The 57158-nt window shown below is 73.8% G+C and carries 50 protein-coding genes (1 of these 50 running past the window's edge); 30 read left to right on the top strand and 20 right to left on the bottom strand.

The genetic code is table 11. The features are described 5' to 3' along the window. On the bottom strand, positions 1–52 hold the 5' end (the start) of the coding sequence (locus V2S66_RS26245; RefSeq protein WP_330799104.1) for a citrate synthase 2. It extends 1049 nt beyond the left edge of the window; the window shows 52 of its 1101 coding nt (coding positions 1–52); its start codon is at positions 50–52; its stop codon lies beyond the left edge, outside the window. A gap of 216 nt (positions 53–268) precedes the next feature. Here V2S66_RS26245 and pdxH point away from each other — a divergent pair, with 216 nt between their 5' ends. Beyond that, positions 269–913, top strand: coding sequence for a pyridoxamine 5'-phosphate oxidase (gene pdxH / locus V2S66_RS26240; RefSeq protein ID WP_330799150.1), 645 nt, complete (start codon positions 269–271; stop codon positions 911–913). A gap of 377 nt (positions 914–1290) precedes the next feature. After that, positions 1291–2652, top strand: a complete 1362-nt coding sequence (locus V2S66_RS26235; protein WP_330799102.1) for a PAS domain-containing protein — start codon at positions 1291–1293, stop codon at positions 2650–2652. 84 nt (positions 2653–2736) lie between these two features. Here the strand turns inward: V2S66_RS26235 and V2S66_RS26230 are convergent, their stop codons facing one another. After that, entirely contained in the window at positions 2737–3510 is a 774-nt protein-coding gene (locus V2S66_RS26230) for an SIS domain-containing protein (protein ID WP_330799099.1), read from the bottom strand. Between the two features lie 139 nt (positions 3511–3649). Here V2S66_RS26230 and V2S66_RS26225 point away from each other — a divergent pair, with 139 nt between their 5' ends. Together V2S66_RS26225 and V2S66_RS26220 are read left to right on the top strand one after the other, a co-directional pair. Beyond that, positions 3650–4342, top strand: a complete 693-nt coding sequence (locus V2S66_RS26225) for a metal-dependent transcriptional regulator (protein ID WP_330799096.1) — start codon at positions 3650–3652, stop codon at positions 4340–4342. A 295-nt stretch (positions 4343–4637) separates the two neighbouring features. Further along, on the top strand, positions 4638–5567 hold the full coding sequence (locus V2S66_RS26220; protein ID WP_330799094.1) for an alpha/beta fold hydrolase: 930 nt from the start codon (positions 4638–4640) through the stop codon (positions 5565–5567). Between the two features lie 45 nt (positions 5568–5612). Here the strand turns inward: V2S66_RS26220 and V2S66_RS26215 are convergent, their stop codons facing one another. Genes V2S66_RS26215 through V2S66_RS26195 form a run of 5 tightly spaced genes read right to left on the bottom strand, consistent with a single transcriptional unit; the run spans position 5613 to position 9747 of the window. Beyond that, complete coding sequence (locus V2S66_RS26215) at positions 5613–6401, bottom strand: hypothetical protein (protein WP_330799092.1); 789 nt, start codon at positions 6399–6401, stop codon at positions 5613–5615. After that, complete coding sequence (locus tag V2S66_RS26210; protein WP_330799090.1) at positions 6398–7186, bottom strand: hypothetical protein; 789 nt, start codon at positions 7184–7186, stop codon at positions 6398–6400. The genes V2S66_RS26215 and V2S66_RS26210 overlap by 4 nt, the downstream gene beginning before the upstream one ends. A 10-nt stretch (positions 7187–7196) precedes the next feature. Next, positions 7197–8081: a hypothetical protein gene (locus V2S66_RS26205; protein ID WP_330799087.1), complete on the bottom strand. Its 885-nt coding sequence runs from the start codon at positions 8079–8081 to the stop codon at positions 7197–7199. 24 nt (positions 8082–8105) lie between these two features. Continuing rightward, positions 8106–9449, bottom strand: a complete 1344-nt coding sequence (locus V2S66_RS26200; RefSeq protein ID WP_330799084.1) for a putative T7SS-secreted protein — start codon at positions 9447–9449, stop codon at positions 8106–8108. A gap of 4 nt (positions 9450–9453) precedes the next feature. Continuing rightward, positions 9454–9747 (bottom strand): hypothetical protein, encoded by a 294-nt coding sequence (locus V2S66_RS26195; protein WP_330799082.1) that lies wholly within the window; start codon positions 9745–9747, stop codon positions 9454–9456. A gap of 245 nt (positions 9748–9992) precedes the next feature. Here V2S66_RS26195 and V2S66_RS26190 point away from each other — a divergent pair, with 245 nt between their 5' ends. After that, positions 9993–10490, top strand: a complete 498-nt coding sequence (locus tag V2S66_RS26190; protein WP_330799080.1) for a hypothetical protein — start codon at positions 9993–9995, stop codon at positions 10488–10490. A 202-nt stretch (positions 10491–10692) separates the two neighbouring features. Here the strand turns inward: V2S66_RS26190 and V2S66_RS26185 are convergent, their stop codons facing one another. Next, the gene (locus V2S66_RS26185; protein ID WP_330799079.1) at positions 10693–15228 is read right to left on the bottom strand and encodes an FtsK/SpoIIIE domain-containing protein; all 4536 of its coding nucleotides are present in this window, start codon (positions 15226–15228) and stop codon (positions 10693–10695) included. 560 nt (positions 15229–15788) lie between these two features. Here V2S66_RS26185 and V2S66_RS26180 point away from each other — a divergent pair. The 14 genes from V2S66_RS26180 to V2S66_RS26115 all read left to right on the top strand — a co-directional run bounded on the left by V2S66_RS26180 (position 15789) and on the right by V2S66_RS26115 (position 28206). Beyond that, positions 15789–16391 carry a hypothetical protein gene (locus V2S66_RS26180; protein WP_330799076.1) on the top strand — a complete coding sequence of 201 codons (603 nt, stop codon included), beginning with the start codon at positions 15789–15791 and terminating at the stop codon, positions 16389–16391. Between the two features lie 19 nt (positions 16392–16410). After that, entirely contained in the window at positions 16411–17211 is an 801-nt protein-coding gene (locus V2S66_RS26175; protein ID WP_330799074.1) for a hypothetical protein, read from the top strand. Further along, on the top strand, positions 17208–18515 hold the full coding sequence (locus V2S66_RS26170; protein ID WP_330799072.1) for a CpaF family protein: 1308 nt from the start codon (positions 17208–17210) through the stop codon (positions 18513–18515). Before V2S66_RS26175 ends, V2S66_RS26170 begins: the two co-directional genes overlap by 4 nt. Continuing rightward, positions 18515–19561 (top strand): type II secretion system F family protein, encoded by a 1047-nt coding sequence (locus V2S66_RS26165; RefSeq protein ID WP_330799069.1) that lies wholly within the window; start codon positions 18515–18517, stop codon positions 19559–19561. Before V2S66_RS26170 ends, V2S66_RS26165 begins: the two co-directional genes overlap by 1 nt. Next, complete coding sequence (locus tag V2S66_RS26160; RefSeq protein ID WP_330799068.1) at positions 19558–20466, top strand: type II secretion system F family protein; 909 nt, start codon at positions 19558–19560, stop codon at positions 20464–20466. Before V2S66_RS26165 ends, V2S66_RS26160 begins: the two co-directional genes overlap by 4 nt. Positions 20467–20515: 49 nt before the next feature. Further along, on the top strand, positions 20516–20758 hold the full coding sequence (locus tag V2S66_RS26155) for a hypothetical protein (RefSeq protein WP_330799065.1): 243 nt from the start codon (positions 20516–20518) through the stop codon (positions 20756–20758). Between the two features lie 62 nt (positions 20759–20820). Continuing rightward, the gene (locus tag V2S66_RS26150; protein WP_330799063.1) at positions 20821–21297 is read left to right on the top strand and encodes a TadE/TadG family type IV pilus assembly protein; all 477 of its coding nucleotides are present in this window, start codon (positions 20821–20823) and stop codon (positions 21295–21297) included. Continuing rightward, positions 21294–21800, top strand: a complete 507-nt coding sequence (locus tag V2S66_RS26145) for a TadE/TadG family type IV pilus assembly protein (protein WP_330799060.1) — start codon at positions 21294–21296, stop codon at positions 21798–21800. Before V2S66_RS26150 ends, V2S66_RS26145 begins: the two co-directional genes overlap by 4 nt. Beyond that, positions 21793–22350 carry a TadE/TadG family type IV pilus assembly protein gene (locus V2S66_RS26140; RefSeq protein WP_330799059.1) on the top strand — a complete coding sequence of 186 codons (558 nt, stop codon included), beginning with the start codon at positions 21793–21795 and terminating at the stop codon, positions 22348–22350. Before V2S66_RS26145 ends, V2S66_RS26140 begins: the two co-directional genes overlap by 8 nt. Positions 22351–22374: 24 nt before the next feature. Further along, positions 22375–25404 (top strand): BTAD domain-containing putative transcriptional regulator, encoded by a 3030-nt coding sequence (locus tag V2S66_RS26135; protein ID WP_330799057.1) that lies wholly within the window; start codon positions 22375–22377, stop codon positions 25402–25404. Positions 25405–25583: 179 nt separating this feature from the next. After that, positions 25584–25877, top strand: coding sequence for a hypothetical protein (locus tag V2S66_RS26130; protein WP_330799054.1), 294 nt, complete (start codon positions 25584–25586; stop codon positions 25875–25877). A gap of 5 nt (positions 25878–25882) precedes the next feature. Then, entirely contained in the window at positions 25883–27175 is a 1293-nt protein-coding gene (locus V2S66_RS26125) for a hypothetical protein (protein ID WP_330799052.1), read from the top strand. Positions 27176–27184: 9 nt separating this feature from the next. Beyond that, positions 27185–27583, top strand: a complete 399-nt coding sequence (locus V2S66_RS26120; protein ID WP_330799050.1) for a hypothetical protein — start codon at positions 27185–27187, stop codon at positions 27581–27583. After that, positions 27580–28206, top strand: a complete 627-nt coding sequence (locus V2S66_RS26115) for a hypothetical protein (protein ID WP_330799049.1) — start codon at positions 27580–27582, stop codon at positions 28204–28206. Before V2S66_RS26120 ends, V2S66_RS26115 begins: the two co-directional genes overlap by 4 nt. A 12-nt stretch (positions 28207–28218) precedes the next feature. Here V2S66_RS26115 and V2S66_RS26110 read toward each other — a convergent pair whose 3' ends face one another. From V2S66_RS26110 to V2S66_RS26100, 3 genes are all read right to left on the bottom strand, one after another. Further along, positions 28219–29862 carry a transporter gene (locus V2S66_RS26110; RefSeq protein ID WP_330799048.1) on the bottom strand — a complete coding sequence of 548 codons (1644 nt, stop codon included), beginning with the start codon at positions 29860–29862 and terminating at the stop codon, positions 28219–28221. After that, positions 29859–30710: an ABC transporter ATP-binding protein gene (locus V2S66_RS26105; RefSeq protein WP_330799047.1), complete on the bottom strand. Its 852-nt coding sequence runs from the start codon at positions 30708–30710 to the stop codon at positions 29859–29861. The genes V2S66_RS26110 and V2S66_RS26105 overlap by 4 nt, the downstream gene beginning before the upstream one ends. Positions 30711–30884: 174 nt before the next feature. Beyond that, on the bottom strand, positions 30885–31541 hold the full coding sequence (locus V2S66_RS26100) for a bifunctional DNA primase/polymerase (protein ID WP_330799045.1): 657 nt from the start codon (positions 31539–31541) through the stop codon (positions 30885–30887). 225 nt (positions 31542–31766) lie between these two features. On the opposite strand from V2S66_RS26100, the gene V2S66_RS26095 reads away from it, so the two are divergent. Further along, on the top strand, positions 31767–33146 hold the full coding sequence (locus V2S66_RS26095) for a transcriptional regulator (protein WP_330799044.1): 1380 nt from the start codon (positions 31767–31769) through the stop codon (positions 33144–33146). Positions 33147–33554: 408 nt separating this feature from the next. After that, positions 33555–35150, top strand: coding sequence for a hypothetical protein (locus tag V2S66_RS26090; RefSeq protein WP_330799043.1), 1596 nt, complete (start codon positions 33555–33557; stop codon positions 35148–35150). A 64-nt stretch (positions 35151–35214) separates the two neighbouring features. On the opposite strand, the gene V2S66_RS26085 is transcribed toward V2S66_RS26090, so the two are convergent. Beyond that, positions 35215–36468, bottom strand: a complete 1254-nt coding sequence (locus V2S66_RS26085; protein ID WP_330799042.1) for an ABC transporter substrate-binding protein — start codon at positions 36466–36468, stop codon at positions 35215–35217. 160 nt (positions 36469–36628) lie between these two features. Between V2S66_RS26085 and V2S66_RS26080 the strand changes: the two genes are divergently transcribed. Then, the gene (locus tag V2S66_RS26080) at positions 36629–37075 is read left to right on the top strand and encodes an SCO4402 family protein (protein ID WP_330799041.1); all 447 of its coding nucleotides are present in this window, start codon (positions 36629–36631) and stop codon (positions 37073–37075) included. A 103-nt stretch (positions 37076–37178) separates the two neighbouring features. After that, positions 37179–38063, top strand: a complete 885-nt coding sequence (gene purU / locus V2S66_RS26075; RefSeq protein ID WP_330799040.1) for a formyltetrahydrofolate deformylase — start codon at positions 37179–37181, stop codon at positions 38061–38063. A gap of 17 nt (positions 38064–38080) precedes the next feature. Here purU and V2S66_RS26070 read toward each other — a convergent pair whose 3' ends face one another. Both V2S66_RS26070 and V2S66_RS26065 read right to left on the bottom strand, forming a co-directional pair. Then, positions 38081–39619: a maleylpyruvate isomerase N-terminal domain-containing protein gene (locus V2S66_RS26070; RefSeq protein WP_330799038.1), complete on the bottom strand. Its 1539-nt coding sequence runs from the start codon at positions 39617–39619 to the stop codon at positions 38081–38083. After that, positions 39616–40191 (bottom strand): sigma factor, encoded by a 576-nt coding sequence (locus V2S66_RS26065; RefSeq protein ID WP_330799035.1) that lies wholly within the window; start codon positions 40189–40191, stop codon positions 39616–39618. Before V2S66_RS26065 ends, V2S66_RS26070 begins: the two co-directional genes overlap by 4 nt. A 282-nt stretch (positions 40192–40473) precedes the next feature. Here V2S66_RS26065 and V2S66_RS26060 point away from each other — a divergent pair, with 282 nt between their 5' ends. Both V2S66_RS26060 and V2S66_RS26055 read left to right on the top strand, forming a co-directional pair. Continuing rightward, a complete protein-coding gene (locus V2S66_RS26060; RefSeq protein ID WP_330799149.1) occupies positions 40474–40845 on the top strand; it encodes an STAS domain-containing protein in 372 nt (123 codons plus the stop codon). Positions 40846–41213: 368 nt separating this feature from the next. After that, the gene (locus V2S66_RS26055; protein WP_330799034.1) at positions 41214–41621 is read left to right on the top strand and encodes an ATP-binding protein; all 408 of its coding nucleotides are present in this window, start codon (positions 41214–41216) and stop codon (positions 41619–41621) included. 102 nt (positions 41622–41723) lie between these two features. Here the strand turns inward: V2S66_RS26055 and V2S66_RS26050 are convergent, their stop codons facing one another. Beyond that, the gene (locus V2S66_RS26050; protein ID WP_330799032.1) at positions 41724–42803 is read right to left on the bottom strand and encodes a GlxA family transcriptional regulator; all 1080 of its coding nucleotides are present in this window, start codon (positions 42801–42803) and stop codon (positions 41724–41726) included. Positions 42804–42822: 19 nt separating this feature from the next. On the opposite strand from V2S66_RS26050, the gene V2S66_RS26045 reads away from it, so the two are divergent. Beyond that, positions 42823–44202: an MFS transporter gene (locus tag V2S66_RS26045; RefSeq protein ID WP_330799147.1), complete on the top strand. Its 1380-nt coding sequence runs from the start codon at positions 42823–42825 to the stop codon at positions 44200–44202. A 204-nt stretch (positions 44203–44406) separates the two neighbouring features. Here the strand turns inward: V2S66_RS26045 and V2S66_RS26040 are convergent, their stop codons facing one another. The 3 genes from V2S66_RS26040 to V2S66_RS26030 all read right to left on the bottom strand — a co-directional run bounded on the left by V2S66_RS26040 (position 44407) and on the right by V2S66_RS26030 (position 46896). Next, a complete protein-coding gene (locus V2S66_RS26040) occupies positions 44407–45579 on the bottom strand; it encodes a flavin-containing monooxygenase (RefSeq protein ID WP_330799030.1) in 1173 nt (390 codons plus the stop codon). A gap of 164 nt (positions 45580–45743) precedes the next feature. Further along, a complete protein-coding gene (locus V2S66_RS26035) occupies positions 45744–45998 on the bottom strand; it encodes a hypothetical protein (protein WP_330799027.1) in 255 nt (84 codons plus the stop codon). A 250-nt stretch (positions 45999–46248) separates the two neighbouring features. After that, entirely contained in the window at positions 46249–46896 is a 648-nt protein-coding gene (locus V2S66_RS26030) for a TetR/AcrR family transcriptional regulator (protein WP_330799025.1), read from the bottom strand. 351 nt (positions 46897–47247) lie between these two features. Between V2S66_RS26030 and V2S66_RS26025 the strand changes: the two genes are divergently transcribed. Next, positions 47248–48054 (top strand): VOC family protein, encoded by an 807-nt coding sequence (locus tag V2S66_RS26025; RefSeq protein WP_330799023.1) that lies wholly within the window; start codon positions 47248–47250, stop codon positions 48052–48054. Between the two features lie 353 nt (positions 48055–48407). After that, positions 48408–50906, top strand: coding sequence for an outer membrane protein assembly factor BamB family protein (locus tag V2S66_RS26020; RefSeq protein WP_330799020.1), 2499 nt, complete (start codon positions 48408–48410; stop codon positions 50904–50906). A 405-nt stretch (positions 50907–51311) separates the two neighbouring features. Here V2S66_RS26020 and V2S66_RS26015 read toward each other — a convergent pair whose 3' ends face one another. After that, entirely contained in the window at positions 51312–51524 is a 213-nt protein-coding gene (locus V2S66_RS26015; RefSeq protein ID WP_330799017.1) for a hypothetical protein, read from the bottom strand. Positions 51525–51683: 159 nt separating this feature from the next. Then, positions 51684–54617, bottom strand: a complete 2934-nt coding sequence (locus V2S66_RS26010) for an AfsR/SARP family transcriptional regulator (protein ID WP_330799016.1) — start codon at positions 54615–54617, stop codon at positions 51684–51686. Between the two features lie 626 nt (positions 54618–55243). On the opposite strand from V2S66_RS26010, the gene V2S66_RS26005 reads away from it, so the two are divergent. Continuing rightward, positions 55244–56011: an AMP-binding protein gene (locus V2S66_RS26005; RefSeq protein ID WP_330799015.1), complete on the top strand. Its 768-nt coding sequence runs from the start codon at positions 55244–55246 to the stop codon at positions 56009–56011. A gap of 192 nt (positions 56012–56203) precedes the next feature. After that, positions 56204–57031: a TIGR03619 family F420-dependent LLM class oxidoreductase gene (locus V2S66_RS26000; RefSeq protein ID WP_330799014.1), complete on the top strand. Its 828-nt coding sequence runs from the start codon at positions 56204–56206 to the stop codon at positions 57029–57031. The last annotated feature ends 127 nt before the right edge of the window (positions 57032–57158 follow it).

Here is a 57158-nt window from a genome sequence, read left to right as displayed (position 1 = left end):
TCTCCGTCTCGAACGCGATGACTCCTTCGAGTCCCGGCACGAAGTCGGACATGAGGCGGCTCCTCTGAACGATCTTGCTTCGACGATGCTGACAGGTTGAGACAGTGCTGCCGAGATGGTGTGCGGCCGTCAATTCTCCCGGCAGACGGCCGGGAGAGGCAGGGTGAGATCGCGCACACCGGTGGCTGGGGCACGCGGTTCGCCACCCGTCCTGCAAGATGGCCGCGTGCGAGAACCACAGAACGTGCGCGACGACGATCCCGCTGCCATGCGGCGCCAGTACCGCGAGGCCGGGCTGACCGAGGCGGAACTGCCGGACGACCCGTACGAGCAGTTCGCCCGCTGGTTCGGCGACGCGGTGAGGGCCACCGAGAGGGGCGCACTCACCGAACCCAACGCCATGGTGGTGTCGACCACCGACGCCGACGGCGTGCCCAGCTCCAGAACCGTCCTGCTGAAGGGCTACGACCGCCGCGGATTCGTGTTCTTCAGCAACTACCTGTCGCGTAAGGGGCGAGCGCTGGAGGCCAACCCGTACGCCTCGGTGCTCTTCCCCTGGCACCCCGTCGCCCGCCAGGTGATCGCGGCCGGCCCGGTGCGGCGGGTCTGCGCGGAGGAGACGGCGGCGTACTTCCACAGCCGCCCGCACGGCTCGCAGCTCGGTGCGTGGGCCAGCGAGCAGTCCGCTGTGGTCCCGTCGCGTACGGCGCTGGAGGAGAGCTACGCGGAGGTCGCCGCGCGCTGGCCCGAGGGCACCCAGGTGCCCGTGCCGCCGCACTGGGGCGGCTTCCGGGTCGAGGCGACGAGCGTGGAGTTCTGGCAGGGCCGGGAGAACCGCCTGCACGACCGGTTGCGGTACGTACGGGCGGCGGACGGGGACGGCGGCTGGCGGATCGAGCGGCTCGCGCCCTGATGGCGTCCAGGGAGTCCTGAGCGGCTCCCTGTGGGGGCTGCCGGCGGGTGCGTGTCGGACGGCTGCGTGAGACGGCTGCGCCGAACGGGGACGTCGAACGACCCGCGGGCTGCTCCCCGGAGCCGGGTGGCTCCGAGCACCGGCCGGACAAGTCCGACGAGCCCGCGGGTCGGGTGAACTGCGTGGGATTGGCGAGCATCACGCACGCCGAGTGCGCGGAGCTAGCCCGCAGTCACCTCACGTGTCCGAGTGCAACTCATGCTTCAGACCACCTCCCTTCGTGTGTGCCGCAACAGTAAGAACCGCTCGGGGAACCGCACAAGCGATTTATGTAAATCTCGTGTGACGCAGCCCACACAAGAGTTGAATGTTGTGACGTGCAGCCTTCTGATGCGCAACCGAGGAACGACGAACAGCTCCTTGCGGCGCTGCTCGACGGCATGGAAGCGGGCCTGTGCGCTTTCGACCGCGCCGGGGTGGTCACGCACTGGAACGCCGAGGCGGCTCGCATCCTGGGCTGGAGCGCCGAGGAGGCCGTCGGAAAGCGCGGCTTCGGCGGCTGGGCGGCCCGCGCCGCCGACGCCAAGGAGGTCGAGGAGCGCCTGCTCGCCGCAATGGACGCGCCGGGGCGGCAGGTCAACGAGTTCGCGCTCCTCACCAAGGACGGCCGCCGGGTCCTGGTGCGCACCCAGTCCGCCGCCGTCACCGGCGGCGACGGCAGGCCGGCCGGCGTCTATTGCGCCTTCTCCGAGGTGCACGCCCAGATCGACCTGGAACGCTCCATAGCCCTCGGCGAGTCGCTCTTCGCCGACGCCGCCTGGGGCGTAGTGCTGATCGACGCCGACCTGCGTCCCGCCCAGGCCAACGCGGAGGCCGCCCGGCTGCTGTGCGCCGGCCGCGAGGCGCTGCTCGGCCGCCCGCTCGCCGAACTGCTCAGCGCGGGTGTCGAGGAGCTGGAGAACGCGCTGCAGTACGTACTGGCGGAAGGCGCGCCGACCGCGGCGACCGAGCTATGGGTCACGCCGCGCGGGGACGCCGCAGCAGGCCGCCACTGCTGGCGCAGCGGCTTCGTACGGCTTGGCTCGCCGCTCGGCGAGGAGCCCGCGCCGCTGGGCGTCGGATGGCTGTTCTCGGACGTCACCGCGCAGAAGACGGCCGAGAAGGACAGCGCCCAGGTGCGGTTCCGCTACCAGCAGCTGCACCGGGCCGACCGCGCCGCCGCGGAATGCGAGAGCGCCATGGAGGCGGCGACCCTGCAGCTGGACTTCGCGCTCGCCGGATTCGCCGACCACGCCCTGCTGGACGTCATGGACGCGGCCGGCCGCCTGGTGCGCCTGGCCGCCACCCCGGACCGCGAGCCCGGCCCCTGCGAGGCGGCGCCCGGCAGCGGCATCCCGGTCGGCTACGACGCCGGCCATCCGGCGCTCCAGGCGGTGGAGCGCCTCGGCACGGTCCGCGCCGGCTTCGGCGCGGGCGCGGCCGGCGCCGCGGACGACGCCGGCGAGCCGGGGGTCAGGGCCCGGATGGAGGCCTGGGCGAGCGCCCGCTGCTGGCCCAGGGGGACCGTGCACGGCCTCGCGGCGGTGCTGCGCAGCAGGGGCCGTACGGTCGGCACCGTGACGTTCCTGCGCGGAGCCGGGCGGCGGCAGTTCGACCGGGCGGACGCGGCGTACGCGGAGGACGTCGCGGCGCGCGTCGCGGTCGCCGTCGACCTGGCGCAGCAGGCCGGCGAGCGCTGAGCGGCCCGGCGCACCCGCCGGGCTCGCGGGCGAGCCGGCGGGTGCGGGACGACGCCTCAGCCGCGGAGGAAGGTCCGGGGCGCCTCAGTGGCGGAAGAAGATCCGCTCCCGGTACTCCTCGAAGACGCGGCCGTTCCACTCGTGGCCGCCGTCCACGTTGCCCGAGCGGATCATCGGCGGCGTGAGGCCGCGCCGCGCCAGATCCGTCGCGGCGGTCGCCATCACGGCCTGCATGAGGGCGCTGGTGACCACCGTCGAGGCGGGGGCGAAGGGCGCCGGGATGTCCTCGTCGGTCAGTTCGGCGTCGCCGATCGCGATCTTGGAGTCCAGGACGATGTCGCTGTTGTCCTTCAGGAAGGTGCCGGAGGCGTGCCGGGAGCGCGTCTGCTCGGCGTAGGCGACGGAGGTCACGGCGACGACCGTCATCCCCAGGGCGCGGGCGTTCTGCGCCATCTCCACGGGCAGCGTGTTGCGGCCGGACAGCGAGATCACGAAGAGCACGTCGCCCGCGCGGGCGGGGCTGGTGTCCAGGGTGGCGCCGGCGAGGCCCTCGACGCGTTCGAGGGCGCTGCCCAGGGTGGCGGGCATCACGTCGATGCCGATGACGCCGGGGACGGCCAGCAGGTTGACCACGGCGAGCCCGCCGGCCCGGTAGACGACGTCCTGCGCGGGCAGCGAGGAGTGGCCCGCGCCGAAGACGAAGACGCGGTTTCCGGCGGCGATGGCGTCGGCGACCGCGGCGCCTGCCGCGCGGATGCCGGCGGTCTCCTCGTCGCGGACCCGGTGGAGCAGGGCGATGGCGGCGTCGAAATACCGGTCGGACAGTTCTCCGGGGCGGTCCGCGGGGGGCTCACTCATGCGGATCACCGTGCTGCCAGGGCCTGTCCGGTGTCAAGAAAAGCGCCCCGAGGGCCCGGGTATCGCGCGTGGCGAACGGTTGTCGGCGCGATGCGTCAGAATTGGCTCAGGGCCACGCACGAATTATCTGAGGGGCGCGATGTCCGGACTGATCGACACGACGGAGATGTATCTCCGCACCATCCTGGAACTCGAGGAGGAGGGTGTGGTCCCCATGCGCGCCCGAATCGCCGAGCGGCTCGACCAGAGCGGCCCGACGGTCTCGCAGACGGTGGCGCGGATGGAGCGCGACGGCCTGCTGCACGTGGCGGGCGACCGCCATCTGGAGCTGACGGAGGAGGGCCGCCGCTCGGCGACCCGCGTCATGCGCAAGCACCGGATCGCCGAATGCCTGCTGGTCGACGTGATCGGCCTGGAATGGGAGCAGGTGCACGCCGAGGCGTGCCGATGGGAGCACGTGATGAGCGAGGCGGTGGAGCGCCGCGTGCTGGAACTGCTGCGGCACCCCACCGAGTCGCCGTACGGCAACCCGATCCCCGGTCTCGAGGAGCTGGGCGAGAAGGGCGAGGCCGATCCCTTCCTGGAGGAGGGCATGGTCAGCCTGAACGAGCTGCACCCCGGCGAGAGCGGAGCGAGCGTCGTCGTCCGCAGGATCGGCGAGCCGATCCAGACCGACGAGCAGGTCATGTACACCCTGCGCCGCGCAGGGGTGCAGCCTGGAGCGGTGATCAGCGTGACGGGCTCGGCCGGCGGCGTGCTCGTCGGCAGCGGCGGCGAGGCCGCGGAGCTGGACGCCGACATCGCCTCCCACGTCTTCGTCGCGAAGAGGTGACCTGACGGTCCGGACGGACCGTCAGGCGTGGGCCCCGGCGCCGAGTGACGGCGCCGGGGCCTTCCCCTCCCATGCCCCTCCCCACACTGCCCCCCACGGAGGACCCGGGACCCCGAGCTTCCCGGACACCTCCCCGCGACCCGCTTCCCCTTCGCGCCGCGTCCCGCAGAAGTCCTCCCCTCGGCCAGGTCGGCCAATCCTTGAGCGTTGTCACTCGAACGAGCGGTGTTGGTCGCGTGGACCGTCTGTTCGAATAGAAGTTCGATAGCGTGTGAGCGGAAAGGAGGTGCGGCAGATGATCAAGCGATACGACGTGGACGGCGCGGCCGGCGCACGCCTCGTGGCCTGGGAGTACGCCGCCGCGGACGCCTCGGGCGGACCATCCGGCGGCGCGGCCTGCGGCCAGGCTGAGCCGGCGGTGGCGGACACCGGTCGCCCGTGCCTGCTGCTGCTCCACGGTCTGCTCGGCCGCGCCTCGCACTGGGCGGACTCCGCCCGGCGGCTCTCCCCGCGCTACCGGGTGCTGGCCCTGGACCAGCGCGGCCACGGCCGCAGCGACAAGCCCGACGGGCCGTACACGCCGGACGCGTACGCGGCGGACGCCATCGCCGCGGTCGAGCAGCTCGGCCTCGGACCGGTGACGCTCGTCGGCCACTCCATGGGCGCGCTCACCGCCTGGCAGGCCGCGGCGGCCCGGCCCGACCTGGTGGCGGCCCTGGTGATCTGCGACATGCGCGCCTCGGCGCTCGGCGAGGCCGGGCAGCGGGAGTGGGAGGACTGGCTGGCCCAGTGGCCGACGCCGTTCGCCACACTCGGCGAGGTACGGGAGTGGTTCGCGGCGGGCGACCCCTGGGCGGACCCGCCCAACCCGCGCAGGGGCGACTTCTTCGCCGAGGTCATGGAGGAGCGGGCCAACGGCTGGTACCCGCTGTACGACCCACGGCACCTGCTCGCCTCCCGCGACCCGTGGATACGTGACGCCCACTGGGACGAGCTGGCGCAGGTCGGCTGCCCGGCGCTGGTGGTGCGCGGCCTGGACGGGGAGCTGGGCCGGGCCGAGGCGCAGGAGATGGTCCGGGTCCTGCCGCACGGGCGTTACGCCGAGATCGCCGACGCCGGGCACCTCGTCCCGTGGGACCAGCCGGACGCCTTCTGCGCCACCGTCGAGCGGTTCCTCGGCGAGGTGCTGACGGCACGGCAGGACGCCGGTTCGCCGCGGCTGTGAGGCGGCCCCGGCGCCGCGGGCGATGAGGCGGTCGGTGCGGCGGGCTCAGGCCGGGCGGCGGGAGCCGTAGCCGGGGGAGGCGAGGCGGCGCGGGTAGTACCCGGGGTTGGGGCCCTCCGCCAGGCTGGGGGTGCCGGCCAGCCGGTGCCGCTCGCCCGTCACGGTGGCCCGCACGACGGCGACGACCAGCAGCGCGAAGGCGCCGCCGACCACCCAGGAGAGCGCGGGCGTGGCCGCGGTGCGGTCACCGAACGCGGGGGCGGCGATGCCCGACGGGTCCTGCGTCACGGTGACGTGCTTGCCGACCGAGGGACGGTCGCAGCGGATCTCCCGGTCCACGGGCGTGCCGTCGTCCAGCCGGACCCGGCACGCCACCCACGAGGTGCGCAGGGTGGTGTGGTCGGTGGCGCCGGAGATCACGCCGCCGGACACCTCGCCGCGCGCCGCGAACAGGGCGTCGGACACCGCGAAGCCGCCCGCGACCATGCAGAAGAGCAGAAGGAGGAAACCGCAGAAGACCTGACCGAGCGAACCGTGCAGCCAGTACAGCATCAGCAGCAGCGTGACCGACGCGGCCAGCACCACGAGCGCCACTCCGGCCACCGCGAAGGACCCCGCGTAGGTGGCGTGCGCCCAGCCCACCGACACCCCGGCGGCGGCGAGCGCGGTGACCAGCAGCGTGACGGCGCAGCGTGCCCAGGCGGCGGCGCGGGTGGGGGAGCCGATGCGGCCGGCCTCCCACAGCCGGGCCAGGCCCTTCGGGCCGGCCGGGGCGGAGCCGGGGGCGGCGTCGCGCGCCGGGTTCGCGGAGTCGCCCGCGGGCGGGTTCGTCATCGCGCCGACGTTCCCTCACCGGCGGCTCCGGCCGGGCCGGGCTCCTGCGTGGCCGTGGCAGGAGGCCGGGCGGCGGACGCGTCGTCCGGGGCGGGGAAGCTGACGCTGCGCAGGATCGCCGTGAGCATCTCGCTGAACTCGCCCCAGTAGTCGACGGCGGCGGTGTCCATGGTGAACACCGCGGTGAAGGGACCGGTGGGGAACGGCACGTACACCTGCACCTGGCCCATGTGCAGCCTCGCCTCCTCGCCGTCGGCGGTGAGTTCGGCGCCGATGACGATCTGGCGCAGGCTCACGCAGGAGACGGCGGGGCCGCACGGCAGGTCGATCCAGCGGGCGTCGTTGGTCTCGTCGGTCGCCAGGATCTCGCGGATGCCCAGCGCCGCCACCTCGGGCGAGGGGTGGTCGGAGGTCACCGCGGCCATGGTGAAGGAGCAGTGGGCGATGCCCTCGTCGATCGAGAACAGGCCCATCGCGGAGTACGCCAGGCCCTGGTCGCCCATGGCCTCGCCGAGCGCCGCGTAGTAGGGCGCCGCGGGCGTCCACAGGGCGTCGTCGCCGTTCGGGTACAGCTCGCGGACGAACTCCTCGGCCAAGGCGGCGCGTTCCTCGGGGCCGGCCGCGATGGGCAGCGCGTGGAAGGACTCCGGGACGACGAAGCTCAGCGGGGGTATGTCGGGCAGTTCGACGGTCAGGAGGGTCTCGCCGGACGCCTCGGGGGCCTCGCCGTCGAGGGAGGTGTCTGCGGGGAGCACGCCGAGGTTCTCCGTCGGTGGGGTGGTCATGATCAGTCGCTCACAGGTCGCCGGGCTGGGGGCGGGCCGGCTCGCCGGCCTCGCCCATCAGGATCGTGTGGGTCTCGTACAGGCCCTTGCCGCGCTTGGCCGGGACCTTCGCCTCTACCAGGAAGACGCCGCTGGGCAACTGGAAGACCTGCGGGTCCTCGGCGTCGGCGGGCAGTTCGGTGCGGAAGCGGGCCAGCCGGTCCTGCTGGCCAGGGGTGAGGCCGGCGGCCGGCACCGGCCGGCGGCGGTCGGTCAGGAAGCCCACCAGCTTGGTCGCGTCGCCGGTGGCCAGCCGCACCCAGGAGCCGTCGGTGAAGGTCAGGCGCAGGTCGTGGCCGCCGTCGCTGAACGGCAGCGGCCTGGCCTCGGCGATCACGTCGCGCGCGGACTCCCACAGCACCTCGGCGGGCGCCGTCATGTCCCCGCCCACGCCGAGCAGCAGCAGGCGACGCTCGGTGACCACGGCGTCCACCCGGTAGCGCTCCGGCCGCCGGGCGGGGTCCAGCTGCCAGGGCACCGTACGGGCCAGCGTGCCGGGCGCGGCCCACAGGACGGGGAAGTCCTCGGACTCGTTGGGCGGGTCCTGCGGCGTCGCGCGGGACGGACCGTCGCCCTTGCCCGCCGAGTTCCCGCCGACGACCGCCTCGACGGCCAGTTGGACCGCCGTGACGACGCCGCTGAGGAACCCGCCGGCGACCTTGTCGACCTGCTGGGTGGTCCTGCTGTGCAGGGTGTACTCGGGACCGGCCGGCCATCCGGGCAGTTCGGCCTGGATGTCGCGGCGCTCGGTGTCACGGAACCAGCGTGAGCCCAGCACCGGGTGGGCATAGCCCGTCGCGAACCGGATCGGCGTACGCACCAGGGTGGTCTCGTCCGGGGCCGGATACCAGTCCATCGTCGTGTGTGCCTTTCTGCCGGGTCAGTGGGAGGTGGCGGCCTGGTTGAAACGGTCGCCCAGATGCACGGCCTCGCCGATGTGCTGCGGTATGGAGTAGAGCTTCGGCGCCAATTTCAGTCCCGCGTCGATGCTGCGGCCCGCGGTGCTCATCGCGTCGATCGCCACTCTGCCCTTGGTGATCGCGCCGAGTCCCTTCGTGCCGATGATCTGGCCGCCGTGGTAGAGCTGTTCCGAGACCAGCTGCATACGGTTGATGATCTTTCCGTCGGATATGACCTTGCCGGCCGCCTTGAGACCGCCGAATTCCAGCGTCACCTTGTTGAAGAGGTTGATCTGCTTGCCGCCGGCTATCATCTCGCCCGCTTTGCCGACGAAGTTCCTCCCGATGGTGGTCACTCCGCGGAAGCCCTCGCCGAGTTCGGCGGCGCGGCCTGCGGCCACCGCGCCGTCGGCGACCTTGGCGCCCTTGGAGAAGGCGCCGATGCCGGGAATCGCGCCGAGCGCGTCGAACCCGATGCTGACCCAGCTCACGTCCGCACCCGCCAGCTTGGCGACGAGGTGGGTGATCAGCGCGGCGGCGCTGGTGACCACGGCCGCAGCGGCGAAGATCGCACCCAGCGGCTCGAACGGCGCGGTGATGATGGCCAGCACGCCGAGGATGCCGCTGAGGTCGCTGAGGAGGTCGCCGATCAGCTTGATGAGGTCGGCGTGGTCCTTGACCCATTGGACGGTGTCGTTCCAGGCGTTCTCGACGCCGTGGACGATGCGGCTGAACAGGCCCGGTTTGTCGGGGGCGATGTCGCCGGCCTTGTCGAGGTCGTGGCTGATGGCGTTGGCGGCGTTGGTGAAGCGGGTGTGGAGTTCGTCGGCGCGGTGGCGGACGCCGTCCAGGGCGTTGCCGGCGTCGGTGACGGCCTGCTGCTTCTTCTTGGCGTCGGCGGCCGCCTGGGGGTCGGGGTCCGGTGAGGCCTCGGGGGTGGGGTGGGGGGTGGAGCTGTCGGTGGGGAGGCCGGCGGCCGTCTTGGCGTGGTCGAGCGTGCCCTGCTTGGTGGCGGCTTCGCGTTCGAGGGCGTCGGCCTCGGTCTGGAAGCCGTGGAGTTGGTCGGACCAGCGGGACAGGGCGTCGGAGGCACGTCCGAAGGAGTCGTGGGCCTTCTTGATCAGGGGTGTGACGTCGTGGTCGATGTGGGCGACGAAGGCTTTGGCGGCCTCGCCCTTCCACGCGCCGCAGTCGATGCGGTCCAGTTCGCCGACGGTGGTGGTCAGCTCGCCGTGCAGGTCGCCGAGTTGCCGGGCCAGGCCCCTGGTGCGCTCCACGTCGCCCGGGGTCGGGTCGAAGCCGAGATGAGGGAAGCTGCGGGTCACGGCGTCACTTCTTCCCGGTCTTGAGGGAGTTGGCGAGCTGCAGATCCGCGTCGTCGAAGGTCTTGCCGATCTGGTCGATCATGTGGACCGCGGTGTCGGCGTGCTGGCCTATCTGCTTGATCCCGTAGTGCCAGTCGTCGGCGAAGTCGTGCACGTCGTCGATGAGTCTGGGCGCGCCCACGGACTCCCCGTCGGTATTGCCCATCGTCCTGCTGACCACGTCCATACGGTCGGCGATGGTGGAGAACGTCTTTCGCAGGTCCCCCATCACCGTTCCGTTGATCTGCAGGTCCCCCATGAGAAATCAACCCTTTCCCGGCATCTCGTCATATCCGCCGGACCGGCGGCGGAACGTGTGGCCAACACTCTATTGGGCCGCCAGAACCGGTTCACGGGCCCCGGAGTCACGGTCCTGCGACAGCTGCGCTCCGCGGGCTTTCAACCGGCGCATCCCGCTGCGGCCTGCTGGTAGCTTGCGAATCGCTGGATCCTTATCGCGATGGGGGAGCGCAGATGCGTTGTCGAAGTCGGACGCGTACCCGGGTGGGCATCGCCGCCGTGGCGGTGGTCGCGGGACTGGCGCTGGGCGCGTGCAGCAGTGGCAGCGGCGGCGACGCCGAGAAGACGCCCACTCCCGGCGCGACCGGCAGCGGGCAGGCGTCCGCCACCGACAGCGGCGGTACGCCGGCCACGACCTCCGCCTCGCCGACCGTGACCGCGACGGTGACCGCGGGCGCGACCGCCACCTCGACCACGCCCGGCGACGACCACAGTGTCGAAGGCGTGTGGCTGGCCACCCAGGACGGCACCAAGGTCCAGCTCGTGCTGGGCAAGGGCAAGGCCGGACTGACCAGCACCAGCCTGTGCGGCGGCAGCTACACCGAGCACAACGGCCTCGGCCTGGACCTGACCTGCATGGACGGCAACAAGGACCGCACCTCCGGGCACGGCGAACTCGCCGCCGACGGCAAGACCCTCACCGTGAGCTGGACCGGTGGGCTGACCGACACCTTCGCCCGTACCGGCCTGCCGAGCAGCTGACCGGCGGCCACGCCCCACAACGGCCCCCCTTCCCGCACCACTCGCGGAAGTAACCACCCCGGTGGCGACCACCCCGGTGGCGACCGGCCCGGTGGCGACCGGCCCGGTGGCGACCGGCCCGGCGGCGACCGGCGCCGCGACGCGGGACGCCCCCGCGCCGCGGCCTGCCGGCCTGCCGGCCTGCCGGCCTGCCGGCAGGACCTCAGACCGTCAGCGGCACCGTCACCGTCTTGGGCTCCCCGTCGCCGAGGTGCAGCAGCGCGCGACCCGGTGTGACCTGCCCGCCGACGCTGCTGCGGGCCAGCCGGGTGCCGATCAGCTCGCCGCTCATCGTCTGCTGCGGCGACAGCAGCACCCCGCGGCGGGCCTTCTTCGCGTCGACCTGCCAGCCGGAGAACCCGGAGCAGATGTCCTCCTCGCCGCCCGCCACCACGACCGCCCTGCCACGGTCCGAGCCGCGGGCGATGATCTCCTTGAGCACGTCCCGCGCCTCGCAGTCCTTGAGCAGCTCGGCGTCGTCGACCAGGACCACCAGCGGGCTGTCCCCGGCCTCCTCCAGCGCCTGGGACAGGTCGTCGGCCGGTATGTCGCTGTCGGTGAACACCCGCAGCACGCCCTCGGCGCCGGCCAGTTCGCGCAGCGGGGAGGGGCGGGGCGCGGCGACCACCAGCTTGACGCCCTGCTGCTGGTAGCTGCGGGCCAGCGTGAGCAGCAGCGTGGAGCGGCCGGACTTGCCGGGGCCGCCGATGACGAACGCCGGCAGGCCGTCGGACAGGTCCGGGCCGTAGCCGGTCAGTTCGTCGCCGCCGACACCGACCAGCGCCCACAGCGGGTTGCGCGCCGCGTCGGTGTCCCGCATCTGCCACGCGTCGGCGAACGACAGCCGCGACGGCAGCACGTCCACCCGGAACGGGCGGCGGGCCCGCGGCAGCGCCGCGTCCCGCTCGGACGCGGCCTCGCCGATCGCGGTGAGCGCCGCGGCCTGGCCCTGACCGGTGACATCGCCGTCCAGCAGCGCCACCTGCATCTCGATCCCGGACTCCGAGCGGTACGCGCGGCCCGGCTGGATCTCCTCGGGCACCTTGCGCGGGTTGATCGAGATCAGCGCGAAGTCCGAGCGGTCGGCCAGCCGGAAGGCGATCTTGTCCTCGGTGAGGGTGGAGATCCGGCCCGCCATCAGCGTCCGGTCACCGGTGATGATCAGGTGGATGCCGACCGACGCGCCCTCGCGCAGGAAGGTGAACAGCTCGTCGGTGAGCGCCCCGTGGTCCAGCTCGCCGAGCGACGGCGTCCAGCCCTCCCAGCGGTCCAGCAGGATCACGATGTGCGGGAGCCGCTCCTCCGCGGTCGCCACCGCGTTCCGCTGCTCGCCGATGTCCGCGAAACCGTCTGCGGCCAGCAGCTCCTGACGGCGCGTCATCTCCGCCTTCAGCCGCCCGATCAGCCGGATCGCCCGCTCGGACTGCGAGCGGCCCACCACCGCGCCGCAGTGCGGCAGCCGGGTCAGCGCGTTCAGCGCGCCGTTGCCGCAGTCGATGCCGTACAGGTGGAGGTCCGCGGCGGAGTGGGTGCGGGCCAGCGAGCCGGCGATGGTGCGCAGCAGCTGCGAGCGGCCGGACCGCGGGGCGCCGGCGGCCAGCAGGTGGCCGAAGGTGTGGAAGTCGATGGAGACCGGCCGCCGCGCCTGCAGCGCGGGCAGGTCCTCCACGCCGTACGGCGCGGGCGGCAGCGCGCCGGCCGGGACCGGCACCGGCAGGTCGTCCAGCCGCAGCGAGTCGGGCAGCGCGGGCAGCCACGGGCTGTGCTGCGCGGGGATGGCCATCCGCTCGTTGGCCGCGCAGATCGCCTCGACGAGCACCTTGAGGTCGGTGATCTCGTCCTCCTCGCCCTTGGCGCCGGCCGGCCGGTGCGGGGCGCTGCGGCCGAGCTGGGCCCATTCCACGACGCTCACCCAGGGCGCCACCGCCACGTTCTCCACCGCGCCGGGGCGGCGGCCGCCGACCCGCCCGGACTGGAAGGGCACCAGGGACGTCGCGCCGAGCCGCACATAGGCACGGCCGGGCGTGGACTTGGAGATGTTGCCCGCGTCGGGGGCGTCGATGACGTCGGAGGACTCGCTGCCGTCGGTGACGCGCAGCGCGATGCGCAGGTTGGTGTTGGCGCGGATCTCGGGCGAGACCACACCGCTGGGCCGCTGCGTGGCCAGGATCAGGTGGATGCCCAGCGAACGGCCCCGCTGCGCGATGTTGACCAGGCCGGTGACGAAGTCGGGCAGCTCGCGGACCATCGAGGCGAACTCGTCGATCACGATCAGCAGCCGCGGCATCGGCTTCAGCTCCGACTGCCGCCTGAGCAGGTCGGTGTAGTCCTCGATGTCCTTGGCGCCCGCCTCGGCGAGGATGTGCTCGCGCCGCTTCAGCTCGGCGCCGAGCGACTCCAGCGCGCGCTCCACCAGGTGGGCGTCGAGGTCGGTCACCATACCGACGGTGTGCGGCAGTTGGACACAGTCCTTGAACGCGGAGCCGCCCTTGTAGTCGACCAGGACGAAGGTCATCGCCTCGGGGGTGTTGGCCACCGCGAGCGACGCGACGATGGTCTGCAGCAGCTCCGACTTGCCGGAGCCGGTGGTGCCGGCGATCAGGCCGTGCGGGCCGTCCTTGCGGATGTCGATGGCGAACGGGCCGTCGTAGGACTCGCCGACGACCGCTTGGGTGGAGATCGGGCTGAGCCGCCAGCGGGCGGTGATCGCGTCCGCGGTGGGGGGCTCCAGCTCCAGCACGTCCAGCAGCCTGCTGGAGCCGGGGATCGCGGAGTCCTCGGCGTCGCCGCTGATGTCGCGGATCGGGGAGAGGCAGCGGGCCAGCCGGCCGCACCACGCGGGGGACACCAGGTCGGGGCGGACCTTGCGGATGCGGGCCGCACCCGCCTGCTCGACCCGCAACCGGAAGGCGCCAGGGGCGGGTTCGACCGCGACGGCCTGGGCCTGCTGCGCGCCCGCGTACCAGGCGTTGACCGAGGGGAAGCCGCCCTGCCGGGGCACGCCCGCGGTGGCCTCCGGCACCGAGGCGACCGCGGCTGGCTCGGCGACCGCCTCGAACTCGGCGATCACCACCGCCTGGCACTCGCCGGGCAGGAAGCGGTCCTCGGAGTCCAGGCAGATCGCGAAGATGCCGACGCCCGGCCCCTCGCGCAGCAGCTGGACCACACCGGGCATGGCCCGCAGCCGCCGGGAGCCGTCCAGGACCACCACGATGTCGGGGTCCTTGAAGAACGCCGCGTGGTTGGCCGCGCTGCCCGCCTTCTGCTTGGCCTTCTGGCGCCCGTCCAGGATCGAGCCCAGCTCGGCGATGCGCGCCGCGACGGTCTCGGCGTCGGTGCCCAGCAGCGCGACGGCGTCCTGGCCGTCGGTCGGCCGGGAGTGCGGCAGCCACCGCACCCAGTCCCAGCTGTCCTGCCCGGCCTGCTCGGTGAGGACGTAGAACTGCACGTCCATCGGGCTGCTGAGGGTGGCCATCTGCGCGACGGCCCAACGGCCCATCGCGCGGGCGCCGTCGCCGGGCGCCGCGTACCCGATCACGCCGAGGCGGCGCAGCTCCACCGCGACGGGGGCGTCGTCGATCTCCCAGGCGACCTTGCGCCGGTGCTCCTCCTGCTCCGGGTCGTCCAGCACGACCTCGGAGGGCAGTTTGGCGGTGCCGACGCGGATCAGCAGGTGGTCGGCGTCGCTGCGGCGCCGCTCCCACAACCGGGTGCGCGGACCCGTGGCTGTGTTGAGCACCGTCGCCGGATCGGGTGAGGCCGCGGCGCGGTCCTTGCGCTCCAGGTCCAGCGCGTTGCTGGCGTCGTTCTCGATGCCCTCCTTGCGCTCGCGGTACTCGGTGACCGTCTTCGCGTAGGACTTGCGGCCGTTCTTCTTGTCCATGAAGTAGTTGCCGACCATGACCATGGGGCTGACCACCGCCATGACCAGGTACATCATGCGGTGCATCATGAACGCCATGGTCACGGCCATGACCAGCGGCATGAGGGCCATCAGCCAGGGCAGCGGCCGGGCGTTGGGCTCCTTGGGCGGGGTCGGCAGTCGGAAGTGCGTGGCGCGCTCGGGGGGCGACAGCCGCGGCGGGCGGTTGTAGTCGTACGTCGCGCCGTCCTCGCCCGGATGCAGCGCCGCGTTCGGCGGGGAGTAGGGGCCCAGCTCCAGCAGGCTGTTGCCGAGCGCCAGCTGGCCGCCGAGCGGCCAGTCCTTGGTCTCTCCGCCGATGGACACCTGGCAGGTGCCGCCCATCCCGACCGTCAGCACGGCGGCGCGGTCGCCGAGTTCGGAGTCCTCTATACGGATGCGCACGGCGGGGCCGCGGCCGATCTCGACCCGGCCGATGCCGAGCCGGTGCACCGCGCCCGCGTCGGGACCGCCTGCCACCCGCAGCTCGACCACGCCCGCCGGCTCGCCCGGCAGGCAGCCGGCCGGGTCGTACAGGCTCACCACCGCGCCCTCGCGCAGCGGCGACTGCGCCACCGACCAGCCGGGGTCGACCGCGTACCCGTCCACGTAGACGGCGGGGGCGCCGGGGCTGCGGGAGACGCCGCCGGCGATCGAGATGATCTCCGCGCCGCCACCGCCGACCTTCCGGCCCAGCTCGCGTGCGACATCGGCGACTGTGGACACGGGATCGGTGTCGACCACCACATCGGCGCGGTCCCCGCCGAGCGGGTCGACCACGGTCAACGACAAGCGCACGGCGTCCTCGTTCCCCCGGATTCGACTTGGTTTCCCCTGGACGATAACGGCTGTCGGCGGCTCGTGGGGCGGCAGGTGCGACGCCTGTGGACAACCTGCGCATGTTTGTCCACAGGGCGGAAACGAGGCTGGACACGGGGCCGGTGAGCGGTGGCACAGTGGTCCCAAGCCGGATCGAAAAAGGGCGGATGGGGGCGGGTACGGGCGGGACAATCGCAGCGTGGGCATGTCACGCTGGGCCGTTCCGTTCTGTTGCAGTGCTGTGAGTCAGTTGTCACGGGATGCGCCTTGAGGGTGTTTGTAAGGCGCTGATAGCGTGCGGTGACTTGACATCGGCCTGCGGGCCGTCGCCGGACAGGAGCGCGACGGTTCTCTCCCCATGCAGCCGATCTCTCACCGCACGCCGGCTCGACGGGGGCACTGACGTGAAGACCAGGGAACGATCCGCTGCGGGCGGCGGCAGGGGCCGTCAGTCCGTTCCTGCACCGACGCTCGGCGCGCCGGTAGGCGGAGACCGGCTGCCCACAGCCCCTCGTGAACGCAAGCCCGCACTCGCCGCGTTGGCCGTCCTGCTCATCCTCGTCGGCGCGCTCGGCGCGACCGTGGTCGTGCTGCGCGCCGGCAACAAGGTCTCCGTGGTCGAGATCGCCGAGCCGGTGGCCTCCGGCGACCGGATCCCCGAGTCCGCGCTCCGCGAGGTCATGATCTCCGAGAACACCGGACTCGACTTCATCACCTGGGCCCAGCGGGGCGACCTGACGTCCCACTACCGGGCGGCCACCGACCTCACCCAGGGCTCGGTGCTCGTCACGTCGATGATCACGGACCAGGACAACAGCCTGCCCGCCGGCAAGTCCCTCGTCGGACTCTCCCTGAAGGAAGGCCACTACCCGCAGGGCCTGAAGGAAGGCGACACGGTCGCCGCCTACTTCGTGGGCGACGCATCGGGCAGGTCCAGCGGCTCCTCCGCCGCGGCCGACCCGCTGATCAGCGGCAGCCTGGTGGTCAAGGCCATCAGCGGCGGCGGGAGTTCGGACGGCGCCGACGGCAGCGGCGACACCGCGGTGACGGTGATCGCGGACACCTCCGTGGCGGGCGCACTCGCGGTCGCCGCGTCCGGCGACGGGGTGACCCTCGTGATCGTCCCCAACGGCAAGCACTGAACGAGCGGGCGTAGACGACATGGCACTGATCGCTATCGCCGCCGACAAGGGTTCGCCGGGCGTCAGCACCACCGCGGTCGCACTCGCCGCGGTGTGGCCCCGCCGCGTCCTGCTCGCCGAGGCCGACCCGGCCGGCGGCGACCTGGTCTACCGCGCGGTCGGAGCGCACGGCGGGGTGCTCAACCCCAACTCCGGCATGCTCTCGCTCGCCGCGACCGCCCGGCACGGCCTGGCCGCCGAGCAGTTGTGGGACCACTCGCAGCCGCTCGCCGGCGGACTCGACGTGCTGGTCGGACTCGGCGGCGCCGAGCAGGCGGCCGGCATCTCCGGCCTGTGGACGATCCTCGGCAGCGCGTTCGCCACGCTCGCCGAGTCGCCCAGCGGCGCCGCGGACGTCATCGCCGACTGCGGCCGCATCGGGCCCGACTCGCCGATACTCGAACTCTTCCCGCACGCCGCGCTGGTGCTGCTGGTCTCCCGTACGGAACCCGAGCACCTGGCCCGGGTCAGGGACCGGGCCGGCGCGCTCTCCGCCAAGCTGCACGGCTCCCAGCGCGGCGCCGCCGCACTCGGCTACCCGCCGATCGGCGTGCTGCTGATCGCCGAGGCGGGCAGCAGCGCCCGGGTCGCCTCCCAGGTCAACGAGATGCTGGTGGCCTCGCAGATCTCCGCCCGCGTCGTCGGCACGCTCGCCCACGACCCGGCGGGCGCCGAGACGCTCAACGGCCGCCGCCGCGGCAGGCTCGACAAGTCCCTGCTGATCCGCTCCGCCCGCCAGATCGCCGCCGACGTACCGCAACGGTACGGGGTCTTCCAATGAGCGAGGTCGACCACCAGCTCGTCAAACGCTTCCGCCAGGAGGCGGGCGACCGCATCGCCGAGCAGCGGCGGGTGGACCAGGTCGCGAACCGGATGGCGATGTCGTCCGAGGACGAGCGGCACTTCGCCCGCGCGATCATCGCGCAGATCCTCGAGGACTACGCCCGCGCCGAGATCACCGTCGGGCGCACCCCGCCGGACGCGCAGGCCGAGGAGGCCTACGCGGCGGCGGTGCACGCCGCGCTGTTCGGAGTGGGCCGGCTGCAGCCGCTGCTGGACGACCCCGAGGTCGAGAACATCGACATCAACGGCTGCGACCAGGTCTTCGTCGGCTACGCGGACGGCCGCGAGCTCCCGGCCGAGCCGGTCGCGGAGACCGACGAGGAACTCGTCGAGCTGATCCAGGTGCTCGGCGCCTACTCCGGCCTGTCCTCGCGCCCGTTCGATACCGCCAACCCGCAGCTCGACCTTCGGCTGCCCGACGGCTCCCGGCTGTCCGCGGTCATGGACGTCACCCGCCGCCCCGCGCTGTCGATCCGGCGCGCCCGCCTCGGCAAGGTGTTCCTGACCGACCTGGTCGGCAACTACACCCTCACCCCCGAGCTGGGCTCCTTCCTCTCCGCCACCGTGCTGGCCAGGAAGAACGTCATGATCGCCGGAGCCACCAACGCCGGCAAGACCACCCTGCTGCGGGCGCTGGCCAACGTCATCCCGCCGCACGAGCGCCTCATCACCGTCGAGCGCGCACTGGAACTCGGCCTGGACCAGTTCCCCGAACTCCACCCCAACGTCGTGGCGTTCGAGGAACGGCTGCCCAACTCCGAGGGCCTCGGCGCCATCTCGATGGCCGAACTCGTCCGCCGCTCCCTGCGCATGAACCCCTCCCGGGTCATCGTCGGCGAGGTGCTCGGCGACGAGATCGTCACCATGCTCAACGCGATGTCCCAGGGCAACGACGGCTCGCTGTCCACCATCCACGCGAACAGCTCCGCCGAGGTCTTCAACCGCATCTCCACCTACGCGCTGCAGGCGCAGGAGCGGCTGCCGGTCGAGGCGTCGCAGATGCTCGTGGCGGGCGCCATCGACTTCGTCGTCTTCGTCCAGCGGCGCAACGACTACCAGCGTGGCGGCACGCTGCGCCGCGTCGTCACCTCCATCCGCGAGGTCAACGGCGTGGACGGCCGGGTCCTTTCCAGCGAGGTCTTCGCCGAGGGCAGGGACGGCGTCGCCATGCCGCACGCCCCCATCGCCTGCCTCGACGAACTCCTCGCCAACGGCTACCAGCCCACGGGGGTGTGGCGGTGATGACCGGAGTCTTCTCCCTGTCCGTGCTGTACGGACTACTGGCCGGGGCCGCGGTCGGCGGCGGCCTCGCCCTGTTCATCGCCGCGATCCGCGGCTGGGCGCCCAAGACGCCGGAGGCCGGCGAGTCCTCCGCCGAGCGGGCCTCGGAGCTGATCCGCTTCCTGTCCCAGCGCGGCTCGATCGCCGTCATCGTCGGTCTGGCCGTGCTCGGCCTCACCCGCTGGGTGGTGCTCGGCGCCGCCACCGCCATCCTGGTCTTCGTCTGGGACCGGCTCTTCGGCGGCGCCGCCGACGAGCGCGCCGCGATGAAACGCGTCGAGGCCCTGGCCGGCTGGACCGAGTCGCTGCGCGACACCATCGCCGGCGCCGTCGGCCTCGAACAGGCCATCCCGGCGTCCGCGCGCGCCGCGGCCCCCGCGCTCCGGCTCCACCTGGACTCCCTCGTCGACCGGCTGCGCTCCCGCACCCCGCTGCCCGAGGCGCTGCAGCACCTCGCCGACGAGATCAACGACGCGTCGGCGGACATCATCATCGCCGCGCTGATCCTCAACGCCCGGCTGCGCGGCCCCGGTCTGCGCGAGGTACTCGGCGCGCTCGCCAAGTCGGCCCGCGAGGAGGTCGACATGCGGCAGCGCGTGATGGCGCAGCGGGCCAGCACCCGGCGCAGCGTGCAGATCGTGGTGCTGGTCTCGGTCGTGGTCATCCTGGCGCTGGCCATCTTCAACCGCAGTTTCGTCAAGCCCTACGGGACGCTCCTCGGCCAGCTGATGCTGACCGTGGTGTGCCTGCTCTTCGGCGCCGGCTTCTGGTGGCTGCGGAATCTGTCCAAGGTGGAGACGCCGGACCGGTTCCTGGTGCACGCTCCTGAGCGGCTGGCCGCGAACCAGGCGGTGGCAGGGCGGTTCACCCCGCCCGGCCAGGCCGGCGGGCCTCCCGGCCACGTCACCCCCGGCGCGGACAGCGCACCGGGACGCTTCGTGCCGGGCCACCCGGCGCCGGGCGCCGTCCCCGGCGCCGTACCGAGCCAGGACGGGAGGCTGCGGTGAGCATCATCCTGCTGAGCTGCCTGCTGGGCGCGATCATCGGACTCGGCGTCTACGCGCTGATCCGTGCGTTCTCGCCGAGCCGGCGCAGCGCCGCGGCCCGGGTCGCGCAGATCGACGCGATGCGCGCCGCGGGCCCCGCCAGCGGCCCCGAGCCGCGCGCCACCGACCTGCGCGGCCGGATCGGCCAGCGCGTCGCGGCCTTCTACCTCGAACAGGGCTGGGAGCTGCGCTCGCTCCGCGCCGACCTGGCGGTCCTCGACCGCAGCTGGGAGAGCTTCCTGGCGACCAAGGTCATGCTCTCGGCGGTCGGACTGGTCTTCGGCCCCTTCCTGTTCGCCGCGGTCCTCGAACTGGGCATGGGCCTCAACCCGATCATCCCGGTGTGGCTCGCGCTCGCCTTCGCCGGCCTCTTCTTCTTCCTGCCCGACCTGGAGGTGCGGCGCGACGCGGTGAAGAAGCGCAAGGACCTGCGCCGCGTCATCGGCGCCTACCTCGACCTGGTCTCGATGAACCTGGCCGGCGGCCGCGGCCTGCCCGAGGCGCTGATGGCCGCAGCGGACATCAGCGACGGATGGGCGCTGGTCCGTATCCGCAACTGCCTGTCCGACGCCCGCATCACCGGCACCAGCCAATGGGTGGCGCTCGGCCGGCTCGGCCAGGAACTCGGCATCGAGGAGCTCCTCGACCTCTCCGTCACCCTGGGGCTCGTCGCCGACGACGGCGCGAAGGTCCGCGAGTCGCTCGCCTCCCGCGCCGAGACCATGCGGCACCGCGAACTCTCCGAGATCGAGGGCGCGGCCGGCGAGAACTCCCAGTCCATGCTCGTCGCCCAGCTGCTGCTCTGCGCCGGGTTCCTCGTCTTCCTCATGTTCCCCGCGGCGATGCGCGTGTTCCAGTCGTCCTGATACCGATCTCCCCCGCACGTCATCCGTCAGTCACGAAAGGACTTGGACCATGGACCGTCCGAGCACATACCGCAAGGCGACCAACGCCGTCACCGCGTTCGTGAAACGGCGCTTCGACGTGGCCCGCAGCGCGGGCCGTACCACCGGTGCCTCCGCCGTGGAATGGGTCATCATCTCCGCGATCGTCGCCGCGCTCGTCGCGGGCGTCGGCTGGGCCATCACGCAGGCCGTGAACACCAAGACCGAGAAGGTCCAGACGTGCATCGACAAGGCCGACTCCGGCAAGTGCTGAGCTGAGCCGAGCCGAGCCGGACCGAGCCGAACCGAGCTGAACCGAGCGAAAAGACAACGGGGATGAGAACTCACCACGCGCTTCGACGCGCCCTGCGCCGTCGGCTGGACGCCGTGCACGGCGACAGCGGCGTGGGCCGGCGCGGCCGCTCGGACGACCGGGGCATGAGCGCGATCGAGTTCGTGTTCCTCACCCCGCTCTTCTTCGCGGTCATCTTCATCACGGTGCAGTTCGCGATGTACTACTTCGCCGACCACATCGCGGTGGCCGCGGCGCGGGCCGGCGCGCGGGAGGGCGCCGAGCAGGTCAAGGTCACCGCGCAGTGGCGCGAACAGGCGCGGAGCAAGTCGCGGTGGTACATCGACCAGATGGGAGGCAGCCTGCTGTCCGGCGCCCGCCCGCTGCCGACGCTGGATGACAACACCGTGACGATGACGGTCACCGGATCGGTGCCGCCGGTCGTGCCGTGGATCCACCTGCACGTGCGCGCGGTGTCCTCCTCACCGGTCGAACGGTTCGTGCCGGACGGCGCGCCGTGACGGGCCGCGGTGCGACGGCGGTCCTCGCGTGGCCGCGCCGCCGGCGCACGGGCCCGGGCCCGGGGCAGGGGCAGGGCCTGGGGCAGGGCGACGCGGAGCGCGCGGACGCGGGTATCGCCACCATCGAGGTGGTGATCCTCGCGCCGCTGCTGGTCCTGTTCATCCTGGTGCTGCTCGGCCTCGGCCAGATGGTGGACGCCAGGAGCTCGCTCGACGGCGCCGCGCGCGACGCCGCCCGCGCGGGCTCGCTCCAGGGCGACCTGGGCACGGCCAAGAGCCAGGCCAGGTCGGCGGTCACCGACGACCTCAGCGGGATCTGCCTGTCCGGCAGCGTACGGGTCACGTACCAGGGCACCGACTGGAGGCCGCAGCAGGGCGTGTTCGCCGTGCAGGTCACCTGCAGGGTGCGCGGCCTGGCGTCGGTCGGGTTCGGGCCGAAGACCACGATGAAGGGGACGTTCTCCTCACCCCTCGACCCGTACCGGAGGCTGACCGGTGGCTGAGAACCGCGAGCACACCGGGTGCCGGGAGGCCGGCCCGCGCGAGCCTCGGCAGGCCGGCGCGCACGAGCCTCGGCAGGCGGACCCGCGCGAGCCGGGGGAAGCGGGCGCCGCGCGGCGGTTCGGCGACCGCGGCTCAGGCGCGATCGCCGTGATCATCTTCGCGATGCTCTTCGTCGCGCTCGCCGGCTTCGTGGTGGACGGCGGCATGGCCATCTCCAAGCGCGAGCGCGCCGCGGACCTGGCCGAACAGGCCGCCCGCTACGCGGCCCAGGACATCGACGTGGCCGCCCTGCGCAACTCCACCCAGAAGGGCGGCACCCCGCCGATCCTGCTCGACAACTGCCAGGGAGACGTCCGGCACTACCTGCGGACCGCGGGCGTCGCGAGCAGCGACGTCGCGCACGCGGGCTGCGACCGTGCGAAGTCCACCACCGCCGTGGTGTACGTCTTCGTCCAGATCAGCTACAAGCCCATGCTGTCCGGGTTCCTGGCCGACCGGACATGGACGGCGAAGGCCACCGCGTCCGCCACCAACCTCAGCGGCAACTGACCGGAGAAGGCAGAGGAAACCGCCATGGCACGCACGACCGCCACGGGACGTACCCGCGCACAGCAGGCAGGGGCCGCGGCCCCACCGCCGCGCAGCCGGCGTACCTTCGGCGACTTCGTACGGGCCTTCGGCGCGTTCCTGGCCCTGCTCGTGCTGGTCGTCGGGGTGCCCGGGGCGCTGCTGTACTTCATCGGCTCGCCCTTCCCGCACCACTTCGACTCCGGCCTGGTGCAGCAGCCGATCACCTCGGAGACGTTCGTCAACACGCTGGCCGTGGTGGTGTGGCTGGCCTGGGCGCAGTTCACCGCGTGCGTCCTGGTGGAGGCCAAGGCGGCGATGTCCGGGGTGGGCATGCCGCACCGGGTCCCCGGCTCGGGGCCCAGCCAGCTGCTGGCCCGCCAGCTGGTCGCCGCGCTGCTGCTGGTCGGCGTCAGCACCGCCGGCCTGATCCCCGGCATGTCCCAGCTCGGCCAGCACCACCAGATCGAGAACCAGGCCAGGCCCGGCGTCGCCGCCACCGCCCAGCAGACCCCCGGCCAGCAGCAGGCGCGCCCGGCGGGCGTCGTCACGCCCCAGCAGCAGGCCGGCCACCAGGGCGGCGGCGCGGCGGGCCAGAGCGCCGGGCAGTCGGCCGCCAAGGACACGAAGTTCTACCGCATCCAGCCCCCCGAGGGCCGCCACCACGACTCCCTGTGGGAGATCGCGCAGCGGCACCTCGGCGACGGCCGCCGCTACAAGGAGATCTACGCACTCAACAAGGACCGCGTGCAGCCCGACGGTTCGCGCCTGTCGCAGGCCAGCCTGATCCGGCCCGGCTGGGTCATGGAGATGCCGGGTGACGCGCGCGGCGGCGACCTGGTGCAGATGCCCGTCGCCGCGCCGCACACCGCACCCGACGTCGCGCGGTACGCGGCGCACGGCGGCGCCAAGGACACGGTCGCCGAAGGCGCGCACGCCGCGTCGCAGACGCCGGCCGCAGAGGAGGCCGGCGGCGCCGGCGGCTCGGGCGGTGGCGGCGCCGGCTCCGGTGGCAGCGGCGGCTCGGGCGGTCCCGGCGGGGGCGGCGGGCAGCACGCGCAGGAGCACACGGCACCCGCCCAGGAAGCACCCGCCCGGACGGCACACGCCGAGTCCCCGGTCACCGCGGCGCTCACCGGACTGACCTCCGGCGCCCACGGCTTCGACCTCTCCGAAGCGCTGATCGCCGCCCCGCTGATGGCCGCGGGCCTGCTCGGCGCGCTCGGCCGCAGGCGGCGTACGGCGCTGTGGCAGTCGGTCACCGCGGGCGGACTGCGCACCCCGCGCACTCCCACGGGACCGCAGGCCGACGCCGCCGACGCGCTGCGGGTGGGCGCCGACCCGGAGACCGTCTCCTTCCTCGACCGGGCGCTGCGCTCGCTCTCCGCCCGGCTCGACGCCGACGGCCGCAAGCTCCCCACGGTCTACGCGGCCTGGCTCACCGACGAGGCCCTGCACCTGCAGCTCGCCTGGCCGGAGGGCCAGCCGCCGACGCCCTGGCAGCTCGGCCAGGACCAGACGTTCTGGCAGCTCAACCGCTCCGACCTGGCCGAGGACGCCGACGTGTCCGCCGCGGCGCCTTACCCCGGTCTGGTCGCCCTCGGCACGCTGGACGGCGCGCGCCTGCTGCTCAACCTCGAAGCGGTGCCCGGCATCGTCTCGCTGGCCGGCGCGAAGGCCGACCGCGAGGCCGTGCTCGCCTCCGTCGCCGCGGAACTCGCGACCAACGGATGGTCCGACCGTATGACCGTCACCCTGGTCGGCTTCGCCGAGGACCTCACCGCGCTCGCGCCCGCCCGGATACGGCACATCGCGGACGTCCCCGAGGTCATCGAGATCATGACCGCGGAGACCGCGCAGCGCGCCGGCGCGCTGCGCGGCTCCGGCCAGGACAGCGTCCTCACCGGTCGTACCGGCCGCGCCCAGCACACCCAGTGGGCGCCGCACCTGGTGCTGCTCGCCGCCGAGCCGACCGCGTCGGAGGCCGAGCGGCTCGCCGAACTCGCCGCCGACGCGGGCCGCCTGGGCATCGGCTACCTCGTCGCGTCCAGCCGCGCCGATCTGCCCGGCGCCGCCTGGGAGCTCGAAGTCACCTCCGCGGGACGGCTGCTCGCGCCGCTGCTCGGGCTCGACCTGGAGGCGCAGGTGCTGCCGGCCGCCCAGTACCAGGCCGTGCTGCGGCTGTTCGCCGAGGCCGGCGGCGAGGACGGTCCGGGCCCCGAAGCGCCGCCGTTCCTCGTCGACCTGTCCGACCAGGGCCGACCCGGTGTGTACGCGCGGCTGCTCGGCCCGTTCGAGGTCATCGGCATCGAGTCGCCCACCGCCGAGCGCAGCCCGCTGCTGCACGAGGCGCTCGCGCTGCTCCTGCTCCACCGCGAGGGGGTCCACCCCCGGGTGCTGGCCTCCGCGCTGTGGCCGCGCGGCGTCACCGACGACGTGCGGGACGCGCTCGTCGAACGGCTCAGGGAGTGGCTCGGCACCGACCCCGGCGGCGCGCCCCGCCTCTCCTTCGACGGCACCGGCCGGATCGTGCTGGCCACCTCCGTCGTCTGCGACTGGGACGTGCTGCAGACCCTCCACCACGAGGCCACCGAGGGCCGGGCCGCGTCCGACCCCACGGCGCGCCGCCGGCTGCTCACCGACGCCCTCTCGCTGGCCCGCGGGCCGCTGCTGTCCGACCGCGCCGCCGGCCGGTACGGCTGGCTCGGCCACGAGATCGTCGACGCCCAGCACCCGGTGCTCGTCGCGGAGATCGCCCTCGCGCTGAGCGCGCTGCACCTCGACGCGTCGAAGCCGAAGGCGGCGGTCGCCGCGATCGAGACGGGCCTCGCGGTCTCGCCGAACGACGAACGCCTCTGGCTGGAACTCCTGCGCGCCACGCACGCCACCGGCGACCAGGCACGCCTGGACGCGGCGGCCCGGTCGCTGATCGCCCGCAGCAGCGCGCTCAGCGGACCGAGCCGCGGACTCCCGCCGCGCGTCGAGGCGTTGATGGACGAACTGCTGCCGGAGTGGCGGGGCCGCATCGCCAACTGACCGCTCCACACGGCGACTCCGTGAGGCCTGCACGCGGGGGCTGCGGGCTGCTGCGCCGCCTCGCCTGGTGACCCGATCGGTGGCATATGCCGGGGTACCCGTAACCGCGGCCCTGAGCACGACCGTTGTTCCGGTCGTGAACAGCGATTACGAGTGCGGGTGCGCGGGTGGGTGCGGTCGTGGCTGACCTGCGGGTGACGGACGAGGTGCTCGCCGACGCCGAGCGGCTGCTGAGCCGGCTGCACGGCGAGTTCCGGGGCATCGCCGAGCACCGCGACGACCTTCGCCAGGTCTGGGGCGCCGCACCGGTGGCGCACGCTATGGACGCGTTCGTCGACAACTGGTCCTGGCACCGCGGGAGACTCCTCGCCGGCATCGAGTCGGTGGGCGGCCTGGTCGGCGAGGCGCGGGAGACCTTCCGCCGCACCGACCGGCAGTTGGCGGCCGGCCACCGTCTGCCCAAGGCCGGGTGAGCGCGGTGGGCCGCCGTCCGCGCGACTGGCACCCCCTCGCCGCCGCCGACCCCGTACCCGGCGACCCCGACGCGATCCTGGACGAGGTCGCGCACCTGAAGCACGTCGCGACCCTGCTCAGGCGCGAGGCCGGCGACCTGCGCGTCATCGCCCAGGGCGACGGCCTCGTGGGACGCTACGCCGAAGCGCTGCGTGACGGCGCCCGTGATCTCGAAGGCCACCTGGGCGAGACCGCCGGCCGCTACGAGCGCGTCCACGGCCATCTGACGTGCTGGGCGCACGAGTTGGCGGGCCTCCAGGCCGACGCGGCGCGCATCCTGCGGGCGGCCAGGGAGGACGCGGGGGCGGACCCCGGGTCCGGTTCCGGCGCCGATGACCCCCTGGCGGCCCACCGGGCCTCCCTCGCGAAGGTCGAGGCGCTGCGCGACGAGCGCGCCGGTCACTACGGACACCTCCTCGGCCACCAGATCGACGACAAGATCAAGGACAGCCGGTGGCAGCGGCTCAAGAACGCCGTCCACGACTGGCAGGGAGTCATCTCCCTCGCCGTCGACGTCATGAGCTGGACCGCCACGGTCATCGCCGTCGCCGCCCTCCTCACCACCCCGGCCGGGTGGGTCGCCGGGCTCGCCCTCTGGCTCTCCTTCGGCGTCCTCGCCGGCCACCTCCTGCTGGCCGCCGCCGGCGACGGCTCCTGGGCGGACATCGCCATGGATGCCTTCGGCCTGCTCACCATGCACGTCGGCAACGCCGCCCTCACCGAACTGCGCGCCGTCCGCGACGCCACCAAGCGGGCGGCGCAAGCCGCCGCGGACGAGGCCGCGGCGGCGAACTCCGCGCGCGCCACCCAGGCGGTACGCGACCGCGCGTCAGCGGTCGTCAACCGGCGCGGCGCCACCCGGGCGGAGCGGGCCAAGGCCCGCCATGACCGCAACATCGCCCGCGCCTCCAACCGCCGCGCCGGCCGCGACGCCGCGGACGCCGAGGCGTCCACCCCTATGCCGGAGGCGACCCGCTGGGAGGCGGTACGGATGGGCGGCGAGAAGGAATCGATGAACGTGCACAAGGACATTCAGCGAATGAGGGCTGCGTATCCGCGGAACGCCGCGGTGGCGCTGGCGAGTGAGGGTGCCGATGCGCGCAAGCGGGTGTTCGAGGCTACCTGGATGGCTGCGACGACGGTGGATGGCTTCGACAAAGGCGCCGGCAGCAGTGACATCTACCCAAGTAAGTGGCAGTACGGCCCGTACGGACGGCTCAAGGACCGTTACACAAGGGAAATCGGCTCGGCATGGTGAGGAGCACTGGTGTTTCCGAGTGATGCAGCAGAGAGTCCACTCCTTGCCCGGAGTGATCGACTGATCCGGCTTGGCGCAGCGCTTCCGATGCTCGCCTTCGGGGTCATCGCCGTCACCGCGCGGCTGCTCGACCCGAGCCAAACAACGTTCGTGGTCGAGATGCTTACGGTGACTCTTTGCGCGCAGTCGCTGACCTGGTGTGGTCTAGTCGGCGTTTGGCGCTGTGCGGCCTGGAACTCCGGCGTGCTGTTCTACATCTGGTTCGGTGGAACGATGGGCGTCTTGACCCTGCTCGCCACGGCCATCCCAGCCGTCATGCCCATCCCCCTCCTCGCCCCGCTCGTCGCCACCTTCGCCCGGTGGCGGGCCGGGCGTAGGGCGCGGCCCGCGGTGGAGGACGTGGCGTGACGCCCACCTCGTACAGCCTCGCGCTGCCCGCCGGGTGGGCCCGTGTTCCGTTGCGCGGTGGGACGCGAGCCGCGTTGGAGGAGAAGGTGTTCCGGGGGATCGAGCGGGTTCCGGCGGACGTGCCGCGGGATCAGGGGATGGCGTACCGGGCGTGGGTGCGGCGGCGGGTGGAGCGGATGGTGGGGGAGGCGCGACGGGCGGGCGGGCTCGACCTCTACGTGCCGGTGCGCACGCGGCGCCCGCTGCCGGCGTCGTTCCTGGTGGCCGAGATCGCCGAGGTGGCCGAGGTTGCGGCGGGCCCGGAGGCGCCGGGAGAGGCGGTCGTGCGGCTGGCCGGCGAGCGGAGGGCGGGCGCCGCCGGGGAGGTGCGCCACGTCGGGGACGGGCTCGGCGTGCGGTGGGAGTACGTACGGCCGCGGGACGCGGAGGCGGCGGCGGAGGACGACGTGCCGGTCGCGGCGTCGCGGCGCGTCGACTACGTCCTGCCGGTGCCGGCCGGCCACGGCCGCTGGCTGGCGGTGAGCCACTCCACCGCGGTCGACGGCGACCCGGCGGGCCCGTACGCGCAGGCGCTGACGGACCTGTTCGACGCGCTGATGACGACGTTCCGCTGGGCGTACTGAACCGCGGGAGTGTCACGTGCGGGCGACCACCGCGAGGATCTCCGGCAGCCGGTCGAGGAGCCTGGGCGCGGTGAGGCGCAGCGCGATCGCCGCCACGGCTGCGCCGTACGCCGCGCCGGCGGGGAGCACCGTCCAGAGCAGGGCGTGGTGTCCGGTCACGTGGAGGGCGACGGTGAGCGCGAGCACCGGCAGGCTGAGCACCGCTCCGCTCAATGTGCCGCCCAGCACGTTCATGGCGACCAGTCCGCTCTGTCCGGGCGCGGCGTTCTGGAACGGGTTGTCCTGCTGCACCGCGTACGGGTAGCGGACGCTCGCGTAGCCGCCGGTCGCCATGAGCGCGCCGAGGAAGGCCAACTCCAGGCCGAGCGTCTCGGGCAGCGCGTGCGGCCGGCCGAGCAGCAGTGCGGCGCCGGTGGTGACGACGGTGACGTACGGCACCGCGATGGCCGCGAGCGTCAGGGCGCGGCCGCGCAGTTCGAGGGCGGCGTCCCCGCGGTCGGCGATGGTGGCCGCGACGGTCCAGAACGCCGAACCGTCCATCCCGAACTGGTTGTACATCTGCATGCCGAGCAGCCCCGCCGCCCACAGGCACTGGTACACCGTGCCGTGCTGGACCACCGCGGCCAGCGGCAGCAGGAGCCCGACGGCTGCGCCGGCGGCCAGCGACGCCCTCGACCGCGGGTCGCGCCACAGGTAGCGGAACTGCCGCTCCATGACGGTGACGGTGCGGCCCGGCGCGAGCCGCCGCGTCAGCAGCAGCCGGGCCGGTGCGGAACGGGCGCTCCTGGCAGCGGCCTTGCGCTCCGCGCGGTCCGGCGCCGCCTGGACCGTGGAGGCGTCGGGCGACGTCATCAGGCGGTGCAGGGTGCGGTGCCACCAGTGCAGCAGCGCCGCCAGCACGGCCAGCGAGCAGAGCAGTTGGGCGGCGGCGAGCCCGTAGGCGCCGCGCGAGGCGGAACGCACCGCGTCGACGGCGGGCGCGGGCGGTATCCAGCGCAGCGCCGTGGTGAACGAACTCAACCGGTGCAGGTCGTGCCCGGACGACAGGGCGCTCGCGCCGAGGTTCGCGAGCTGGACGCCGACCGCGATGAACAGGCCGCTGAGCAGCGCCAGATCGCGGCCTCTGCGGCTGGTCAGCAGCCGGGTGTTGGCGGCGGCCACCGCACGCGAGACGGTCACGCAGGTCAGCACCACCAGTGCGACCGCGACCGCCGCGACGGCCGTCCCCGCCGCGCCGTGCGCGACCGCGACGACGGCGCCGGTGGCCACCAGGACGGTGAACAGCGGGCCCACGCCGATCAGCGAGGACGTGAGCAGTGCGGTGACCAGCGGCCGCGGCCGCAGCGGCAGCATGGCCAGCCGGGTCGGGTCGAGCGTGTCGTCGCCGCCGAAGAAGAACAGCGGCATCACCGCCCAGCCGACACCGAGGACGATGGCCACGGTGACGGCGGCGGCCGGTGCGTAGTCGTTGTGCCGCAGGGCGATCATGCCGGCGCCCGTCCCCAGCGCGTAGAGCAGCGCGAAGGCCACGCCGAGCGACCAGCCGACGGTACGGCCCCTGGACTGGCGCAGTCCGTTGCGCAGCAGGGACAGCTTGAGGCGGACGAACACCCAGGTCACCGACGGCGCCCGCCCGGCCCCCGCGGCGCCGCTCACCGGGTCGACCCGCCCAGCCAGTCCAGGCCGTCCCCGGCGCCCGACCGGCGCGCGCCGACCAGGGACAGGAAGGCGTCCTGCAGGGTGGGGGCGGCGCCGCGCACCTCGGCGAGCGGGCCGTGCGCGACGATCCGGCCGGCGGCCATCACCGCGACCCAGTCGCAGAGGCTCTCCACCAGCTCCATCACGTGCGAGGAGAACACGACGGTGCCGCCCGAGGCGGTGTACCGCTCCAGCACCCCGCGGATGACCTGGGCCGAGACCGGGTCCACGCCCTCGAACGGCTCGTCGAGGAAGAGCACTTCGGGGTTGTGCAGCAGCGCCGCCGCCAGGCCGACCTTCTTGCGCATGCCGGTGGAGTAGTCGACGACGAGCTTGTGCCGGGCGGCCGTCAGGTCGAGCACGTCCATCAGCTGGGCCGCCCGCTTGTCCACCTCCTCGCCCGGCAGGCCGCGCAACCGGCCGGTGTACGCGAGCAGTTCGCGCCCCGACAGCCGCTCGAACAGGCGCAGGCCCTCCGGCAGCACGCCGATGCGGGACTTGACCGCCACCGGGTCCTTCCACACGTCGCGGCCGCCGATCCACACCAGTCCGTCGTCGGGGCGCAGCAGCCCCGTCACCATCGACAGGGTGGTGGTCTTGCCCGCGCCGTTCGGGCCCACCAGCCCGATGAACCGGCCGGACGGCAGGTCGAGGTCGATGCCCGCGACGGCCGCCTGCTCGCCGAACCGCTTCCACAGCCCGCGCACCCGTACCGCCGCGGGCGGCCCGTCCGCGCCGCCCGCCTCCGCCGCCCGCCCGTAGTACGGCTCGGGCCCGCCCCGCGGCGTCTCCTGCGACTGACCCATGCCGCCCGCCACCTCTCCCCGTCCCCGCCGGCACCCGGCTGCTGCCGTCCTCGTCCCGCCCACCCTAGAACGGGTCACTGACAGTGACGACGGGTCGCGCTCCGAATCAGTGCCCGGCCCGGCTCCCAGCCGGTCCCGAGCGGGCCTGAGCCGGCCGCGAGGGCCGCCGCCCGGTCAGTGCACGCGCGGCTGCGCCGCGTCCACGCCGCACGCGTACGCCAGCGGGCTCAGCAACTCCTCGGCGTCGGGCAGCCAGCGGTTGAGCGCGGTGGGCCGGCGCACCCACTGCACCGAGGCGCCGGTGCCCATCCGGGTCGGCGGCGCGGGCACCCAGTCGCCCTTGCCGCGCACCACCAGGTCGAGCGCGCCCGGCAGCCGGCCCAGCCGGCGCAGCAGCCCGGGAACCTTCGCCTGGGCGCCGGGCAGCACCAGGAACACCGTCCGCCGGGCCGGTGTGCGGATCACCGGTCCGAGCGGCAGCTCCAGCCGCTCCAGCCGGGCCAGCGCCAGGAAGCCGGCGCTCTCCGGCACGTCCAGCGCGTCGAACGTGCGCCCCGTCGGCAACAGCACGGAGGAGCGCGGCTGCTTGCACCACATGAGGCGCACCGCGGCGCCGTTGCCGCTCGCCTGGGCGGCCCAGTCGGGCCTGGTCGGGTGGGCGCCGGGGGCCGGGCAGGACGGCGAGGCGCAGGAGCAGCGCGGGGCGCCGCCCCCGGGCGCCTCCAGCCAGCAGCCGGGGAGCACGTCCCAGTGCCGTTCTTCCGCGTAACCGACCGCCGCGTCGCGGAGTTGGCCGGTGCGCGGCCGCGGAGCCGCGATGGTGTCTTCCACGGGCTGCACAACTGCCCCTGCCGATGCGGGTTACGGGCGCGGGCGGCGGCTCATCGCGGGCGCACTGATGCACTGCCGGGGGCGCGCACGCGCGATCGGGGCCCGGCGGGGGTAGTCAATTCCGAGCCGGAAACCACCCGGTGAGGGTGAAATGCCGTACCTGCGCGTATTTCTCCGGTACGGCGCGGGAAGACTTGGCACGCGAGGCACGACGAGGGGGGACCGATGGCCGCACGACCACTTGTGGCGCGGCAGCCGAACGAGCGGCTCCAGGCACTGATCCAGGAGGCCGGCTGCTCGAACGCCGGACTCGCCCGCAGGGTCAACGTCTGCGGGGCGGAGCACGGCCTCGACCTGCGCTACGACAAGACGTCCGTGGCCCGCTGGCTGCGCGGCCAGCAGCCGCGCGGCCGGGCGACCGCGATCATCGCCGAGGCGCTCGGCCGCAAGCTCGGCCGGTCGGTGTCGATAGACGAGATCGGCATGGCCGACGGCAAGAACCTGGCCACCGGGATCGGCCTGCACTTCGCGCCGACCGTGCTCGGCGCGATCGAGCAGGTCTGCGAGCTGTGGCGCAGCGACGTGGGCCGCAGGGACTTCCTGTCCGGCTCGACCGTCGCCGCCTCGGCCCTCGTGGAGCCCAGCCGCGACTGGCTGATCACCCGCCCCGACCAGGGCGTCGCGCGCAACGGCGGTGCCAGGGTGGGGATGTCGGACGTCGAGGCGGTCAGGGCCACCACGCAGGCGCTCACCGAGCTGGACCACCGGTTCGGCAGCGGCCACGTCCGCCCGGTCGTCGTCCACTACCTCAACAGCGTGGTGTCCGGCCTGCTCGCGGGCACCTACCGGGAGGCGGTGGGACGCGAACTGTTCTCCGCCGCGGCCCGGTTGACCGAACTGGCCGGGTACATGGCGGTCGACACCGGCCAACCCGGCCTGGCGCAGCGGTACTACATCCAGGCGCTCCGCCTCGCCCAGGCGGCCGGCGACCGCGGCTACGGCGGCTACATCCTGGCCGCCAGCATGAGCCACCTGGCCGCCTCCCTCGGCAACCCGCGGGAGATCGCCCAACTCGCCCGCGCCGCACAGGAAGGCGCCCGCGGACAGGTCACCGCCACCGCGGAGGCGATGTTCCACGCCGCGGAGGCCCGCGGCCACGCGCTGCTCGGCGACGCGCGCACCTTCGCGACCTCGGCGGGCGACGCCGTGGCCGCGATGGAGCGTTCGGAACCGGACCAGGACCCGCCGTGGATCGCGCACTTCGACCACGCCTACCTCGCGGACGAACTCGCCCACTGCCACCGCGACCTGGGACAGGCGGTGCCCGCCGCCCGGCGGGCCGAGGAGGCGCTCGCCGCGCACCCGGCCACCCGCTCGCGCCGCCGCGCGATCGACCTCTTCCTGCTCGCCGACGCCCAGGTGCAGCAGCGCGACCTGGAGCAGGCGTGCGACACCGCCACGCAGGCCGTCACCCTGCTGTCGGGGCTGCGCTCCAGCCGCGGCGCCGAGTACCTGGACGACTTCAGGCACCGCGTGGAGCCGTACGCGACGGACCCCTCGGTGCGGGCGTTCGTCGCCCGGCTCGACGACCGGGAGGCCGCCTGAGACGACCTGGCGCGCTCCGAGCCCGGCTGAGGCCGGCCGAGGCCGGCTCGGGGGCGGACCGCGAGGAGCCCCCGCCGGCTCCGGAACGCCCCCTGGGCCGCGCGTCGTTCGCGGCGGGGCCGGCCCGCCGCCGTTCCGCACCGCGGCGCGCGAGCCGGTCGCCCACGCGGCACAGAAGGTGACAACTGCGGGCAGCCACCGAATCGTTACCGTACCGACACCCCGTCTCCGCGGGTCCGCCAAAGCGCTGGGCAGACCCGCACGGACCGGGCGCGGCACGGCGCCCCGCCACGCGCGCCCACTGTGGTGTGCCGCTCACTCGTTCGGGTACGTGGCCGGGGCTCAGATTCACCCGGTAGCGTTGGCGGACGGTTCCGACGGCAGGGTAGAGGCGGGAGTGGGGCGGCGATGCACAGCAGCGGACGCGGCGAGGAATCGCCCGATGCGTACCGGGGCGTCGTCCTCCCCTCAGGGCAGGACCAGGCACCCCTGACGTACGGGGAGCACGTCCAGCCGGCGGCGGGCACGCCCTGGGGCGCCCCCGGCTCCCCGCAGGCGGCCCCCGGCGGTGGCCAGCCGGAGCCCGCCGACGCGACCCAGATGCTGCCGCCCTACCCCGGCGGCGCGCCCGGCCACGCCGCGCCGGGCCCCGCGCCGGTCGCGGACGCCACGCAGATGCTGCCCCCGTACCCGGGCGACGCCCCCGGCGGCCTGCCGCCGCAGCCGCCCGCCGCGGCCGCACAGGGCGGCGTGCCGCCGCTGCCGCCCATGCCGCCGCAGCAGCCCGGCTACGACCTCGGCCGCCCGGCGCAGCAGCCGCCGGTCGCACCGGCGGAGGCCACCCAGGCGCTGCCGCTGTCGATCTTCCAGGAGCAGGACTCCTACGGCAGCCCGCAGCAGTACGACGGCCAGGCGCAGCAGTACGACGCGCAGGCGCAGCAGTACGACGGCGGCTACGGCGCCCCCCAGCCGCAGCAGCCCCAGCAGCCGACGTACGAGCAGGCGTACGGCGGCGGCCCCGCGTTCGGCCAGGGCCAGGGTCAAGGCGGCCAGGGCCAGGGCCAGGGACCCGCGCAGGGGCCCGGCCAGGGGTACCAGGACTACGGGGACGGCTACGGGCAGCAGCCGGCCCAGCCGCCGCAGCACGACAGCGACTACGACCACCTCTTCCGCAACGACGTGCCGAGCCCGGCACCGGTGCGGCCGCACATCATCCAGCCGCCGGACCGCAGCCAGCAGGCCCAGCAGCAGGCCCAGCAGGGGCAGCAGGCCGGCCAGCAGCCCTACGGAGGCCCTCCCGGCGGCTACGAGCCCGCCTACGGCTACGACGGCGACGGCGGCGGTCCTCGCGGCGGCAGGAAGCTGTCGCCGAAGGTGCTGATCGGCATCGTGGTGGCGGGCTGCGTGGTGGCCGGGCTGGTGGTCGGCGGGCTGCTCAACAGCGGCGGCGGCGCCAAGGCCGGCGACCCCGGCGGCAAGAACAGCACCAGCGCCCCCGGCACGCCGAGCGCCTCCGCCTCGGCGTCCGGGAGCACCGCGGACGACGCCGCGAAGCAGCAGGCGCAGGCGCTCGACGCGCTGCTGAAGACCAGCGGCAGCAGCCGCAGCTCGGTGGTCGACGCGGTCGCGGCGATCAAGGACTGCAAGGACATGGCCGGGTCGGCGACCGCCCTGCGCTCCGCCCAGAGCCAGCGCACCGGGCTGGTCACCCGGCTGCACACGCTGTCCGTCGACAAGCTCCAGGGCCACGCGGAACTCACCGACGCGCTCACCAAGGCGTGGCAGGCGTCCGCGGCCGCGGACGGCCACTACGCGAACTGGGGGGACCAGGCGCAGCAGGACGGCAAGGTGTGCAAGGGCGGCCACGCCCACACCACGGGAGAGGCGCAGGACGCCAACCGGGAGAGCGGCACGGCCACCGAGCAGAAGAAGCGCGCGGTGCGGCTGTGGAACGCCCTGGCCGACCAGTACGGGCTGTCCAAGCGCACGTACAGCCAGCTCTGACGGGCGCGCCGGGCGGGCGCCCGGCGCGGCCTCCTGCGCGCTTCCCGCGCGGTTCCGGCGCGGTTCAGCTCAGATCGGTGGACTTGAGCGTCGTGCCCAGGTCGATGAAGCCGGGCCGGGCGGCGACGAGGCGGCCGTCGCGGATCACCTGGTAGGTGACCTTGCTGTCGACGAGCCTGGCGTACTGCGGGACGCCCTTGAGGTCGGCGTCGGTCCAGCCCAGCTCGGGGGTCAGGCCGCCGGTCGACAGGCGCGTCGTGTGGTCCAGGGCGTTCTGCAGGCTCACCGGGGTGACCGCCTTGTCGCCCATCGCCTGCACCACCTTCGTCAGCACCGTGTAGGCGATCCACGTGGTCTGCTCGCCCGGGTCGGCGACGTCGATGCGGTCGTCGTCGAAGGCGTACTTGGTGACCGCGGCCTTCATCTCGTTCCACTTGGGGTCGCTCGACACCGGGTACCAGCCGGTGACGTACGCGTTCTCCAGCGGGCTCGAGGCGCCGCCGGTGGCGTCCACGACGGACTGCTCGACGCTGCCGAGCACCGAGGACAGCCGCACCTTCGGGGCGCTGTCGCCGGTCCTGCGCAGCGAGTCGAAGAAGGTCGGCGTGTGGTCGCCGAGCACCGCGGAGACGCAGCTGGAGGGCTTGTCGTCACCGACCGCGGTGGCCGCGGCCTGGGTGTAGTCCGTCGCGTCGTCCGGCGTCGGCAGGTCCTTCGCGGCCTTCTCGCCGCCGGCCTTCAGGCCGGCGTCCAGGAACGCCGGGTACTGGTCGCCGGTCGTGGAGTCGGGCCGCACCAGCGTGACGTTCCTGCACAGGTCGGCGAGCTGCCGGCCGCTGCCCGCGAGCAGTGCGGGCATGCCGCCGTTGACCGGGTACGACATCAGGCTCTGGAACTCGTCCTCGGTGATCCCGAAGCCCCCCAGGTACGGGATGCCCAGCGTCTGGAGCGCCGAGATGAAGTCGCCGCCGCGCTCGCTGTACGAGCCGACGACCGCCACCGCGCCCGCGTCCGACGCCTGCCGCGCGCAGTCACGAACCGCGGCTGAGTCGTCCCGCTCGTTGCAGGTCAGCACCTTCAGCTTGCGCCCGCCGATGCCGCCGCGGGCGTTGACGTACTTCTCGTACACCTGGGCCATCGCCAGCATGCCCGGCTTGTTGGTGCCGTTCGTGTCGACCGGAGCCCAGGTCATGACGACCACGGGTCCCGGGGAGCCCCCCGTGCCCCCCGGGATCACACCGCAGCCACTGAGCAGCGCGGAAGCGGCCAGTAAGGCCAGAGCGGTCCTGCGGATGCCGCGCGCACGCTGTGCAGTCATGTACCCGGAAGATTCCCGGTCGCCGCCAACGCGAGGGTGACCGGGAGCGAACGAAGAGTCACTTTCAGGTGAATTACAGGTGCCGCTGTTCGACTGCGTACGATCAGGCACTGTGCAAGGTTCGGAGAAGTCTTCCCGTCGCGGCCGTCGCTCCCCCACGATGGGTGGCATGCCGCTCAACGACATGCCGTGGTGGCGCTGGCGCAGCAACGTGCGCTCGGCGCTGCACATGATCAGCGACCCGGTGTTCCAGCGTGAGGTCTGGCAGGCCGGGCGCGAGGGATACGGGGACGTCACCGATGCCGTGTACCGCCTCGTCGAGGACACCTGGCTCGACAACTGGTCGGCCGAGAAGTACGTCGGCACGATCTTCCGCGACTCGCAGGAGGCCGCGCTCGTCGACGTCGCCGTGCTGCGGGTGCTGAAGATCCTGCACCAGGTGGGCGCCGACGCCCCGGCCACCGCCTACCTCGACCACCACGCCTGGCCGGAGGCCGTGCGCGCCGCACGGGAGGCCCATGTGCGGCTGGCCGCCGCGGACGAGGACGACCCGGACGTGCCGCCGCGCTCGCTCGAGGTGCTCGCGATCTACAACCGGACCGCCTGAGGGCGGTGCGCGCCGACGGCCGGGTGCCCCCGACGGCGCGCGGACGCGTTCCGCGTGACGGACAGGCGTGTCCGGGCGCGGGCGTTTGTGCCAGGCTGGCCGGGTGAACGCACAGCAGCAGCCGCCCGCGGCTGAACCGCCGTCGCAGTACGTCCTCACGCTGTCCTGCCCGGACAAGCAGGGCATCGTGCACGCGGTCTCCAGCTACCTCTTCATGACCGGCTGCAACATCGTGGACAGCCAGCAGTTCGGCGACCAGGACACCGGCCTGTTCTTCATGCGCGTGCACTTCTCCGCCGACGCCGCGGTCACCGCCGACAAGCTGCGGGCGAGCTTCGCCGCGATCGGCGGCGCCTACCACATGGAGTGGGCGATCCACCCGTCCGACGAGCGCATGCGCATCGTCCTCATGGTGAGCAAGTTCGGGCACTGCCTCAACGACCTGCTGTTCCGCGCGAGCATCGGCGCGCTGCCGGTCGAGATCGCCGCCGTGGTCTCCAACCACACCGACTTCCGCGACCTCGTCGGGTCCTACGGCGTCCCCTTCCACCACATCCCGGTCACCGCGGAGACCAAGGCGGACGCCGAGGCGCAGGTGCTCGCACTGGTCGAGCGGGAGAACGTCGAGCTGGTCGTGCTCGCCCGCTACATGCAGGTGCTCTCCGACGACCTGTGCGGCAAGCTCTCCGGCCGGATCATCAACATCCACCACTCCTTCCTGCCGAGTTTCAAGGGCGCCAAGCCCTACCACCAGGCGCACGCCCGGGGCGTGAAGCTGATCGGCGCGACCGCGCACTACGTCACCGCCGACCTCGACGAGGGCCCGATCATCGAGCAGGAGGTCGAGCGGGTCGGCCACGAGGTCACCCCCGGGCAACTGGTCGCGATCGGCCGGGACGTGGAGTGCCAGGCGCTCGCGCGCGCGGTGAAGTGGCACAGCGAGCGGCGGGTGCTGCTCAACGGGCGGCGCACGGTCGTCTTCGCCTAGGCCCTAGGCCCCAGGGTTCAGAGGCGGGACAGCGACGCCGCCGCGTACAGCACCTCGCGGATGGCGGTGCGGTCGCCGAGCTGGCCCGCCGCGGCCCGCTCGGGCTCCACGTGTCCCGCCGCCAGGTGGCAGAACTCCACGCTGTCCATGGCGACATGGGCGACCATGCTGTCCGGCGACGCGGTCGCGCCGGGCGAGTCCAGCGGCAGGTACCAGTTCCCGCCGCCGTCGCCCTCGATCTCCAGCCGCAGGCAGCGGCCCGGCCTGCCCGCGGACACCAGCCGGGTCGGCGAGTGCGCGAGCCCGGCCCTGCGCCGCTCCGCCAGCGCGCCGGGCAGCATGCGCGCGGCCAGGTCGACCATCGCGCCCAGGGCGCGCGGCGGCGGGGGATCGTACGGGTAGTCCACCGCGTCGGCGATGTCCCCGGCGTGGATCCAGCACTCGAAGGCCCGGTCGAGGAAGGCGTCCCGCAGCGGCAGGGCGAAGTCCCCGTAGTCGACGGGCAGTGCGCTCGCGCCGGGGCCGGCGAAGGAGACGGTGCGCACCAGCGTCATGGTCTGCTCGCGCCACAGCGAGCGCAGCGTCGCGCCCGGCAGGTGGCGTTGCGCGGCCCAGTGCGCCTCGGTGCGCTCCCAGGGCTCCAGCGGGAGTTCGCCCTCGGGCCGCGGGGAGTGGCCGAACCGGTCGCGCGCCACCGCGGCGAGCTGCGCCGCGCCGTGGCGTTCCGGGGGCCGGCCGTCGTCCTCGTCGCCGGGCGCCGCCAGTCCGAGCGCCCGGATCAGCAGGCCGTCCACGGCGGCCAGATGCGTCAGCACCTGGCCGACGGTGAACTGCCGTGTCACCGGCGCCCCGTCGAACCAGCGCAGCGCGACCGGCGCACGCCAGTACCCGTCGCCGAGATCGCGCAGCAGCGCGTCGAGCCGGGCGGCCTCCGCGCCGTACGGGCCCGCCCACTCGGGCATCGGAATCCGCGCCGGGCGCCGGCCGAGGCAGCCTTCGAGCACGCGGGCGCGCAGCAGCGGGTCGAGGTCGAGCGACTCCTCCTGGTGCAGCAGCCGTACGGCGTCGCGCAGCCGCAACGCCTCGTCCGCGCACGCCGCGCAGTCCGTGAGGTGCAGCTCGACGGCGAGCGCCTCGTCACCCGAGCACGCCGCCAACGCCCAGGCGCCGAGGAGGGACTTCAACGTCAGATGGTCGAAGTCGGGCGCTCTGGGCGGGTCGTACGCCTCAAGCGCCTCGGACGAGACGGGCACCTCGTGCGCCTCGGGCGAGAGGGGTGCCTCGGACTCCGCGGGCGGAGCGGACGGTTCGGAGGCGGACACGTCCTCCGCGGGCGCGGCGGCCGCCGAGGCGCTCGGGGCATCCGAGGCCGGCGGAGACACCGGTGGCAGCTCACCGCCGCGACCCCGACCCGCAGCACCGTCCACGGGGTGCCGGTCGTCCTGACGGCCCTGACCTCCCTGGCCGCGCTGCTGCGGCACGCGCGGCAGGCCGTCGCCGCCCCCGCCGGGGCCCTTGCCGTCGCCGTCGCCGTCGCGGTGGACGGGCCCGCTCATCGCAGGCCCCTGCGTGCGTGCTGGTCGAGCGAGGCGTCCGGCCGGCCGCCCGGCTCCATGGCGGTGGAGAGCAGTTGCAGTCCGAGCCGCAGCCGGCGCCGCGCCTCGTCCTCGCTCACGCCGAGCCCGGCGGCCGCCTCGCGGTAGTCGAGCCGTTCGCGGTAGGCGAGTTCGAGCGCGGCGCGCAGCGGCGTGGGCATGGAGGTGACGATGAAGTCGGCGCGGGCCGCGGTGTTCGCCTCGCGGACCCGGGCCTCGACCTCGGCCGGGGTGGACCGGCCCCGGTTCTCGTACTGCCGAAGCTGGTACACCGCATGACGCTGCGTCAGAGCGGCGATCCACGAGCGCATCGGGCCGTTCTGGGGGTCGTACGCGTCCGGGTTCTCCCAGATGTAGCCGAACACCTCGCGGGTGATCAGGTCGGCGGCCTCGTCGTCGTCCATGACGCGGTGGGCCAGGCTGTGCACGAGGGACGCGTAGCGGTCGTACAGCTCGGCGAGAGCTGCCTCCTCGCCGCGCGCCAGCCGCTGCTGCATCTTGCGGTCCCAGCGCGGCGGTGCGGGTGTCGCCATGTCCCGGCCCCTTGCCTCGTCCCACCCTTGCCCGTCCCCGGGCCGAACACCTTCGGTAGCCGGTCGTGTTCGACCCGTTCCTGCACGTCCAGACCGAAGGTACCGGCCGTTGGCCATGGCGTACGCGGCTTTGCACCAACCTCGCACCGACCGCGACCGCTTTTGGCGCTCTGTTATGCGGGTGTGACCGGAAGGTTGCGGAGTTACGACTGGGATCGGGCATAGGGTCGTTGCGATGACCGAAGTGACGTCGACGGCGAGGCGAGGTGGGAACCCGTGCTGGTGACCCAGGCCGAGCAGGACGGCTGGGCGGTGGTGACCGTCACCGGTGAGATGGATCTGATCTCCTCGCCGGCGGTCCGGCAGAAGGTGCACGACGCGGTGGCCGAAGGGCGGCGCAGCGTCGTCCTGGACCTGGCCGGAGTGCGGTTCTGCGACTCCAGCGGCGTGGGGGTGCTGATCGGCGCCCGCCGGCTGATGCGCTCCTGCGCGGGACGGCTGCGGATCGTGCTGCCCGAGGGCGGCACGCCGGGCACCACGGGCGGCGCCCACGTCAACCGGGTACTGGCGGCGCTCGGCGTGCGCAGGCTCTTCGAGGTCTTCCCGGACCTGGAGGCGGCCACCGACGACGCCGCCCGGCCGCTCTCCGCCTGAGGCCGCGAGCGGTGGAGCCGGCGCAGCCGGCCGGTTACGGAGTGTCCGCACGGCGTCGTGTCCGATGCGTGACTTGTCACACGGTGGAGTCGGGATCGACCTCGGGTACGCTCCATCGGGTGCGCGTGCTCTGCGGGGACTCTCGAGGCGCCGTCCGGTCGGTCCGGACGGGCGTCCAGGCGGGGCGCGCGCGGTCTCGCCCCATGCGCCGCACAGTATGCGGCACGCCCCGTCCTTCGCGCTGGAATATGCCCGAAGCGCTTGTTGGGGTGACTGTCGGTCGATCATGCTGTGTGCTGTCGAGGTCACGCACGGTGATCTTGGACAGGCGTGAGGCGTCGTGTCCGCCGGTTCGGATGGTGTGAACAGTGAAGGTGCTTCAGGTGCAGCTGGAGGTCGGTGTCGACCCCGCCGAGGTGGGGCGGGCTCGCCGATGGGCCAGGTCGCGGCTGGTGGGCTCCGGGATAGGAGCCGACGAGCCGGTCGCCGAGACGCTGATCCTGCTGATCTCGGAACTCGTCACCAACGCGGTCGTCCACACCGGCTGCCCCGCGGTGCTGCGCATGCTCTTCCCGTCCGCCCCCGCCGCTCCGGTACGGGTGGAGGTCGCCGACACCAGCCAGGCCCCGCCGGCCCCGCGCCACGCGGGACGCGAGGAGACGGGCGGCCGCGGCCTCGAACTCGTCGACGGCCTCGCCGACCGCTGGGGCTGGCAGCCCGAGGGCGGCGGCAAGCAGATCTGGTGCGAGGTCGACCGCGGCGCGGTCCTGACCTGAGCCTCCGGTCCTGACCTGGGCCTCCTGTCCTGTCCGGTCCGGCCCGTCGTCGCCCCCCCGCGGCGGGCGTCACGATCGCCGCACTCGCCGCCGTGACCGCCGCTAGACGCCCGCGGCCGCCCTCGCCGAGGTCTGGAACGTCCTGCGGTACACCGTCGGGGAGACGCCCAGCGCCGCCTGGAGGTGCTGCCGCATGGACGCGGCGGTGCCGAACCCGCAGCGCCGCGCGACGGCGTCCACGGCGAGATCCGTCGACTCCAGCAACTGCCGTGCGTGCTCGACCCGCTGCTGGGTCAGCCACCGGCCGGGGCTCATCCCCACCTCGTCGCGGAATCGCCGGGTGAAGGTCCGTACGCTCATCGACTCGCGCTCCGCCAACTGCCGCAGCGACAGCGGCTGGTCGAGCCGGTCGAGCGCCCAGGCGCGGGCCCGCTCGGTGCCCGAGGTCTGCGGCTCGGGCAGCGGGCGCCGCACGTACTGGGCCTGGCCGCCCTCCCGGTGCGGCGGCACGACGGTGCGACGGGCCACCGAGTTGGCGACCGCGGTGCCGAAGTCCCGCCGCACGATGTGCAGGCACAGGTCGATCCCGGCGGCGACGCCGGCCGAGGTCAGCACGTCGCCGTCGTCGACGTAGAGGACGTCCGGGTCGACCCTGACCCGCGGGAAGACCCGCTGGAAGTGGTCGGCGCTGGTCCAGTGCGTGGTCGCCGGGCGGCCGTCCAGCAGACCGGCCGCCGCCAGCAGGAACGACCCGGTGCAGATCGACACGATCCGCGTCCCCGGCCGGATCGCGGCGAAGGCCGCGGTGAGCGGCGGGGTCAGCCGCCCCTCGGTGAAGACCGGGCCCAGTTCGTGCGAGGCGGGGAACACCACGGTGTCCGCCTCGGACAGGGCCTGCGTGCCGTGCTCGACGAGGATCGGGAAGTCCGCGTCGGTGCGCACCGGGCCGGGGCGCAGGCCGCACGTGGCGATCTCGTAGAGCGGCGAGCCGTCCTCCGGGTGCTCGGCCCCGCCGAAGATCCGCAAGGGGATGCCGAGTTCGAACGGGATCACGCCGTCGAGCGCGAAGACCGCGACGCGGTGGCGGTCCCGGTGCTGGAACACCGCGGCGGGCTGCTCCGGCTGGTGCGAACGCTCCGGCCGCCTCGAACGCTGCGGCGGGTCCGACGGGGTGCGCCTCATGGCCCGATTCTTGCACACCATGGCCCTCGGGCCACTCGTCGCCGGTCGACCCGCCCCGGACACTGATCGGGTGACGCAGACATCGCACGTTCCCGCGCCCGCTCCGACCGGGCCGGAGCCGGTCCTCCCCGGCTCCCGCCGCCCCCGGCCGCACCGCGCCTGGGCGGTCGCCGCCGTCACCTTCGTGACGATCGTCGGCTCGGCCGCCTTCGCCTCGCTGCCCGGCCTGCTGATCGACCCGCTGCACACCGAGTTCGGCTGGTCCCGCGGCATGATCGGCTTCGCCGTGTCGGTCAACCTGGCGCTGTACGGCCTGACCGCGCCGTTCGCGGCCGCGCTGATGGACCGGTTCGGCATCCGCCGCGTCGTGGTGCTCGCGCTGACCACCATCGCGCTCGGCTCCGCGCTGACCGTCCGGATGACGCAGAGCTGGCAACTCGTGCTCTGCTGGGGCGTCCTGGTCGGACTCGGCAGCGGCTCGATGGCGCTGGCCTTCGCCGCGACCGTCACCAACCGCTGGTTCGTGGCCCGGCGGGGCCTGGTCACCGGCATGCTGACCGCGGGCGGCGCGGCCGGGCAACTGGTGTTCCTGCCGCTGCTGTCCTGGATCACCGAGCACCACGGGTGGCGTCCGGCCGCGGCGACGGTGGCGTGCGCGGCGATCGCGGTCGTGCCGTTCGTGTGGTTCCTGCTGCGCGACCACCCCGCCGACGTCGGCCTGGCGCCCTACGGGGCACCGGAGTTCGTCCCCAAGCCGGCGCCGGTCCGCGGAGCCGCGGGGCGCGCGCTGCGGGCGCTGCGCGAGGCGTCCCGCACCGGCACCTTCTGGCTGCTGGCGGGCAGCTTCGCGATCTGCGGCGCGTCCACCAACGGCCTGGTGAAGACCCACTTCGTGCCCGCCGCGCACGACCACGGGCTGCCGGTGACGACCGCGGCCTCACTGCTCGCCGTGATCGGCCTGTTCGACATCGCGGGCACGGTGGCCTCGGGCTGGTTCACCGACCGCATCTCGCCGCGGCGGCTGCTCGCGCTCTACTACGGGCTGCGCGGTCTGTCGCTGATGTTCCTCCCCATGCTGTTCTCGGACAGCATCCACCCCTCGATGGTGCTGTTCATCGTCTTCTACGGACTCGACTGGGTGGCCACCGTGCCGCCGACCATCGCGCTGTGCCGTCAGCACTACGGCGAGAACAGCGCGATCGTCTTCGGCTGGGTGCTGGCCGCGCACCAGCTCGGCGCCGCGCTGGTGGCCTACCTCGGCGGTGTCGCGCGTGACGCGCTCGGTTCGTACGACGTCGTCTGGTACTCCTCCGGTGCCCTGTGCGCGGTCGCCGCGCTGATGTCCCTGGTCATCCGCCACCGGCCTGCCGGTCCTCCCGCGGTGGCGGTCACCGGCTGAACGCCTCGCACGGCCGCGGGTGTTCCGGCCCAGGCCCGGATTCACCCGCGCGAGTGACGCAGCGTCACCTTGGCCCCTTGGCCCCATGGCCCCATGGCCCCATGGCCCCTGGGCCCTCGCCGGCCGTGCGACCGGCCTCCCCGCGCGACGCGCGCCGGCCGCCCGTCGCGCGTCGGGCGGCCCAGCCGCCGTCACCGGGTGCGGTCACCGGGCGCGGGACACCGCCCGCGCGATCTTGCGCGCGTCGATCGCCATCTCGCGGAACATGCCGCTGATGGGGTTGGTGAAGCCGGTGAAGTAGAGGCCGGGCGCCCCGGGAGGCGTGCGCGCGCCGTGCACGGCGGGGCGGCCCCGCTCGTCGAGCACCCCCAGGTGGCCGACGAGCGGTTCGAGGCCGCGGCGGTAGCCGGTGGCGGCGATGACCACCTCGGCGCCGACCTCCGTGCCGTCCGCGAGGTGCACCTTCGCGCCGTCGAACCGCTCGACCGCGGCGACCGGTTCGACCCGCCGGGAGCGGACCGCTTTGATCAGGCCCACGTCCTGCACCGGGATCGCGCCCTCGCGCACGCGCGAGTAGAGCCCGGAGTCGGGCCGGGGCAGCCCGTAAGGAGTCAGGTCCGGCACCCCGGCCCGCTCGATGTACGGGGCGATCCGGTCGACCACACCGGTCGGCAGCCGGCGGCACAGGATGCCGCTGGCCTGCGCGGGCCACCCCGCGGTGGAGCGGCGCAGGATGTGCGGCGCGGTCCGCACCGCGAGGCGCACCCGCCCCGCGCCGCCTTCGACGAGGTCCACCGCGATCTCCGCGCCGGTGTTCCCGATCCCCACCACCAGCACGTCCCGGCCGGCGTACGGGGTCGCGTTGCGGTAGTCCGACGCGTGCAGGAGATCGCCCGTGAAGGTGTCGCGGCCGGGCCAGTCGGGCACGTACGGCGTGTGGTTGTGGCCGGTGGCCACCACGACCACGGCGGACGTCAGCATCCGGCCGCCGGTGGCGGGCAGTTCCCATCCGCCGCCGGCCGCCTTCTCGACCCGCTGGACCTCTATGCCGGTGGCTATGTCCAGGTCGTGGTGGTCCGCGTACTGCTCCAGGTAGCGCACCACGTCGTCGCGCCCCACCCAGCGGCCGTAGGCGCGCGGGATCGGCAGCCCCGGCAGCGCCGACAGCCGGCGGGTGGTGTGCAGGTGCAGCCGGTCGTAGTGGGACCGCCAGGAGGCGCCCAGGTTCTCCGCGCGCTCCACGACGAGCGGGCGCAGCCCGCGCGCCCGCAGTGCCGCGGCCGCTGCCAGGCCGCCGGGGCCTGCGCCGATGACGAGGGCGTCGGGCGCCGCGGTGCCGGCGGGCGCGTCCGGGACGGCGGTGGAGGACTCGGCCATGGTGGGAACTCCTGGAGCCTGAAAGGTCGTACGGCGAAAAGACGGTGGTATCGGAAGGTAACCCCTCGGCGGGGTGCGGGCGTAGTCCCGGTGCGCGAACGCCTCCTGGGCGCGCGGCCGTCGCCACCCCGCACCGCGCGGCGGGCGGCCCCCACGGGGACGATTCAGCGGCGCTTGCGCAGCAGCGCGACGGCGCTCAGCGTCTGGGTCACCGAGATGACCGCGAGCAGCACCCAGAGCACCCGGCGCAGGGTGTCGGGGTGCGTCCACCACTGGGCGCTGATCCACACCGGCAGCAGGAGCGCCCACACCGCGGCGTAGGCGCGCAGCTGCGCGGTCGAGGAGTCGGGGCCGGGGGACAGGAAGCGGGACAGGACGCTGCGCCGCGGGCGTTCGGGCGGCGTCGGGCTGCTCGTCATGCCCGCCATCATGCCGGGCGCGCCCGCCCGCGTCGCCGGGCGGGCCGCGGGCCGGCCCGGGGCAGACGGCGGCGCGGGCGCCGCCGCCTCCCCCGAGGCGATGTGCGGCGCCCGCGCCAGAGGCTGACGGGCGGGGCTGACGTGCGGTATGGCAGGACGGAGGATCGCGTGGCGGGCTGGCGGCGGGCGGCAGCCGTGGCGGTGGCGGCCAGGACCGTCGCGGAGGTGCGGCGGTGCGGTCGCTGCGCGGCTACTTCGGCGGCTTCTTGCCGGTCACACCGAGGTGCACCAGCAGCGCCAGACTCGGCTTGAGGTCGGCCTGCTTGACCCCGGAGCCGGTGAAACCTTTCTGGTGGCCCGCGACCGCGGCCAGCATGGCGACCAGGGCCGCGGCCACGGCCGGTGCGCTGACCTCCTTGTCGACCCGTCCCTTGGACTGCAGCTCCTTGATGGACTCGGCCAGCGAGCCGGTCACGGCGCTGAGGACCTTCGTGCGGATCTTGTGGAACCGCTTGTCCCCTTCTGCCGCGCCCAGGTCGACGACGCGCAGGATGGCGTCGTTCCTGCGCCAGAAGGAGAGGAAGCCGTCGACCAGTGCCTCGGCCGCCTGGGCGCCGGCCTTGCCCGCCCAGGTGCGGCCGGCGACGAGCCCGGTCAGCCCGGCGCCCTCCTTGGCCATCTCGTCGGCGAGCTCCAGCACGGCGCCCTCGACGTCGGGGAAGTACTGGTAGAACGTTGCGGGGGAGGTGCCCGCCATCCGGGCGACGTCGATCACCTTGACGTCGCGGTACGGCGACGTGCTGAGCATCTCGCCGAGGCAGTCGAGCAGCTTCTGCCGCGTCGCCTGTCCGCGGCGGCCCGCCACGCGGCCGTCAACGGTGCGAACTTGTCCTGTCATGCCGTCAGTTTACCGACGCGTGATCAGCGCGCGATCTGACCGCGTGCAAACGGGGAATCGACGAATCCGCTTGATGAAGCAGCAGCTCAGAGGGGCTTTTGTGGCGTCGGCCCGAAGGCCGCTTTCGGTGTGTGCGGTGCGGCGAAAGAGCGATTTGTCGTCTTTTGTGGCGCCGTTTCGCGGTGACTGAAAAGAATTGACCGTATGTTCGAATGAGGGTCTGTGCAGTGAGCTGCGTCACTGATTACGGTGGCTGTGACACCCCGTCGCGGTCCCCGCGCAAGCGGTCCGCAATCCATCCGCGGTCCGTCCGCGGTCCATCGCCCCGCACACAGCAGAGAGGTCGCGGCCATGCCCGGATTCAGTGAAGGCGCCCCCTGCTGGGCCGACGTGTCCCTGCCCGATCTGGCGGCCGGACGCCGCTTCTACGGGCAGCTGTTCGGCTGGACGTTCCACGACCAGGGCGAGGCGTTCGGTCACTACACGATGGCGCACAGCGGCGGGAAGCCCGCGGCGGCTCTGATGGCCGCGGTGGACCCCGCCATGCCCACCGCCTGGGGGGTCCACTTCGCGTCCGACGACGCCGCCGCGACGGCGGACCGCATCCGCGAGGCCGGCGGCCAGGTCCTCTTCGGCCCGGACACCGTCGGCGACAGCGGGGTGATGCTGGGCGCGCTCGACCCCGGCGGCTCCTTCTTCGGCGTCTGGCAGGCCGGCTCGCACCCCGGCTTCGCGGTCGTCAACGAGCCGGGCGCGTACTGCTGGACCGAGAACCACACCAAGGACGCGGCCGCCGTCGACCCCTTCTACGAGGCGGTGTTCGGGTACGAGGCGCAGCAGATCGGCGACGGCACGCACTTCGACTACAAGGTCTGGTCGCTCCCCGGCACCCTCCCCGGTACGCCGGGCAGCCAGGTGGCCGGGCGGATGCAGCGCGGCGGCGACCTGCCCGCGGACGCGCCCGCCGCCTACCAGACGTACTTCGTCGTCGACGACTGCGACGCGGCCGCCGAGACCGTACGCCGCCTCGGCGGCCAGGTGATGCACGAGCCGCACGACTCGCCCTTCGGACGGACGGCGCTCGTCGCCGACGACCAGGGCGCGGGCTTCGCGGTCATCGACGTCCAGCGCACGGGCGACCCGGGTCCCGGCGCCTAGTCCGACGCGCGACCCGACATCGCCCGACGCGACCCGACATCGCCCGACGCGCAGCCCGGCCCCGGCTCCCCCGTCCGCCGGCCCCGCTCCGGTTCCCCCGGACGGTGCGGCGGGTGGCGTTTTCATCCGTACGAGCGGCAGCAGGCGTCCTCGGTGGCCGCGGTGCGCCACGGAGGCGGATGATAACGAGTTCGCTCCGGGGGCGTGTCGCGGCAGCCCCGGGTTCGCAACAGGCGCTCATCCCAGGAAGAATCAGGCCCGTACCCTGGCGCGGGAGCCAGCGACGGGCCGCATGGGGCCGGAAGCACGGGGAACGGCCGCGGACGGCGCGGGTACGGGGAGGTGGCAGGGCAGTGGTGGAGCAGCTGACGCAGCACGACCCGAGGCGGATCGGCCCTTTCGAGGTGCTGGGCCGGCTCGGTGCCGGCGGCATGGGGCTGGTCTATCTGGCCCGCTCGGCCTCCGGACGACGTGTCGCGATCAAGACCGTGCGGGCCGAACTGGCCGAGGACCAGCTGTTCCGGGTCCGCTTCACGCGTGAGGTCGAGGCCGCCCGCGCGGTCTCCGGCTTCTACACCGCCGCCGTCGTCGACGCCGACCCGCGCGCCGCCGTGCCCTGGCTGGCCACCGCCTACGTACCGGCGCCCTCGCTCGAGGAGATCGTCAACGAGTCGGGGCCGATGCCCGCGCAGGCGGTGCGCTGGCTCGCCGCCGGCATCGCCGAGGCGCTCCAGTCGATCCACGCCGCGGGCCTGGTGCACCGCGACATGAAGCCGTCCAACGTGCTGGTCGTCGAGGACGGCCCCCGCGTGATCGACTTCGGCATCGCCTCCGGCGTCTCCAACACCCGGCTGACGATGACGAACGTCGCGGTCGGCACCCCCGCCTACATGTCGCCCGAGCAGGCCCGCGACTCGCGCAGCGTGCGCGGCGCCAGCGACATCTTCTCGCTCGGCTCCACCCTCGTCTTCGCCGCCACCGGCCACGCGCCCTTCCACGGGGCCAACCCGGTCGAGACCGTGTTCATGCTGCTGCGCGAGGGCCCCGACCTGGCCGGGCTGCCCGACGAACTGCGCCCGCTCATCGAGTCCTGCATGCGGATGGAGGCCGAGCGCCGCCCCACCCCCGCCGACCTGCAGGCGCAGCTCGCTCCGCACCTGTTCTCCTCGGCCGGGGACGACACCGGCACCGCCTCCGCGTGGCTGCCGCCCGGCGCGGTGGCGCTGATAGAGCAGCGCCGCAGCGGCCGCTCCGCCGTACCCGCGGGCAGCGGGCGCGGCGCCCACGCCGCCCGGCCGCAGGGCCTCGGCGTGCAGCCGTCCGGCCCGCAGGTCCCCGTGCCCCAGATGCCGCCTCCGCAGGTTCCGGTGCACGCGCCGCCGCTGCCGCAGTCGCCGCCCCGGCCGCCGCAGACCCCGCGCGGCGCCCCGGGACAGGAAGCAGCCCCCGGACACGACAGGGACGGCGGCCACCGCCCCGAGCCCCTCACCGCGCCGCCGGTGCAGCTCGCCGGTTCCGCGCCGATCGGCCCCGGCCTGCGGGTCGCCGAGGCCGGCGGACGCAAGCCCGCGCCCGCTCCGGTACCCGGTACCGAGTGGGTGCGGACGCGCGGCGGCGCCCACCGGGCCGCCCTGCCGGCCCACGGCGGCCAGCCCGCGCACGGCGCACGGCCCACCCCGCCCGTACCGCAGCAGACAGCGCCCGTGACACCGCCGGGGGAGTGGCGCCCCTGGCGCTTCCGCATGTCGAACGACGTGTGGGGCACGCCCGCGGTCAGCGCCGGCCTGCTCTACGTCACCTCCTTCGAAGTGCACGCCCTGGACACGGCCAGCGGCCGGCGGCAGTTCAAGACCCGCGACGTCGCCTGGACGATGGCGGTGGCCGGCGGCCGGATCCACGCCTCCGACGGCCCCAGCCTGTTCGCGCTCGACGCGGCCGACGGCGGCGACCGCTGGCGCACCTCCGTCGACGGCTGGGTGTACGCGGTCCGCGCGGACACCGCCGCCGGGATCGTCGTCACCGGCACCCGGGGCGGCGGCGTGCAGGCGTGGGACGCCGCCCGCGGCACCCTGCGCTGGGAACGCGGCGGCGCGCAGACCGAGTTCGAGTCGCCGGACTCCGGTCCTGCGATCGTCGACGGCACCGTCTACTACCAGGGCGGCGGTCTGCTGCACGCGGTCGACGCGGCCGGCGGCGCGGAGCGCTGGTCGTACCCGGTCGGCGAGCCCGGCACGGCCGGCTCGGTGCCGACCCGGCCGGTGATCGCCGGCGGCACCCTGTATCTCACCGCGGGCACCCGGGTGTTCGCGCTCGACGTGCGCAGCGGCGCGGAGCGCTGGCGGTTCGAGGGGCCCGCGGTGATGTTCGCGCCGCCCGCGTACGTCCCCGGCGCCGGAGCGACCGGCGGCGGCGTCTACGTCACCGACCACGTCGGCACCGTCTACGCGCTCGATCCGGCCGACGGCAGGGACCGCTGGCGGGTCTCCACCGAGCCCCGGCAGTCCGTCGAGCCGGTCGTCGTCACTGCGGGCGCGGTGCACCTCGGCGCCGGCAGCGCCCTCTACACGCTGGACGCGGTCAGCGGCACCCCGCGCTGGCGGTTCGCCGCCCAGGGCGAGATCGTCGGCTCGCCCGCGGTCGCCGGCGGCCGGGTGCACTTCGGCTCCAAGGACCACTGCCTGTACACGGTCGACGCGCAGGGTGGTCAGCTGCGCTGGCGGCTGGAGACCGGCGGCGAGATCACCGGCTCGCCGGTCGCGGCCGACGGGGTCGTCTACGCCTGCTCCAAGGACCGCTGCGTCTACGCGCTCGACGCCGCGAAGGGTACGGGCGCCAGCTCGCGCCGCGCCTGACGCGCGCGCGTTCCTCGCCGCCCGCCCGGCTGCCGCCGTCCGTCTCCGCGCGGTCCGCGGTCCGCGGTCCGTCTCCCCGCGGGAGGGCCCGCGAACGCGACTGACCGCGGCGCCCCCTCCGCGCCGCGGTCAGTCCTCAGCCCCCGGGAATTGCGTTCGGCCCCCCGACTTCCCGGTCCCCTGGGCTCCCCCTTTTCCCCCCGTTCCCCCCGTGCCCCCCCGCTTCCCCCCGATTCCCCCGTTCCCCCGTTCCCCCCGTTCCCCCTGGCCTGACGCGGGACCGTGTCGTCCCCCTGACGTCCTCCCCTGGTGCCCGGTATCCCCCTGGAGTACCGGGTGTCCGTGAGAAGTCGGTCCCGCGTCCCCCCGCCCGTGGTCTGCTGCGGTCAGGACCGTGACGCTCGGTCAGCCCTTGGGAGCCGAGTCGTTGTACTGGTTGTTCGTGTGGACGCCACCCGTCTTGGCGGTGGTCTTCGCCGCCGGCGCGGCGACGGCCTCGGCGAGGTCGGGGGCGATGATGTCGTTGTACTGGTTGTCCGGCTTCACCGGCCCGCTCTTGGGCGCGGGGGCGGGAGCGACGGGCTCGGTCGTCTCGGTCGGCGGAATCTCGGTGCTCATGGTGCGCTCCTGTGTTTCTGGGGACGTGCCGGTGCCAAGCCCGCCCGGTGACAACCCCCGTACGCCGCCGGGCGGGCAGCTCATGTGCAGTGATGGAATCGTGGCAGGGGGCGATAATCAACCGATAAACGGTTCTGTTGACCGGTGCGATCGGAGCTGTTACACGGCGACGGCGGACGGCGGCTCGCCGCCGAGCAGCCCGCGCACGTCCTGCGCCTCGGGTGACCCGAGCGCGGTGTAGATGCCCAGCGCGTCCTGCCAGCACGCGTGGGCGCGGACCGGTTGGTCCAGGCCCGCCAGCGCACGCCCCAGCATGGTGAGCGCGTTGGCGGTGCGCCACTCGCCGCCCACCTCGCGCAGCAGGACGAGCGACTGCTCCACGTGGGAGGCCGCCTGACGCCAGCGGCCGGCCGTCTGGTGCACCTCGGCGAGCCGGTAGAGGGTCATGCCCTCCCAGAACTGCTGCCGGGCGTCGCGGAAGATCGGCAGCGCCTCGGTCAGGCAGGCCAGCGCCTCGTCGAGGCGGCCGGAGGCGGTCAGCGGGATGCTCAGCGCGTACAGGCCGTTGCCGAGTCCGCGGCCGCTGTCCAGCTCGCGGTGGATCTCCAGCACCTGCTGGCAGCTGGCCACCGCCGCCGCCTCGTCGCCCAGCGCGAGCTGCGCCCAGCCGAGGTTGGCCAGCGCGGACGCCTCGCCGTGCTGGTTGTGGTCGGCGCGGAAGGCGTCGAGCGCGGCGGTGTGGAAGGCGGCGCTCTCCTGGTAGCGGCGGTCCTTGTGCGCGACGATGCCCCGGACGTTCGGCGCGTAGCTGCACGTGAGGGGGTCCCCGGCGGCCACTCCGACGATCATGGCGCGCCGCGCCTCCTCGTCGCACTCGGCGAACCGGCCGGTCATCCGCAGCAGTTGGGCCATCAGCACCCGCGCCCTGCCCTCGACGAGCGGGTCCGCGCAGGCGTGCGCGGTGGTCACCAGGGAGCGGGCGGCCTGCTCGTACTGCCGGGTGTAGATGCCGGACTCCATCAGGTCCCAGGCGACCAGCATCAGGTCGACCCCGCGCCGGGTCGGGCTCTCGCAGCCGCCGTCGGCGGCCTGCTCGACGGCCGCCAGCAGCCCCTGGCCTTCGGAGAAGAGCCACTCCAGGGCGTCCTCGCGGCTGTCGAAGGCCATGCCGGCGCGCCGGGTCGGCGCGAGGTGCTGCAGCACCCGGTCGCCGGGGTTCTCCAGCTCGTACGACGCGGCCGCCGACGCGAGGTAGAAGTCCAGCAGCCGGGACAGCGCGGCGCACCGCTCCTCGGAGGTCTCGTCGCGCTCGGCGCACTCGCGCGCGTAGAGCCGCAGCAGGTCGTGGAAGCGGTAGCGGGCCGGGGCCGCCGACTCGATGAGGCTGATGTCGACGAGCGCCTCCAGCAACTCCTCGGCCTCGTACAGGTCCAGGTCGAGGACCGCGGCGGCCGCGCCGAGCGAGATGTCGGGGCCGTCGGGCAGCGACAGCAGCCGGAAGGCGCGCGCCTGGTCGGCGGACAGGTGCCCGTAGCCGAGGGCGAAGGTGGCCTTCACGGCGAGGTCGCCGGCGCGCAGCTCGTCCAGCCGCCGCCGGTGGTCGGCGAGCTTGCGGGCCAGCACCGAGACGGTCCAGGTGCGGCGGGCGGCGAGGCGGGACGCGGCGATCCTTATGGCCAGCGGCAGGAAGCCGCAGGCGCCGACCACGTCGAGCGCGGCCTGCCGCTCGCTGCTGACGCGTTCCTCGCCGACCACCCGGCTGAAGAGCTGCAGCGCCTCCTCGGGCGACATCACGTCGAGGTCCACCAGGTGCGCGCCGGCCAGGTCGACCATCCGGACCCGGCTGGTGACCAGCGCCGCGCAGCCGGGGGTGCCGGGCAGCAACTGGCGTATCTGCGCGGCGTCGTAGGCGTTGTCGAGCAGCGCGAGCACCCGGCGGCCGTCGAGGGTCGAGCGGTAGAGCGCGGCGCGCTCCGCGAGTGAGTCGGGAATGGCCGGATTCGGCACGCCGAGCGCCCGCAGGAACCCGGCGAGCACGACCTCAGGGTCGGCGGGACGCGGCTCGGTTCCCTGCAGATCGACGTACAACTGGCCGTCGGGGAAGGCGTCCCGGGCGGCGTGGGCGACGTGCACGGCCAGTGTGGTCTTGCCGACGCCGCCGATGCCGGCGACCGCGGACACCGCCATCACGCCGCATTCCTGGGAGGCTTCGGCGAGCTGCTGGCCCAATTCCCTGACGACCGACCCGCGGCCGGTGAAGTCGGAGACACTAGCGGGCAGTTGGGCGGGCCGGACCGGCTCGCCCGGTCCGGAGTGGGAGCCGGCGGGCGCGGCGAGGCCGGCGTCGGCCTCCAGGATGCGCTGGTGCAGATCGGAGAGTTCGGCCGAGGGGTCGATGCCGAGTTCCTCGGCGAGCAGGCGGCGGGTGTCGGCGTAGACGCCGAGCGCCTCGGCCTGCCGGCCGCTGCGGTACAGGGCGAGCATCAGCAGCGCCCGTATCCGCTCGCGCAGCGGGTGCTCCGCCGACAGGGCCGTCAGTTCGGAGACCGCCTCGGCGTGCGCGCCGAGGTCCAGGTCGAGTTCGAGGCGGGCCTCGACCAGCCCGAGGTGCCACTCGGCGAGCCGGCTGCGCTGCGTCTCGGCGTGCGGTCCCGGCAGCCCGGCCAGCGGCTCGCCGTGCCACAACTCCAGCGCCTCGGCCAGTAGTTCACGCGCGCGCACCGGATCGGTGTGGCGGATCTTCTCGGCTTCGGCCGACAGCCGCTCGGCGAGTGCGCAGTCCAGCGCATCGGTGTCCACGTGCAGTGCGTAGCCGCCGGAGTCGGTGACGAGGGCCTGGCTGCCCAGCACCTTGCGCAGCCGGAAGGCGTACGAACGCAGCGCGGCCAGTGCGGTGTTGGGCGGACTCTCACCCCACACCGCGTCCAGCAGCTCCGACGCCGTCGCCGTACGGCCGCCGCGCAGCAGCAGCGCGGCGAGCAACGCGCGCTGCTGAGGTGCGCCGGTACCGATCGGCTCGTCATCACGCCAGGCACGTACCGGGCCGAGGACCGCGAACCGCAGGCCTGAGCCCGGCTCCGTCCTGGTAACCATCTCTGCCCCCTGAACCACCCGCGAGCGCACGGGACTTCCCCGGACCCGTGCTCTTCGCGCGTATATCTATCGTTCATCGCTGGGCGGAACAGTTGTCCGCATGGCATGTGGAGCCGAGACCTCGGCACCGTCCGTGCCAGTTTGCCGTGTCGGGCCGCCGGGGTCACCCCGTGCATGGTCCCGATCCGGCCTCGCGGCAAAAGTTGGGTTGAATTTGAGGTTCCGTCTGTGCGTGCGCGGAGGTTGTGCTGTGTGGAGTTCGTCCGAGCCGGTGTGCGTTCTGCGACAGGGCTGGTGAACGAGCCCTCATGTGTGTCTGGTGCACGCCCGGTTCATCCGGTGCTCCGCTTCAGAGCGGGCACGGTACGCAATCCTGTCCGGCGTCCGGCTCCACGACGCTGGTCGCCGCCGGCGGTACCGCCGGATTCGGGTCCGGCGGAGCCCGCCCCGCCGCGGGACCCGCAGCCGCCACGGCCGGACCGCTCGGCGTGCTGGCCGGCGGGGCCCGCGCCCGGCGGCTGCTGCGCCGCGGACGGTCCACTCCCGCGGTGCGTCCTGTCGCGCCTGTCCCGGCGCCTTCCGCCGCGCCCGCCGTGGCGGGACCGGGGCCGTCCAGGGCCGCCGCGGTGAGCGGCGACGGCCCGGACCGGCCCGAGGGCCGGCCCGGCAGGACCGGCCGCGGCGGCGGCAGTCGAGGCGGCGACGTCGCGCGCCTGCCAGGACCGCTGCTGCGCCACCGCGCCGAACGCCGCCCGCAGAGCGTGCCCGAACTCCCCTACGCCGCCGCGGCCGTCACCGGCACCGCCGGTTGCAGCTACGCGGAGCTGGACCGCCGGGCCCGCGCGGTCGCCGCCCGGCTCGGCGCCCAACTGCAGCCGGGCAGCAGGGTGATGCTGGTGTACCCGCAGGGACCCGACCTGGCAGGCGCGTTCTTCGGCTGCCTCTACGCCGGCATGGCCGCGATCCCGCTGCCGCTGCCCGGGCCCGGCGCCACCGGCGCGGTCGCCCGAGCCGTCCAGCGGTGCGCCCCCGACCTGGTGCTCACCGGCTCCGACAGCTGGACGCCGCTCGCCGTCGACCGCACCCGCACCCAGGTGGTGGAGGCGGACGGGGTACGGGTCTGCGGCGAGCCCGTCTGGCGGCTCGCGCAGAGCTGGCGCCCGGTCGGCGTGCTGCGCACCGCCGCGGCCTACCACCGCTACCACGACGACGGCTCGGCCGGCGGCCGCCTGGAGGCGGCGATGGGCCACGGCGACCTCTCCGACGTCATGGACGAACTCGCCCAGGCCGTGCGGCTCGGCACCGACGAGGAGAACGTCGGCTGGATCGCGGCGGTGCACGGCGTGGAGGACGCGGTGTGGCGCATCCTGCTGCCGGTCAGGGTCAGCGGCTGAGCCCCACCCCGAGGGGGCGCCTCTTCCCGAACTTCCTCCCGGACTTCTCCCCGAAGGTGCCGTGGCGCGCAGCCGTGCCGGTGCCGGTGCGGGTGGCCGGTCCGTGGGGGCGTTCCGCGCGCCGCGGGGGGACAGGACGGCTCGTGCGCGAAAGGATCGGACGGTCGACGAGCCGAGCCAACGGAGGTGCCCGTGCGGATCGCGGTGACGATCTTCCTGACCGACCGGACCATCACACCGGTACGGCTGGGCCGGGAGCTGGAGCAGCGCGGCTTCGCCGGGCTGTACCTGCCCGAGCACACCCACATCCCGATCTCCCGCGCCACGCCCTACCCGGCCGGCGGACCGCTGCCCGAGGAGTACGGGCGCACGCTGGACGCCTTCGCCGCGCTGTCCGCCGCCGCGGCCGTCACCGAACGGCTCGGACTCGGCACCGCCGTCACCCTCGTCGCCCAGCACGACCCCATCGTGCTGGCCAAGCAGATCGCCACCCTCGACCACCTGTCGGGCGGCCGCTTCACCCTCGGTGTCGGCTTCGGCTGGAACGTCGAGGAGGCCGCCGACCACGGCGTCGAGTGGGCCCGGCGGCGCGACGTCGTACGCGACCGCATCGCCCTCATGCGCGCCCTGTGGGCGCCGGAACCCGTCGGCTACGCGGGCGACTTCGCCTCCGTCCAGGCCAGCCACGCCTACCCCAAGCCGCTCGGCGGCAAGGTCCGCACCCTGATCGGCGGCGCGGCGGGACCCAGGACCCTCGCCCAGATCGCGGCGTACGGCGACGGGTGGATGCCCATCGGCGGCCGCGGGCTCGGTGAGGCGCTGCCGCGGCTGCGCGCCGCCTGGCAGGACGCCGGCCGGGGCCCCGAGGGACCCGCGGTGGTGCCGAGTTCGGTGCTCCCCGACGCCGGAAAACTCGCCCGCTTCCGCGACCTCGGCATCGACGAGGTGATCGTGCGACTGCCGCCCGCCGGAGTGAGCGAGGTGCTGCGCACCCTCGACGCCTACGCGCAGTACCTGTGAGCGCTTATTCCTCAGCCGGTCCGATCCACGGGTGATATTGCCGACAGACGGAATGGCGTCGGATGATCCGGCAGTCCGTTCATAGCCGGAGGCCGCCGCCTATCCTCGGATGATGACTTCGCAGCAG

The organism is Actinacidiphila polyblastidii, from assembly GCF_036353415.1.
In the GTDB taxonomy this organism is placed as follows: domain Bacteria; phylum Actinomycetota; class Actinomycetes; order Streptomycetales; family Streptomycetaceae; genus Actinacidiphila; species Actinacidiphila polyblastidii.
The sequence above is the reverse complement of the archived record's forward strand: the minus strand, read 5'-3'. Positions and strand labels throughout refer to the sequence as shown.

What these genes read in the sequence shown, in the direction of transcription:
- pdxH (WP_330799150.1), top strand. Translation starts at nt 269, where the DNA reads ATGCGGCGCCAGTACCGCGAGGCCGGGCTGACCGAGGCGGAACTGCCG.
- V2S66_RS26230 (WP_330799099.1), bottom strand. Translation starts at nt 3,510, where the DNA reads ATGAGTGAGCCCCCCGCGGACCGCCCCGGAGAACTGTCCGACCGGTAT.
- V2S66_RS26225 (WP_330799096.1), top strand. Translation starts at nt 3,650, where the DNA reads ATGTCCGGACTGATCGACACGACGGAGATGTATCTCCGCACCATCCTG.
- V2S66_RS26220 (WP_330799094.1), top strand. Translation starts at nt 4,638, where the DNA reads ATGATCAAGCGATACGACGTGGACGGCGCGGCCGGCGCACGCCTCGTG.
- V2S66_RS26215 (WP_330799092.1), bottom strand. Translation starts at nt 6,401, where the DNA reads ATGACGAACCCGCCCGCGGGCGACTCCGCGAACCCGGCGCGCGACGCC.
- V2S66_RS26210 (WP_330799090.1), bottom strand. Translation starts at nt 7,186, where the DNA reads ATGACCACCCCACCGACGGAGAACCTCGGCGTGCTCCCCGCAGACACC.
- V2S66_RS26205 (WP_330799087.1), bottom strand. Translation starts at nt 8,081, where the DNA reads ATGGACTGGTATCCGGCCCCGGACGAGACCACCCTGGTGCGTACGCCG.
- V2S66_RS26195 (WP_330799082.1), bottom strand. Translation starts at nt 9,747, where the DNA reads ATGGGGGACCTGCAGATCAACGGAACGGTGATGGGGGACCTGCGAAAG.
- V2S66_RS26175 (WP_330799074.1), top strand. Translation starts at nt 16,411, where the DNA reads ATGGCACTGATCGCTATCGCCGCCGACAAGGGTTCGCCGGGCGTCAGC.
- V2S66_RS26170 (WP_330799072.1), top strand. Translation starts at nt 17,208, where the DNA reads ATGAGCGAGGTCGACCACCAGCTCGTCAAACGCTTCCGCCAGGAGGCG.
- V2S66_RS26165 (WP_330799069.1), top strand. Translation starts at nt 18,515, where the DNA reads ATGACCGGAGTCTTCTCCCTGTCCGTGCTGTACGGACTACTGGCCGGG.
- V2S66_RS26155 (WP_330799065.1), top strand. Translation starts at nt 20,516, where the DNA reads ATGGACCGTCCGAGCACATACCGCAAGGCGACCAACGCCGTCACCGCG.
- V2S66_RS26150 (WP_330799063.1), top strand. Translation starts at nt 20,821, where the DNA reads ATGAGAACTCACCACGCGCTTCGACGCGCCCTGCGCCGTCGGCTGGAC.
- V2S66_RS26135 (WP_330799057.1), top strand. Translation starts at nt 22,375, where the DNA reads ATGGCACGCACGACCGCCACGGGACGTACCCGCGCACAGCAGGCAGGG.
- V2S66_RS26105 (WP_330799047.1), bottom strand. Translation starts at nt 30,710, where the DNA reads ATGGGTCAGTCGCAGGAGACGCCGCGGGGCGGGCCCGAGCCGTACTAC.
- V2S66_RS26095 (WP_330799044.1), top strand. Translation starts at nt 31,767, where the DNA reads ATGGCCGCACGACCACTTGTGGCGCGGCAGCCGAACGAGCGGCTCCAG.
- V2S66_RS26090 (WP_330799043.1), top strand. Translation starts at nt 33,555, where the DNA reads ATGCACAGCAGCGGACGCGGCGAGGAATCGCCCGATGCGTACCGGGGC.
- V2S66_RS26085 (WP_330799042.1), bottom strand. Translation starts at nt 36,468, where the DNA reads ATGACTGCACAGCGTGCGCGCGGCATCCGCAGGACCGCTCTGGCCTTA.
- V2S66_RS26080 (WP_330799041.1), top strand. Translation starts at nt 36,629, where the DNA reads ATGGGTGGCATGCCGCTCAACGACATGCCGTGGTGGCGCTGGCGCAGC.
- V2S66_RS26070 (WP_330799038.1), bottom strand. Translation starts at nt 39,619, where the DNA reads ATGAGCGGGCCCGTCCACCGCGACGGCGACGGCGACGGCAAGGGCCCC.
- V2S66_RS26065 (WP_330799035.1), bottom strand. Translation starts at nt 40,191, where the DNA reads ATGGCGACACCCGCACCGCCGCGCTGGGACCGCAAGATGCAGCAGCGG.
- V2S66_RS26050 (WP_330799032.1), bottom strand. Translation starts at nt 42,803, where the DNA reads ATGAGGCGCACCCCGTCGGACCCGCCGCAGCGTTCGAGGCGGCCGGAG.
- V2S66_RS26045 (WP_330799147.1), top strand. Translation starts at nt 42,823, where the DNA reads ATGGCCCTCGGGCCACTCGTCGCCGGTCGACCCGCCCCGGACACTGAT.
- V2S66_RS26040 (WP_330799030.1), bottom strand. Translation starts at nt 45,579, where the DNA reads ATGGCCGAGTCCTCCACCGCCGTCCCGGACGCGCCCGCCGGCACCGCG.
- V2S66_RS26035 (WP_330799027.1), bottom strand. Translation starts at nt 45,998, where the DNA reads ATGACGAGCAGCCCGACGCCGCCCGAACGCCCGCGGCGCAGCGTCCTG.
- V2S66_RS26030 (WP_330799025.1), bottom strand. Translation starts at nt 46,896, where the DNA reads ATGACAGGACAAGTTCGCACCGTTGACGGCCGCGTGGCGGGCCGCCGC.
- V2S66_RS26025 (WP_330799023.1), top strand. Translation starts at nt 47,248, where the DNA reads ATGCCCGGATTCAGTGAAGGCGCCCCCTGCTGGGCCGACGTGTCCCTG.
- V2S66_RS26015 (WP_330799017.1), bottom strand. Translation starts at nt 51,524, where the DNA reads ATGAGCACCGAGATTCCGCCGACCGAGACGACCGAGCCCGTCGCTCCC.
- V2S66_RS26010 (WP_330799016.1), bottom strand. Translation starts at nt 54,617, where the DNA reads ATGGTTACCAGGACGGAGCCGGGCTCAGGCCTGCGGTTCGCGGTCCTC.